The 55,598-nt window shown below is 46.2% G+C and carries 45 protein-coding genes; 18 read left to right on the top strand and 27 right to left on the bottom strand.

The window, feature by feature from the left end; translation table 11 throughout:
• From QUA77_RS03315 to QUA77_RS03300, 4 genes are all read left to right on the top strand, one after another.
• On the top strand, positions 1 to 218 hold a 218-nt coding region (locus QUA77_RS03315), incomplete at its 5' end, for a dTMP kinase (RefSeq protein ID WP_445302053.1).
• A 251-nt stretch (positions 219 to 469) separates the two neighbouring features.
• Complete coding sequence (locus QUA77_RS03310; RefSeq protein ID WP_333449252.1) at positions 470 to 1,432, top strand: DNA polymerase III subunit delta'; 963 nt, start codon at positions 470 to 472, stop codon at positions 1,430 to 1,432.
• Positions 1,433 to 1,459: 27 nt separating this feature from the next.
• Entirely contained in the window at positions 1,460 to 1,945 is a 486-nt protein-coding gene (gene msrA / locus QUA77_RS03305) for a peptide-methionine (S)-S-oxide reductase MsrA (RefSeq protein ID WP_445302052.1), read from the top strand.
• A gap of 576 nt (positions 1,946 to 2,521) precedes the next feature.
• On the top strand, positions 2,522 to 3,358 hold the full coding sequence (locus tag QUA77_RS03300; protein ID WP_333042745.1) for a metallophosphoesterase: 837 nt from the start codon (positions 2,522 to 2,524) through the stop codon (positions 3,356 to 3,358).
• Positions 3,359 to 3,514: 156 nt separating this feature from the next.
• On the opposite strand, the gene rppA is transcribed toward QUA77_RS03300, so the two are convergent.
• The 3 genes from rppA to QUA77_RS03285 all read right to left on the bottom strand — a co-directional run bounded on the left by rppA (position 3,515) and on the right by QUA77_RS03285 (position 5,299).
• Positions 3,515 to 4,201, bottom strand: coding sequence for a two-component system response regulator RppA (rppA, locus tag QUA77_RS03295; RefSeq protein WP_333183449.1), 687 nt, complete (start codon positions 4,199 to 4,201; stop codon positions 3,515 to 3,517).
• A gap of 52 nt (positions 4,202 to 4,253) precedes the next feature.
• Positions 4,254 to 4,904 (bottom strand): glutathione S-transferase family protein, encoded by a 651-nt coding sequence (locus QUA77_RS03290; RefSeq protein WP_333449251.1) that lies wholly within the window; start codon positions 4,902 to 4,904, stop codon positions 4,254 to 4,256.
• 137 nt (positions 4,905 to 5,041) lie between these two features.
• Complete coding sequence (locus tag QUA77_RS03285; protein WP_333449250.1) at positions 5,042 to 5,299, bottom strand: hypothetical protein; 258 nt, start codon at positions 5,297 to 5,299, stop codon at positions 5,042 to 5,044.
• Between the two features lie 197 nt (positions 5,300 to 5,496).
• Between QUA77_RS03285 and hisG the strand changes: the two genes are divergently transcribed.
• A complete protein-coding gene (gene hisG, locus QUA77_RS03280; protein ID WP_333076539.1) occupies positions 5,497 to 6,141 on the top strand; it encodes an ATP phosphoribosyltransferase in 645 nt (214 codons plus the stop codon).
• 148 nt (positions 6,142 to 6,289) lie between these two features.
• Here hisG and QUA77_RS03275 read toward each other — a convergent pair whose 3' ends face one another.
• The 3 genes from QUA77_RS03275 to QUA77_RS03265 form a co-directional block, all read right to left on the bottom strand.
• Positions 6,290 to 7,750, bottom strand: a complete 1,461-nt coding sequence (locus QUA77_RS03275; RefSeq protein ID WP_333449249.1) for a response regulator — start codon at positions 7,748 to 7,750, stop codon at positions 6,290 to 6,292.
• A 226-nt stretch (positions 7,751 to 7,976) separates the two neighbouring features.
• Entirely contained in the window at positions 7,977 to 10,190 is a 2,214-nt protein-coding gene (locus QUA77_RS03270; protein WP_333449248.1) for an ATP-binding protein, read from the bottom strand.
• A gap of 866 nt (positions 10,191 to 11,056) precedes the next feature.
• Positions 11,057 to 11,770 (bottom strand): DUF1997 domain-containing protein, encoded by a 714-nt coding sequence (locus QUA77_RS03265; RefSeq protein WP_333449247.1) that lies wholly within the window; start codon positions 11,768 to 11,770, stop codon positions 11,057 to 11,059.
• A gap of 121 nt (positions 11,771 to 11,891) precedes the next feature.
• Between QUA77_RS03265 and QUA77_RS03260 the strand changes: the two genes are divergently transcribed.
• On the top strand, positions 11,892 to 12,551 hold the full coding sequence (locus QUA77_RS03260; RefSeq protein WP_333429935.1) for an NAD(P)H-binding protein: 660 nt from the start codon (positions 11,892 to 11,894) through the stop codon (positions 12,549 to 12,551).
• Positions 12,552 to 12,839: 288 nt separating this feature from the next.
• The gene (locus QUA77_RS03255; protein ID WP_333449246.1) at positions 12,840 to 14,126 is read left to right on the top strand and encodes a glycoside hydrolase family protein; all 1,287 of its coding nucleotides are present in this window, start codon (positions 12,840 to 12,842) and stop codon (positions 14,124 to 14,126) included.
• Between the two features lie 122 nt (positions 14,127 to 14,248).
• Here the strand turns inward: QUA77_RS03255 and QUA77_RS03250 are convergent, their stop codons facing one another.
• A complete protein-coding gene (locus QUA77_RS03250) occupies positions 14,249 to 14,641 on the bottom strand; it encodes a hypothetical protein (protein ID WP_333041139.1) in 393 nt (130 codons plus the stop codon).
• A gap of 267 nt (positions 14,642 to 14,908) precedes the next feature.
• On the opposite strand from QUA77_RS03250, the gene QUA77_RS03245 reads away from it, so the two are divergent.
• Positions 14,909 to 15,109, top strand: coding sequence for a hypothetical protein (locus QUA77_RS03245; protein ID WP_333449245.1), 201 nt, complete (start codon positions 14,909 to 14,911; stop codon positions 15,107 to 15,109).
• 254 nt (positions 15,110 to 15,363) lie between these two features.
• On the opposite strand, the gene QUA77_RS03240 is transcribed toward QUA77_RS03245, so the two are convergent.
• Together QUA77_RS03240 and QUA77_RS03235 are read right to left on the bottom strand one after the other, a co-directional pair.
• The gene (locus tag QUA77_RS03240) at positions 15,364 to 15,612 is read right to left on the bottom strand and encodes a hypothetical protein (protein WP_333041141.1); all 249 of its coding nucleotides are present in this window, start codon (positions 15,610 to 15,612) and stop codon (positions 15,364 to 15,366) included.
• 171 nt (positions 15,613 to 15,783) lie between these two features.
• Positions 15,784 to 16,128: a hypothetical protein gene (locus tag QUA77_RS03235; RefSeq protein WP_015174589.1), complete on the bottom strand. Its 345-nt coding sequence runs from the start codon at positions 16,126 to 16,128 to the stop codon at positions 15,784 to 15,786.
• 207 nt (positions 16,129 to 16,335) lie between these two features.
• On the opposite strand from QUA77_RS03235, the gene QUA77_RS03230 reads away from it, so the two are divergent.
• Entirely contained in the window at positions 16,336 to 17,844 is a 1,509-nt protein-coding gene (locus QUA77_RS03230) for an SGNH/GDSL hydrolase family protein (protein ID WP_333449244.1), read from the top strand.
• A 162-nt stretch (positions 17,845 to 18,006) separates the two neighbouring features.
• Here QUA77_RS03230 and QUA77_RS03225 read toward each other — a convergent pair whose 3' ends face one another.
• The 5 genes from QUA77_RS03225 to QUA77_RS03205 form a co-directional block, all read right to left on the bottom strand.
• Complete coding sequence (locus QUA77_RS03225; protein ID WP_333041143.1) at positions 18,007 to 18,819, bottom strand: MlaE family lipid ABC transporter permease subunit; 813 nt, start codon at positions 18,817 to 18,819, stop codon at positions 18,007 to 18,009.
• 225 nt (positions 18,820 to 19,044) lie between these two features.
• Positions 19,045 to 20,079 carry a patatin-like phospholipase family protein gene (locus QUA77_RS03220; protein WP_333041144.1) on the bottom strand — a complete coding sequence of 345 codons (1,035 nt, stop codon included), beginning with the start codon at positions 20,077 to 20,079 and terminating at the stop codon, positions 19,045 to 19,047.
• Positions 20,080 to 20,234: 155 nt separating this feature from the next.
• Positions 20,235 to 20,855, bottom strand: a complete 621-nt coding sequence (gene mtnB / locus QUA77_RS03215; protein ID WP_333063045.1) for a methylthioribulose 1-phosphate dehydratase — start codon at positions 20,853 to 20,855, stop codon at positions 20,235 to 20,237.
• A 248-nt stretch (positions 20,856 to 21,103) separates the two neighbouring features.
• Positions 21,104 to 21,772 carry an HAD-IB family phosphatase gene (locus tag QUA77_RS03210; protein WP_333449243.1) on the bottom strand — a complete coding sequence of 223 codons (669 nt, stop codon included), beginning with the start codon at positions 21,770 to 21,772 and terminating at the stop codon, positions 21,104 to 21,106.
• Positions 21,773 to 21,896: 124 nt separating this feature from the next.
• Entirely contained in the window at positions 21,897 to 22,730 is an 834-nt protein-coding gene (locus tag QUA77_RS03205) for a Crp/Fnr family transcriptional regulator (protein WP_445242201.1), read from the bottom strand.
• Positions 22,731 to 23,085: 355 nt separating this feature from the next.
• On the opposite strand from QUA77_RS03205, the gene QUA77_RS03200 reads away from it, so the two are divergent.
• Together QUA77_RS03200 and QUA77_RS03195 are read left to right on the top strand one after the other, a co-directional pair.
• The gene (locus tag QUA77_RS03200) at positions 23,086 to 24,066 is read left to right on the top strand and encodes a DALR anticodon-binding domain-containing protein (protein WP_333449242.1); all 981 of its coding nucleotides are present in this window, start codon (positions 23,086 to 23,088) and stop codon (positions 24,064 to 24,066) included.
• A 346-nt stretch (positions 24,067 to 24,412) separates the two neighbouring features.
• Positions 24,413 to 25,945, top strand: a complete 1,533-nt coding sequence (locus tag QUA77_RS03195; RefSeq protein WP_333449241.1) for an MFS transporter — start codon at positions 24,413 to 24,415, stop codon at positions 25,943 to 25,945.
• 430 nt (positions 25,946 to 26,375) lie between these two features.
• Here the strand turns inward: QUA77_RS03195 and QUA77_RS03190 are convergent, their stop codons facing one another.
• The 3 genes from QUA77_RS03190 to QUA77_RS03180 form a co-directional block, all read right to left on the bottom strand.
• On the bottom strand, positions 26,376 to 27,533 hold the full coding sequence (locus QUA77_RS03190) for a HAMP domain-containing sensor histidine kinase (protein ID WP_333449240.1): 1,158 nt from the start codon (positions 27,531 to 27,533) through the stop codon (positions 26,376 to 26,378).
• Complete coding sequence (locus QUA77_RS03185) at positions 27,530 to 27,901, bottom strand: response regulator (RefSeq protein WP_333041151.1); 372 nt, start codon at positions 27,899 to 27,901, stop codon at positions 27,530 to 27,532. Before QUA77_RS03185 ends, QUA77_RS03190 begins: the two co-directional genes overlap by 4 nt.
• Positions 27,902 to 28,337: 436 nt before the next feature.
• Positions 28,338 to 29,801 carry an ATPase domain-containing protein gene (locus QUA77_RS03180; protein ID WP_333041152.1) on the bottom strand — a complete coding sequence of 488 codons (1,464 nt, stop codon included), beginning with the start codon at positions 29,799 to 29,801 and terminating at the stop codon, positions 28,338 to 28,340.
• A 97-nt stretch (positions 29,802 to 29,898) separates the two neighbouring features.
• Here QUA77_RS03180 and QUA77_RS03175 point away from each other — a divergent pair, with 97 nt between their 5' ends.
• The 3 genes from QUA77_RS03175 to QUA77_RS03165 all read left to right on the top strand — a co-directional run bounded on the left by QUA77_RS03175 (position 29,899) and on the right by QUA77_RS03165 (position 33,183).
• On the top strand, positions 29,899 to 31,314 hold the full coding sequence (locus QUA77_RS03175; RefSeq protein ID WP_333449239.1) for an FAD-binding oxidoreductase: 1,416 nt from the start codon (positions 29,899 to 29,901) through the stop codon (positions 31,312 to 31,314).
• A gap of 174 nt (positions 31,315 to 31,488) precedes the next feature.
• The gene (locus tag QUA77_RS03170) at positions 31,489 to 32,898 is read left to right on the top strand and encodes a heterodisulfide reductase-related iron-sulfur binding cluster (RefSeq protein WP_333041154.1); all 1,410 of its coding nucleotides are present in this window, start codon (positions 31,489 to 31,491) and stop codon (positions 32,896 to 32,898) included.
• 66 nt (positions 32,899 to 32,964) lie between these two features.
• Positions 32,965 to 33,183: a hypothetical protein gene (locus tag QUA77_RS03165; RefSeq protein WP_333041155.1), complete on the top strand. Its 219-nt coding sequence runs from the start codon at positions 32,965 to 32,967 to the stop codon at positions 33,181 to 33,183.
• 85 nt (positions 33,184 to 33,268) lie between these two features.
• On the opposite strand, the gene QUA77_RS03160 is transcribed toward QUA77_RS03165, so the two are convergent.
• The gene (locus tag QUA77_RS03160) at positions 33,269 to 35,512 is read right to left on the bottom strand and encodes a beta-propeller domain-containing protein (RefSeq protein ID WP_333449265.1); all 2,244 of its coding nucleotides are present in this window, start codon (positions 35,510 to 35,512) and stop codon (positions 33,269 to 33,271) included.
• Positions 35,513 to 36,207: 695 nt separating this feature from the next.
• Here QUA77_RS03160 and QUA77_RS03155 point away from each other — a divergent pair.
• Positions 36,208 to 36,723 (top strand): phycobiliprotein lyase, encoded by a 516-nt coding sequence (locus tag QUA77_RS03155; RefSeq protein WP_333041157.1) that lies wholly within the window; start codon positions 36,208 to 36,210, stop codon positions 36,721 to 36,723.
• Between the two features lie 25 nt (positions 36,724 to 36,748).
• Here the strand turns inward: QUA77_RS03155 and QUA77_RS03150 are convergent, their stop codons facing one another.
• The 4 genes from QUA77_RS03150 to QUA77_RS03135 form a co-directional block, all read right to left on the bottom strand.
• Positions 36,749 to 37,420: a hypothetical protein gene (locus tag QUA77_RS03150; RefSeq protein WP_333041158.1), complete on the bottom strand. Its 672-nt coding sequence runs from the start codon at positions 37,418 to 37,420 to the stop codon at positions 36,749 to 36,751.
• 160 nt (positions 37,421 to 37,580) lie between these two features.
• On the bottom strand, positions 37,581 to 40,109 hold the full coding sequence (locus QUA77_RS03145; protein ID WP_333449238.1) for a DUF3769 domain-containing protein: 2,529 nt from the start codon (positions 40,107 to 40,109) through the stop codon (positions 37,581 to 37,583).
• Between the two features lie 300 nt (positions 40,110 to 40,409).
• Entirely contained in the window at positions 40,410 to 40,526 is a 117-nt protein-coding gene (locus QUA77_RS03140; RefSeq protein WP_039887172.1) for a photosystem II reaction center protein I, read from the bottom strand.
• 78 nt (positions 40,527 to 40,604) lie between these two features.
• Positions 40,605 to 42,581 carry a hypothetical protein gene (locus QUA77_RS03135; RefSeq protein ID WP_333449237.1) on the bottom strand — a complete coding sequence of 659 codons (1,977 nt, stop codon included), beginning with the start codon at positions 42,579 to 42,581 and terminating at the stop codon, positions 40,605 to 40,607.
• 182 nt (positions 42,582 to 42,763) lie between these two features.
• On the opposite strand from QUA77_RS03135, the gene QUA77_RS03130 reads away from it, so the two are divergent.
• Complete coding sequence (locus tag QUA77_RS03130) at positions 42,764 to 46,477, top strand: alpha-mannosidase (protein ID WP_333449236.1); 3,714 nt, start codon at positions 42,764 to 42,766, stop codon at positions 46,475 to 46,477.
• A 167-nt stretch (positions 46,478 to 46,644) separates the two neighbouring features.
• Here the strand turns inward: QUA77_RS03130 and QUA77_RS03125 are convergent, their stop codons facing one another.
• The 4 genes from QUA77_RS03125 to QUA77_RS03110 all read right to left on the bottom strand — a co-directional run bounded on the left by QUA77_RS03125 (position 46,645) and on the right by QUA77_RS03110 (position 49,818).
• Positions 46,645 to 47,397 (bottom strand): IS1 family transposase, encoded by a 753-nt coding sequence (locus tag QUA77_RS03125; protein ID WP_333449264.1) that lies wholly within the window; start codon positions 47,395 to 47,397, stop codon positions 46,645 to 46,647.
• 118 nt (positions 47,398 to 47,515) lie between these two features.
• Positions 47,516 to 48,706 carry an anion transporter gene (locus QUA77_RS03120; RefSeq protein ID WP_333449235.1) on the bottom strand — a complete coding sequence of 397 codons (1,191 nt, stop codon included), beginning with the start codon at positions 48,704 to 48,706 and terminating at the stop codon, positions 47,516 to 47,518.
• 180 nt (positions 48,707 to 48,886) lie between these two features.
• On the bottom strand, positions 48,887 to 49,477 hold the full coding sequence (locus QUA77_RS03115; RefSeq protein ID WP_333041163.1) for a cytochrome b: 591 nt from the start codon (positions 49,475 to 49,477) through the stop codon (positions 48,887 to 48,889).
• A 128-nt stretch (positions 49,478 to 49,605) separates the two neighbouring features.
• Complete coding sequence (locus QUA77_RS03110) at positions 49,606 to 49,818, bottom strand: hypothetical protein (RefSeq protein WP_333041164.1); 213 nt, start codon at positions 49,816 to 49,818, stop codon at positions 49,606 to 49,608.
• A gap of 297 nt (positions 49,819 to 50,115) precedes the next feature.
• Between QUA77_RS03110 and QUA77_RS03105 the strand changes: the two genes are divergently transcribed.
• Positions 50,116 to 54,069, top strand: coding sequence for a PAS domain S-box protein (locus QUA77_RS03105; RefSeq protein WP_333449234.1), 3,954 nt, complete (start codon positions 50,116 to 50,118; stop codon positions 54,067 to 54,069).
• A gap of 98 nt (positions 54,070 to 54,167) precedes the next feature.
• On the opposite strand, the gene QUA77_RS03100 is transcribed toward QUA77_RS03105, so the two are convergent.
• A complete protein-coding gene (locus tag QUA77_RS03100; RefSeq protein WP_333449233.1) occupies positions 54,168 to 55,073 on the bottom strand; it encodes a calcium-binding protein in 906 nt (301 codons plus the stop codon).
• Between QUA77_RS03100 and QUA77_RS03095 the strand changes: the two genes are divergently transcribed.
• Positions 55,057 to 55,598: hypothetical protein (locus QUA77_RS03095; RefSeq protein ID WP_333449232.1), on the top strand; the 542-nt coding region annotated here is incomplete at its 3' end. The two genes, QUA77_RS03100 and QUA77_RS03095, sit on opposite strands and share 17 nt — an antisense overlap.

Here is a 55,598-nt window from a genome sequence, read left to right as displayed (position 1 = left end):
GGGCCCGGGGAGGGTGCGATCGGATCGAGCAAGCTGATTTGAAGTTTCACCGCCTTGTGCAGCAAGGTTTTGCGGAGTTAGCCCAGGAAAATAAATCTCGAATTGTCCGGATAAATGCCGATCGCCCTGAATATGAAGTCGCTCAGGAAATTCAAGCTATTGTAACTCGCAGGTTAGAAGCTTGGGGATATTTAAATAATACCAATTCTGAAAAATAGCGCTAGATAATGTGTAGAGACACGGCAATGCCCTGTCCGGCTCCAAGAACTTACAATTTAATATTCTTAACTCAAAACAATTATTTAGCCGTCCCTTAAACCACAATAACCTTTTGGTATTATAGTAGCCGCGCCGACGGTTAAGATGTACTTAATTGCTAAAACCCTAGATTTTCGTCCTTCATCCTTCATCCGTTACATCCGTTACATCCGTTACAGAATCCGTTGCCGAACTTCCTTCTTCCGCAAACATGAATTATTTCACCTCATTAATCGGACAAGAGCAAGCAGTAGAATTGCTAACACAAGCAGTCGAGCGAAACCGAATTGCTCCTGGTTATTTATTTGTCGGCTCTAACGGCATCGGCAAAAGTTTAGCCGCTCAGTCTTTCATCGAGCTTTTATTCTCAGCCAATATTGCCGAAACCCGATTAATAGCCTCCGTGCAAAATCGCGTGCGGCAGCGCAATCATCCAGACTTACTTTGGGTAGAACCAACTTACATGAGCCAAGGCAAACGGCTGTCACCAAAGGAAGCAGAGGAAGCCGGTTTAAAGCGGAAAGCACCGCCACAAATTCGCTTAGAACAAGTTCGAGAAATCGGTGAATTTCTAAGCCGACCGCCGCTAGAAGCTGCGCGTTCAGTCGTAGTTTTGGAACAAGCAGAAACAATGGGTGAGGGAGCTGCTAACGGCTTGCTGAAAACATTGGAAGAACCGGGAAAAGCAGCGCTCGTTTTAATTGCTCCGACAGTGGAAGCTTTGCTGCCAACTTTGATTTCCCGCTGTCAAAAAATCCAGTTTTCTCGGCTGAATCCCCAAGCAATGGCACAAGTTTTGCAGCAAGCGGGATTCGCGGAGATTTTAGATCATCCCGAAGTAATGGGGATGGCTCAGGGAAGTCCTGGGGAGGCAATTTCTATTTGGCAGCAACTGCAATCAATACCCGAGGATTTGCTGCAAAAGGTGAAGCAGTTGCCTCAAAACCTGCGGTCTGCTTTGGAATTGGCCAAGGAAATTGATAAAACTTTAGATACTGAATCTCAGTTGTGGTTAATCGATTATTTACAGCACTGTTACTGGCAGCAATTTTTGGCAGGAGGAATTAGTCGATCGCCCTTAGAGCCCTTGGAGAAAGCACGACAATATTTGCTAAACTACGTACAACCGCGATTGGTTTGGGAATGCACGCTAATGGGAATATGTCAAGCATAATTTATTGCCAAGTTTGAGCGCAATACGATGAGTAACACGATGGAAAAAGCCACATTTGCAGCCGGTTGTTTTTGGGGAGTTGAACACAAGTTTCGCGCCGTTGCGGGTGTCGTCTCGACTGCTGCGGGCTACACAGGAGGTCACTGGCCGAATCCCTGCTACCTAGATGTTTGCGCCAGAGTCACCGGTCACGCTGAAGCCGTGCTCGTAGAGTACGATCGATCGCAGGTGAGTTACGAAGCACTGCTAGAGGTATTCTGGAACTGTCACGATCCCACCCAAATCAATCGCCAAGGCCCCGATAGAGGCGAACAGTACAGGTCTGTGATTTTTTATCACAATTCCGAACAAGAAAAAGCAGCTCGCCTCTCCAAACACAAATTGCAAAGTTCCGGTAAATACGACAAAGACATTGCCACCGAAATCAAACCTGCTGGTGAATTTTATATGGCAGAGGATTACCACCAGCAATATCTTGAGAAGAAGCGGCTTTCGTCAAAAGTCATTAATTAAAAAGTAGGCATACGCAACCAAAAATAAAAAATTTTAGGGGCTGGTAAGCTAATGATCTATACTAGCCACCACTTTATTATTAATGCAAAACTCTGCCTCCCCCAAGCCATGTTTATTTCCACCTACTTAGTAATAAATCATTAGTGATGAGAGGATAGTGTTTGGTAGGGGCAATCCCCCCGTGGTAGGTCGATGCGATGGGGATGCGGCACCAATCTCAGCTTTGACAATTGCCAAAAGAATATAGATGCGGGGCGGGGAATGCCAGTCTGAAGAAGATCGATCGCGTTTTAAACAGCTTGTTACGCAAGTCATAAGATTATAAAAATGCTGTAGTAGTTGACCGCGTAAAACCCCAACAATTTTGAAAGAAAGCCTAAATTAATATTGGTAATTTCTGTTTCATTTTTTTTGATTAATCCCGGTTTTTGCCTCCCGGACTGTAGTCATTAGTTAGCAATTAGTAGTCATTAGTCAGATTGCAGAAGGAAAATGGAAGAATATCTACTTTTGCAGTTTTGCTTGTTTATTTGCTAAGCTAGATGTGGCGATCTGTCACCAATAAACCTTAGATTTATGCACAGGTTATTAACTGGGAAACTGCGAGTAGAGTATTTAACAATACCGATAGCTAATCTTCCAGCAAATCTATCCGGTACTAAAATTGTACAGCTTACTGACTTTCACTACGACGGGGTGCGGCTGTCGGAATGGTTGCTACAAGAGGCGATTGCTGCGGCCAATGAAACTGAACCCGACCTGATTTTTTTAACCGGTGACTTTATTACCTACGATCCCGCACCTATTTACGACTTAGTGCAGCGATTGAAAAACTTGCAAAGTCGGGTGGGAATTTACGCGGTTTTGGGCAATCACGACCACTATTGGCCTGGGGCAAAGAGAGAGGTTGCTAATGCTTTAAATACCGTCGGGATTCGGGTTTTGTACAACGAAGCAATCTATCCTTTGGGGCCAGAATTTGCTTTAGTTGGGTTAGCAGATTTTTGGTCGGGCGATTTTGCGCCTAAACCTGTAATGGCATCAATAAATCCCGCGATTCCTCGGATTGTATTGTCTCACAATCCTGATACTGCTGAAAAGCTGCAAAATTGGCGTATTGATTTGCAGTTGTCTGGGCACACTCACGGCGGTCAAATCGTTATTCCTGGTATCGGCCCTTTGTACGCTTGGGTCAGAAAAATTGGCTATTTTATTCCTAAACGAATCCGAAAGTTCATTCCTTTTATGTCGGCTTGGGATCGAGTAGTTACTCACTGGGAATGGGCTAGCGGTTTGCATCAGGTTGGGAGTAATTTGCTGTACGTGAATCGCGGTTTGGGAACTTATTCGCCGGGAAGGCTATTTTGTCCCCCGGAGGTGACAGTAATTACTTTGGTTTGTCAAGATACGTAAAGGCTGGTTTAGGGTGCATACTTTCCTGATAATAGATAATATAGCAGAAGGAAAAAGCAAGTTCGGCAACGGATTGGCTTTCTTCGGATGTAACGGATGTCAGGAAGAAGGAAGAGGGAAGAAGTAAAAATGATTTTTGTACAATTTATATTATTTTTAATTGGCTTCTCCAAAGCGATAGCCTCTGCCGTAGACTGTGTGAATTAGCACCGATTCGCCAGGGGCTTCTATTTTGCGGCGCAGCAGGCGAATTTGAGCGGCTAATACATTGCTGCTGGGTTTTTCTGCTTCACTCCACAAATACTGGTGCATTTGTTCGTGTGTTAGCAATTGACCGGTATGGCGCATTAAGTATTCTAATAACTGGCATTCTTTTTCTGATAAGTCAATTGTGCGATCGCCCCGATAAGCTAATTGATTGTCGTAGTCTAGCTGTAAATCTGCAACTTGCAGCCGCCCGACAGCAACCTCGGCATCAAAAGTAGGAGGCCGCCGCAGCAAGGCGCGGACTCTGGCTAGCAGTTCTCGCAGTTCAAAAGGTTTGACTAAATAGTCGTCTGCACCCGCGTCGAGTCCTTGTACGCGATCGTCTACGGTATCTTTGGCGGTGAGAAATAGCACTGGCGTATTCCGTCCTTGCGATCGCAACTTCTGGCAAATTGCCAGTCCGGTTTGTCTCGGCAGCATCCAATCCAAAATTAGCAAATCGTAATTGCCCTGCATTGCTAAATTGCTGCCACTTGCTCCGTCAAATGCCACATCAACTGTATAACCTTCGCGCGTTAAGACTCGACTCAAAGGGTCAGTTAACTCAACTTCATCATCAACTAAAAGAATCCGCATCCTGATTTCAAATTTGAGATTTGAGATTGTAGGTTAAGTAAACTGATTTGTACTAGATTTTAATGTGTGGAATACTTTCCGTTTCGCTGCAAGCTGCTGCTACCCATTCCTCGATTGCAGGCAATGCCAAAATCGCATCCGCATAAGCTTTTGCTGATGAATCTAGTTTGACTCCGTAGGTGACAAAACGCATGACAACGGGGGCAAACATAGCGTCAACAATTGTGAATTTTCCGAACAGCATATTGCCGCCTGTCCCGAATTTTTGACGGCATTCGCGCCAAATGGCAAAGATGCGATCGATATCTGCTTCGACACCGGCAGTCATCCCTTCTCCCGGATAGCGGTTGCGGCAGTCCATCGGCATATTTTCGCGCAAATTTTGGAACCCCGCGTGCATTTCGGCGCAGATGGAACGGGCGATCGCCCGTTCCGCTACATCTGTCGGCCACAAATCATTTGCAAAGCGATCGGCAACGTATTCGCAAATTGCTAAAGATTCCCACACTTTCAAGTCGCCGTCGATTAAAACTGGCACTTTTCCCGATGGAGAATAGCGCCGAATTTCTTCATTGGTTGTCGGCCAGTCTAAGGGGATTCTCACCTCGGCAAATTCCAGTCCAGCTTGTTTCATCGCCAGCCAAGCGCGCAGCGACCAAGAGGAATAATTTTTATTACCAATAACAAGTGTCAATTCGGTCATAGTTTAGCTGTCAGCTATTTGCAATCGCCAGTTAAATTTTAAGTTTTAGAGTTGAATACACAAAGGCGTGACACACAATGGCGATCCTCGAAGAGGATCGTGCTGTTCTGTGCACCGGACTGTGCAAGAATTTTACATTAACAGCCTCCCAGCGTTCCGCGTTTTTCTGCAAACTTCGATCGGGGGGCGCGATCGAACACGCTTGATTGCAGATGAGATGAGAAGCCTCTGTCCCTGGGAACCCTTGCCTGGTTAGCGCTAGGTACAGCTACTGTATAGTCCATTTCCTCCCTCTCTACACCACCGCCTGAGAGGATTTCATCTACTGTAATCTTTTTCAGGGAATCCTGGTCTACACTGTGAAAATTTGCGTCAAATTGTTGATTGTTTTCCATACTGACCGCCCTTTAAAAAGTGACTCAATAAAAAATTACTAACTATAATATATCCTCAAACAAAGGATCGAGCAATACCCTAAATTTATTTTTACCTAGGAACTCTATGTGTTATTCTGAGTTGGGTAAAAGCTGTTTCTGCTTGTGCGACGCTTGCCCCCTTCTAAAATTTAGAAATTTACACTCTAAAAATTGACATGATTACTGTTGCACTTCCCAAAGGCGGATTGTTAGGAGATAGCATTCGGCTGTTTAAATCGGTTGGATTAGACTTCAGTGCTTTTCTCGATTCCTCTAACCGACAACTTCAAATTTATGACCCGACCGGCACTGCCAAAGCTTTGCTAGTAAGGACGCACGACGTGCCAGTTTATGTGGAATACGGTCAAGCGGATTTGGGTATTGCTGGCTATGATGTTTTGCGGGAAAAAAAGCCGAAAGTTGCCAATTTAATTGATTTAAAATTTGGCAAGTGTCGGCTGTCGGTGGCGGTGAAGGAATCTAGTTCTTATCGACGAACTGTGGATTTACCTCCTCACGGTAGAGTTGCTTCAAAATTCGTACACTGTGCAAGGGAATATTTCCACAATTTGAATTTGCCGGTGGAAATTGTGCCGCTTTACGGTTCTGTGGAGTTAGGGCCGATTACGGGTATGTCGGAGGCAATTGTGGATTTGGTTTCGACTGGCAAAACTTTGCGAGAAAATGGTTTGGTGGAAATTGATGTTTTGTTTGAAAGTTCAGCTTATTTGATCGGTCATCCTCTGAGTTACCGTTTGAATGCGGGGGGGGTGAATGAGTTGATCGGGAAGTTGAGAGAGCAAGTTTTGACGACTGTTTGATGCTAACTCCAATTAGAGTAGACCTATTGCATAAATCTTTCATTGATAGGGAAAGCACAGACGCAACGCAGATGCAATGCAGGATAGTGATCGACTTTTTCAATAGGTCTTAACTATTGTGGGGTGGGCTTCAAGCCCGCCCTAAACGTTAAATCGAACTGCTATTTGCAGGTAGAAAACCTAGTTTTTCCTGGCAGCGATTTATATAAAAACTGACGACTGTATCAGCCGGGTTTTGTTCGATTAGTTGCTGAAAATACCCCAAGGCTGCGACAAATCTTTCGGATTGCCATCCTTGAATGCCTTTGTCAAATAAACTCTGGGTAAGCTGCTTTGCCTCAGAGTCTGGACAGGAGGCTGCCCAGATTTCGTAGATTTCAATAGCTTCCTGCTTGCCGCGCGGGGTTACTCGATCGATCCAGCGATAGTAATAATTGTTGCGGGGCAAATGGCTGTCAGCAGCAGTCGCCCCAGAAGTAGAAATAATACTCTCCTGTGTTTCCACTTCTAAGTCGCACTTTAATAATAGACTTTCTTTTGAGTGGGAGTTGGAAGTTATGCCATTTAGAAATTCTCTCGCATGAACAATGGCATTTTCGCTAACAATAATTTGGCAGCCGTATATTTTAGTTAAATTTTCTAACCGAGAAGCTGTATTTACCACATCGCCGATGACTGTAGAGTCCATGCGGCGATCGGAACCTAAAGTGCCGATCATGCCGATACCTGTGTTAATTCCCGTACCAATATTGACCGGAGATTCTAAATTGTATTGGTGGCGACTGGCATTAAATTCTTGCAAAGTTTCTTGCATTGCTACTGCGGCTTCGATCGCATCCATGGCGTGAGAATTTGGCTTGTCAAATACTGCCATGATTGCATCGCCTAGGTATTTGTCAATAAACCCGCCGTGAGACGTTATGCACTCGTTCATTTTAGTAAAAAAAGCGTTCAACCATTCAAAAGTCTCGCGAGCTTGTTGAGATTCGGCGATCGCAGTAAACCCGCGAATGTCACAAAATAAAACAGTCAGCTCTTCTTCTGTAGCATTGCCCAACTGAATAGATTCTATTCCTTGCGGCGCAATTCGCTCCAGAATTTGCTCTGGCACAAATAGCTGAAATTTTTCTGAAAGATATTCGTTTGCTTCCCAAGCTGCGGCGATTTGGCGTTTGCTTTGCTCTCTGACTTGCTGGTTGAATAGGGAAGATACAGCTTGCGATCGCATTTGACTCAACTGCAAAATATTTTCCACTTTCGCCAGCAACAAACGACTGTTAAAAGGCTTTGTCAAATAATCATCAGCCATCATTTCTAACCCTTTGATGCGAGACATATCGTCATCGAGGGCCGTCAAAAAAATCACCGGTACAGTTTGCAATGCCGTATCCTTCCGCAGGATCTCGCACACATCAAAACCGTCCATCTCTGGCATCATAATATCTAGTAAAATTAAATCGGGTCGAGAGGCGCGGGCAAGGGAGAGCGCTTCATGGCCAGATAGCGCTGATACTGTAGCGTATCCTTTCAGGTGCAATAACTCTTCCAGTAAAGTCAGATTAGCTGGCTCGTCATCAACCAACATGATGCAGGGCGACTTGTTTGACATGGAATATGATATAATATATTGAATTTAGCTCGGGAGTTGCGCGTGGGGAAGCTCGAAAACGGGTTGATTGGTATATTTCTCCTTACTAAACTCGATATTTTTCGTAGGAACAGGCTTTCGGAGGCAAGTGCGGGCAAGTCATATAGATATTTATCTACTATTGAGTTTAACCTTTGTTGTTATCAATTATCATAAATGGCAGTGCTGGAACTGCAAATAATTATTGTTAGCCAAGAAAAGAACGGACAGTAGCGATCGTCAAATTCAAATCCAGTGGCTTGCTCAAATAAGCAGAAGCGCCAGCTTCCAAACATCGCTCACTGTCACCGGGCATCGCCATCGCCGTCACCGCAATCATCGGTACCGAATCCCAGACAGGATCTGCTTTAACTCGGCGCATCAACTCAAAGCCGTCAACATCCGGCAACTGAATGTCCATCAAAATCAAATCCGGCAGCAACTCCGGGGCTGCAGAGGCGGCGAGAATACGATCGGCCATCGCCTTCCCATCTGCGATTATCTCTACCCCGTACCCCTCCAATTCCATCACCTCAGAAATTAACATTTGGTTAAAAGGCTGGTCTTCGACAACCAAAATCCGCTTCCTGGCAATTGGTAAAGCAATCGCAGAAGCAGGAACTAACTTGGTATCCAAAGCACAAGAAGCAAAGTTTCCCAACTGTTGACGTATCTCCGTCAAAGGCAGCCAAACGCGGAAAAGACTTCCCCGATCGCAAACAGATTGAAAAGAAACAGTTCCCCCGTGCAATTCTGCCAGACGCTTAGTCAAAGCCAAACCCAAACCTGTACCTTCGTGCCGCCGAGTCAGGGAAGAATCCACCTGTTGAAAAGGTCGAAATAGCAAGTGCCAGCGGTCTTGAGGAATGCCGATGCCGGAGTCTTCCACCTCAAAACAAAAATAAGGAGTGCTGGCATTTACAGGAGAACAATCCGGCCGGTAGTCGCCGTTTATTTCACTGCCGTAGACCAGACGCCCGCTGAGTTTAACTTGTCCCTGTTCGGGGGTAAATTTGATGGCATTGGAAAGTAAATTAATCACAATTTGTCGCACTCGCCGTTCGTCGAGCCAAACTTTAGTAATACGGTTGTCGAGTTCTAAAGACAAACCGATTCGCTTTTTCTCGGCCCGTGGCTGCATCATTTTCAGACAGTCGGTCGCGAGTTCTTGAACGCGAACAGGCTGTAAGTTTAGTTCTACTTTCCCCGCTTCAATTTTAGAAAGATCGAGAATATCGTTGATTAGCTGCAACAAGTGCTGGCCGCTTTTTTCGATCAGTTCTACATAGTTGATTTGTCGATCGCTCAACTGTCCGGCTGTTTGCCGCAGCAGCAAGTCAGAAAAGCCGAGAATGCTGTTGAGAGGCGTCCGCAATTCGTGGGACATTGAGGCTAAAAACTCAGATTTCAACTGAGAAGAATACTCTAATTCTTCATTAACTTGGCGCAGGTTTTCTTGTGTCTGAGCCCGCTCGATCGCCGCCCCCAAAGTCCGGCAAGCAGCCTCCAGCACTTCTTGGTTGAGGGCGGTTTGCAGTTTTTTGACGTTGCGGGACTCCAGCGTCAGTACGCCAATAATTGTACCGTCGGTGGCTGCGATCGGAAAAATGCCCAGTTGTCCAATTCCTGGATGCCGAAATTTCGGCACGGCATTGGGATGTTGGGCATAATCCTCTACGAACAAAGGTTTACCAGTTTTCACCACTTCCCACAGCAAACCGATGCCGTAGGGAATGCCTTGGTCGAGCAATTCTTGCATTGCTGCGACTACTGGTTCCCCGTAAGTAGCCAGAAATTGACCAGAAATGTGGTTGGAAATCGCCGCCGCTTGCCGATCGTTTCCCTTGCCGCTAATCACCTTGACATCTCCGAAAGCAGCATTCATTGCCTCTACTAGATAGGTGAGGGCAAACTGACCTATTTCTTGCAAACTGTCAGACTTTTGCAGGCGTTCGGTTAAACCTAAAAGAAATCTCAGTCGCCTGACTTCTGCGTTCAAGCTAGCTTGGGAGTTTTGGTATACCGTAACGTCTCGAAAGGTAAACAGCCGTCCGCCGCTGTTGGTAATCGTGGCGCACACCTCCAAACAAACCGCATTGGATTGCTCGAAATAAAATGATAAACTTTCCTGCTGAGATTTTTCGAGCGCTTGCTGAAACTCTTGCCACTGCTGAACTGACAAGTAACCCCGATCGACAATTTCCGCAAACAGCAAGTGGCACTTCGGCTTTGTTTCCAGCCATTCTGGGGACAGTCCCCAGATTCCCGCCAATTTTTTGTTAAACAAAACTAAGCAATCAGACGAGTCGAACAGAGCGATCGCATTGTCTACTTGATTGAGAATCAGTTCTTGGTCTGCCCTCAACTGGTGCAAGTCTCTCTCCATTTTCTCTGTGTGTTTAGCTCTTAGTTTCGTTGTCATAACTTTCTAGGGATATGGCAAGAGTTATTTTATAACTCCTTACTTAAGGTGACATAATTTTATGTTTTTGGGCAGTGAGGGCGATCGATCGGTCTTGTGATCTGAGACACTTGCTGGTTTCGGAGGGCGATCGGAACCCGCTTTGAACTGCGTCGGCTACACTGCTTAATCATGAGGCAATAAGGAGGGAAAGCATTATGAGAGAAGCAGAATCTTTTAATAACAATGCTGTCGAACTTGATGGCATCTGACTTGAAACTCTTGTGTCCAACCCTGTGCTAAACTGACCCATAATAAAAACTAATTCCGATGATAAGAAATCAGCATATAGCAATCATAAGTCATTTGTGAATTTCTTACGGACTCCCAGCGGGTTCGGGGAGGGTTGGGGTGGGGTAAAAAATTTACGACTCCTGCAAGGATTGCTATATGTCAAATGCAATCATGACCTTACCCTTAAATTTTCTTAGCAATAACTTGATGATTGGGATTAACTGCTCAAGCAAGTATTGGATTCAAAAACATAGGCATAAGGCGCGCCCTAAGCACCCGGAGACAGTGATATCAGTTTCAAAAAAGCAACTGTAGCCTCGTGATCCCAAGCCATACACAATCAGTTATTCCCAATAATTTAATCTAAAATTGTGTGACTGAGCGCTCACGCCGAAGTCGAAAATCTACAATGGTATGAGTTATGACGATCGAACTTATGAGTAAGGTGTGCAGTGCACACCCTACAAATGTGAGTTAAGCTAATCCGCATTTAAATTGCAGAGTAAAATAGATCTTTACTCTTGTGGGGTGGGCAGGAGATCCCGCACTTAACATACAATTTAAATGCAGTACAGGTTAGAGCGTGAGTATTGTTAATGTTTCTTAGGATTTTTCGGAAAAGGAATGCCCAAACTTTCGTGAAAAACAACCTGAGTTTTATAAGTCAAGCGCCGGTTAACTTGTTTGATGATTTTTTCCAAAAGCGCATCGCCAGTTTTTTCTATTAAAGGTTGAGACATCGATCGAATAAACTTGGGAAAGCAAACCCCCACAGCCAAATCCAGCTTCCAGCTAGTCATGGTAATCGCAGGCGGCAGCTTAGCACGTTCCGAGCTCGGCCAATCGGCGGCAAACTCCTGAGACGGTATCTCCACTAGCTTCATTGCCGATCGAAAATCCACTTCATACCCAGGGGAGGTATAATCCGGAACCGGGATTGTCTTAATCAAATAGCAGCCTTCAGCGTCAGGCGGCAGCAACTCTAAACCAATTCTCGCTTCAACACGGTAGCCGAAAGCCCCAAAACGCCCGATTAATAAATCATAGCCGTTTTCTCCGAGCGGCTCGGCCTTCATCGGCGAAGCGCACTGGCAAAACCAAGTCTTGTGGTTGTTCAAATGCTTTGCCACCGTCTCTGCATCGGCGTACATCTCCATGCTGTCTTCAAAATGCGTGTGAAACCAAATCGGCTCAACTTCCTCTCCTGCATCCGCGCTTCCACTTTCCGGCTGTCGGAAACTCGCATCTGGGTAGTAATTTTCGTCAGAAGCTTCAACAGTGTGATATTCAGCGGAATCCTGCTTCATTGTATGCTCTCCTGTTATACACGCCAATCGATCCGGTTGGGGATGTGTTAAGGGAGTTTCCTCCCTACAATTGAGAAATTGATAGTAACAAAACTTACCCTAATCCAGCATAACTCGACTTATGAAAGCATTTGTAGCAGGAGCCACAGGTCAGACTGGCCGCCGCATCGTCGCAGAATTAGTCAAGCGAGGTATTCCCGTGCGCGCCTTAGTCCGAAATCTAGACACAGCTAGACAAATTTTACCACCGGAGGCTGAGTTAGTGACTGGGGATGTATTAAATGCGACTTCCCTGGGCGAGGCCATCGGGGATAGTACGGTATTGCTGTGTGCGACAGGGGCGGCCCCTGGTTTTGACCCGACAGCGCCTTACAAGGTGGATTTTGAAGGTACTAAAAATTTGGTGGATGCAGCTAAGGCTAAGGGCATTGAGCATTTTGTGCTTGTGACTTCTCTGTGCGTCTCTCAGTTTTTTCACCCGCTAAATTTGTTTTGGCTGATTCTGGTTTGGAAGAAGCAAGCCGAGGAGTATTTGCAAAAAAGCGGTTTGACTTATACGATCGTCCGTCCGGGCGGTCTCAAAAATGAGGATAATTCAGATGCGATCGTCATGACTGGTGCCGACAAAATGTTTGAGAGCAGCATTCCCCGCACTAAGGTAGCCCAAGTGTGCGTGGAGGCGCTGTTTCAGCCGGCTTCTCGCAACAAGGTTGTGGAAATTGTGGCGAAGTCGGAGGCTCCGCAAAAGAGTTTTGAGGAGTTGTTTGCCAGTGTGATTTGATTGAATTAGCCTCGCTTGGGTTCGGTGCGTCAGACCAAAAACACTTTGATTAGGATCTGAGATGTTGCACCATTGTCAAGAACAGGCTTTCCGGCCTGTTCCACAAAAAGTGCATTTTCTTGTAGGGTGGGCATCCTGCCCGCCCAAAAAAGGCTTATCGAGAATGGTGCAAGATGTGATTTGGGTCAAAGATTTGGGCTGACGCACCCTACAACAATTTTCCGATCGCCAAATCTGGCAAAATCTTAATAGTTTTACCATTCGCCGTTGAAATTTCTCTCTCCCAGCATGAAAACTCTCAAGTGGCCAGCTTGGTTCCCCTATCCGATTTCGTGGTTAAGGGCATTTGCTCTCGCTCAGAGTTTTAGTTTTGTCCTTCGTAGGGGCATTCCTTTGGTCAGCGACGATATCGGCTTTCTGACTCTACTGCTGGCGGCTTGGCTGATTCAGTTGCCTGTGTTTTTTGTGTTTCACTTGTTCGCAGTCAAAATCTTAAATCCCTTACTAATTATGCTGCCGGGGCGCTTTCGCGTTGCGCGAAAGTTCAAGCGCAGGCACACTGGTATTCGATCGCACTTGCGAGAAGGGTTGAATGCTGTTGTAGTGATTTTTTTTGCCTTTAATCTGTCGCTGTTGGTGCAACTTGCGATTTTTTATTGGCCAGCGCGATCGATCGATCCGGCTCAGTTACTAACAGGAATATCTACTCTGACAAATGTTGCGGTAGCCGGTGAATTAGATTTCTGGCTGATTAAATTGGCGGGGGTTTTATCGAGTCTAACGCTGGTAGCCGCCCCCCTATATCAATACGATTTTCGGGTGCGCCGGATGCGGGCGGCTCGAAAATGGGTTGAATTTGCGGAAATGGAAATGACCTTGCTGGAAGCTGAGAAATTGAGCCGTCGAAAAAGAGGTTTGCTGAGGCGATCGGAGATTCAAATCCTCGGATTTATACTTTTAATCGGCGCTGTGATTGGCGGCGGTGTTTTTTTGGTTGACAGTTTGCGGGGAAATCAGCAGTTATCGCAGTCGGCAAGCGGGGTGGGAAAATTTCCGCCGCTGGCTATAAAAACCGGAGATCCTTACATTCGAGCCCTGATGCGAACTATTTCTGCTAGCGAGTCGAATGTTGCTCGACCTTATCACGTTGTTTACGGTGGCAAATATATATTAGATTTGAGCCGCCATCCTGACTGGTGCGTGAAGATTGTTAATGGCCCGAATCGAGGCAAGTGTACTACCGCTGCGGGCAGGTATCAATTTCTGACTTCGACTTGGAAGGAGAAGGCGAAGCGCTATCAGGCCCGTCGTGCTAATTTTTTATTTTGGGAAGATTACAGTTTTGAACCAGAAGATCAGGATGCTGTGGTTTATGCTTGGTTGAGCGATCGCAAGTTTTGGAAAGCTGATATTCCTGAGATGTTGCGGCAGGAAAGATTAACTGAGGTATTGCGGATGCTTTCGGGAACTTGGACGAGTTTGGGATATGGAATTGAGAACAATTCTATGAGTTCTCGTTTGCCGAAAGTCTACCGGGAAATGCTGCGGGAAGAATTGGAAAATGCTGGTGCTTAGCGAGTTAAATGTTGACTGTTGACATTTGACTGTTGACGGTTGACTGTTAACTATTAACGAATGTTGTTGGTTATTAACAAGCCAAAGCGATTAAGAAGTAACCACTAATAAGTAACGAATAACTAATCTTTCAAGTTTGGTAAAAATGCTGTCAAACATTTGTACAATTCTAATCCAGGTCCAGCTTGCAGGGGATAAAGCCTGTCGAAATTAATGGGGTTTCCCGGTGCTAATTTCCACTCGGTTTGCTGTGCTGTTTTTGGGGAAATTTCGATCGCTACCGTGATGTTAATAATGTTGTTGTGCTGGGGGATGCCACGGAAGCAGTAACTTTTGCCCGTGCGTTTGTCTGAATCGCTGCCGGTGATGTATCTGTCTTGTTTGCGAAATTGAATTTCTCTGAAAGGTCGATCGATCGCAAAGGAGTCTCGGTAGCGGTAGTCTCCGTCGCGCAAGATTTCGACAGTCGGCTTGATTTGACTTATCACTGTTGCTGGACTAAGAGTTAGCATCATTGAGCCGCGTTCCTCCTGTGAAATAGGTGATTTTGGTTGCTGGTGTCTGAGTCTCTGTGGGCGATCGGCTGAAATAAACCCGCGCCGTGTAACAAATTAATAAAAGCCCTTAAGCAGTTTAAGTTGATCCCTAGCTATCGTGAATAATTATTTCATGGTTTCATCTCTGTTACCTATCTGAGTAATAATAGAAACATACAGCAAGCCGTGAGAAATTTTACGGGCGCATATTTAGGGATTAATTGACGATACTGCGAGGATACTGCTATGTTGTGCGTGACGCGAGAAACAAAAAATTTAGGGCGGCTTGAAACCGAAAATTCCCAACGGCGAGGCTCTTTCACCTCTGCGTCTAAAAGTACCCGTATTCTGCGATCGCGAGTTTACAAAGATGAGGCTCTGGTGTCGGCCACGCTAGCGGGACTGCCAGCTCTTTTGGCATCCCTCGAAAGCTTTCGCGACGAGTAGAAACTGGCATTTTCTCTTGCTATATTTGGCGCGTGGATGTTTGTGATAGCGGCTGCAAACCGAGCAAGGGCTGTTTTGATTGCACCTAAAATTCTCCTCGATTTGAGTAGAGTTTTGCTGTGCTGAAGTATTCCGGGACGCAGAAACCTGGTTGTTTATACAAAAACATTTTTACAGCCCTTTGTTATGGCATGAAAAATGGTATAAAAACCCGGTTTCTTGGTAAGTGTCCGTAAGTCTTGTGTTAACAAAATTTATTTGTCAGTGTCATCGGGTGCGATCGATGCCTCTACCTCTTGGGAGGAACGGCTTAACATAGAGTCGTGCAGGTGTTCGCTGTGCTGCCTTTCTTGAGCCATTAATTCTCTGGCTTTTTCTTCAGCAATTCCCTCCCCAGGTGTTTCTAGCTCGTGGGAGGAACGGTTGAGCATAGAGTCTTGCAAATGTTCGCTATGCTGTCTTTCTCGTGCAATTAGTTGTCTAGCTTTTTCTTCGGTGTTCATGAGTAGTTTCTCCAATTGTTTTTGAGAACTGATTCTTATATTAAGATGCCACAATTCGATGGTAAATGTAGCAATTTTAACATAAAATTTTACAAATAATTGTAGAAAAAAATGTAGAAAAAAATTGATTCGGCTGGCGGTGGGTATCGGGATCGGTGGTTGCCGAGCTAATTATTGCCAGACACCGGAAAAGATATTCTTGACTGCGATCGCAATTCGATTTAAGTCTTCCTTCAGCAGCGGTGGCCAAGAAACTCCTCTGCGGAGTCCAGCTTCAAATTGCTGCAAACCTTCTACTGACAGTAAATGCAGTGCCGAGATCAATTGTCGATCGAGCATTGGAGATTCTTGCAGCCCTTCAAACAATATTTTTAAAGCTAATAAAATCGATGTCACCTGTCCGGGTACGGGCGGTTGACCTTGTTTGAGACGCATCAGGAAGGCGTCGGGATTTTTCTTGGTTTCCAGGGCGGTTCCTTGGTCGATCAGAAAACTGCGGGCTGTTTTGTAATCCATTTGACGTGCGATCGCTCTCCTGCAATTAATTAGCAGGCATTATATCACTTTTTGGCTCGCTCAATTTGGTAATATATTTCCATACAGCCTACACTACAGCTACTCGTGAGGTGCGCCCATAAGCACGCTACAGCTACTGATTAGAGGCGTAGCATTCATCCCACAGTCGCCTTGAGCGAAGTGAAACGGACAGCGAAAAATAAAACAATGGCAAAACACCCAGGAAATAGCAGAAAATCCAAGATTTATCGCTACTTGTGGCTGCTTTTTTTGTGTCTGAGCTTTCTGTTAGTTCCGCTCATCCAAAAAATAGCTGCCGATACGCCATTCCCCCCACCCGCTCCTATTGAAAATAGTGCTACTTTTGGAGCGAGGATTCAAAGGACGATGGGGCTACTTGCTGCTAGCACTCCAACAGACCGCCGCCAAGTGCGTATCCTATTCTACGGTCAATCCATCACTCAGCAAGATTGGTGGCAAGATGTAGTGAAGGATTTGAGACAGCGATTCCCCAATGCAGATTTAATTGTGGAAAATCGGGCGCTCGGAGGATTTGCAGCACCGATTTTAATCCGTCCCAGCGAACACGATTTGTATCCTTTTTATCCAGACTTGCTAATTTTTCACGTCTACGGAGGTGGTGAAGATTACGAAGCCATAATTGCCAGTGTCCGCAGCCGCACTGCTAGCGAAATACTCTTGCATTCTGACCACATCGACTGGATGCCGACAGGCAACAGCGACGATCCAAATTCAGTCAAAAGATACGAATGGCACAACACTCATTCTACTAAATGGCTGCCGGAGTTGGCCGATAAGTACGGCTGTGAAATCGCAGAAATTCGCGAACCTTGGCGCAGGTATTTGAAAGACAATCGCTTGCAGCCACAACAGCTATTGAGCGACAGCATTCACCTTAACGATTGGGGAAACTTTCTCCTAGCTGCTCTGATAAAACCGCATCTGCGATACAAGCCAAATTCTTCTCAACCGCCGCAGGATTTAGTGAAAACCTATATGGTTGGCAGCGATGTTAAGTGGCAAAATGGCAAGTTGGTTTTAGAATTTGAAGGAAATAGAATAGATGCGATCGCCGATAAAACCTTCAACGGCCAGGCAATTTCTGCTAAAATTGCGATCGACGGCAAAAAACCCTCAGAATTTCCTGAACTTTACAGCATCACCAGACCTAGCGTTACTCTTGGCGTCGGTTGGCCGGCAATCATCCAAGTATCCAGCCAAAAACCGCTAATCGTCGAAGATTGGAAAGCCATAATTACTGAGATTAACAGCGACGCTAGCAAGTTTAAATTTGACGTTGTAGGTTCTAAAACAGGTTACGACGGCAGCGGTACAAACGACGAAATGTTTGTCTCAAACTCTGGCCGCGTCGTGATTGAACCGAGAAACTGGTGGCTGAAAAATTCTTATGAAGACTCTAAAAAACCGACGCCTAAAGGCTTTGAAATTTCCTGGCAGGTGCGACCAATGTTTGTTGATTCATACGTTCCTCCACAAATTACGGATTCAAGCCGCGAGTATTCTACAACATTGGCTCAGAATTTGAGCAACTCCAAACACATCCTCGAAATCGTCCCCGAAACAGATGGGAAAGTGCCTATTCAGGCAATTCGAGTGTATCGCCCTCCTTTCTCCAACCTACCATCTAAAGTTGAGAGTTTTAAACCGCAGATATCAGCGGATGAAGACGGATGAATGCTGATGCAATTTGAGCAGCGTTTATTTGCGTTCATCAGCGGTTTAAAAAATATTCCTGTTATTTTATAGCCATCCTGGTGGCACTCGGGTTGATGAGTGTTCAAACCCTTAATATTTAAGCATCTTGACTCCTGACTACGGCCATAATCGCCAAGATTATCAACTTCTCATAATCCCCAACTCTTGAAACATCAACAGCGATAAAAAGAAATCGGCCACAAAAATAAACACCCACGAAGTCACAACCGCGGCCGTTGCAGCTTGGCCTACTCCTTTCCCTCCGCCCACTGTCGTCAATCCCCAACCGCAACCGACAAGGGCAATTATTAACCCAAAAATAAAACTTTTAATCACCACAGTTACTAAATCCCCAGGCCCCAAAAAAGTCCGCACCGATTCCAAAAATACCGACGGTTCCAAATTATAAAAATGAACCGCTACAAATAGCCCGCCCAAAATCCCCACCGCTACCGCAAAAATTGTTAAAATCGGCAGCATGATGCAGCAAGCTATCACCCTCGGCACTACTAAATAATCAACCGGATTTGTTCTTAACATATACAGGGCGTCTATTTGTTCCGTCACCTGCATTTCTCCTATCTCCGCCGCAAAGGCCGAACCTACTTGTCCCGCCACCACGCCCGCCGTTAAAAGTGGTGCTAGTTCGCCACAAAATGCCACAGCAAACGCACCTCCCATAGCCCCAACCGCCCCAAAGCGCACCAATTCTCTGGCTGATTGAAATGTAAAAATCATGCCGCCAAAAAAGGCTATTAGCAGCACGGATCGCAAAGAATCCAGGCCTACTGTTACTAAATGTTCCATGATTTTGCGGCGGTCAATTTTGCCTTGGAGTATGCGTAGCAGCACTTGGCCACCCAGGAACAACGTCACAAAAAACCGCTGAAACCACCTGTTATTGAAGGTTTCATCTAAATGTCGATCGTACTTTTCTTGGTATTTTTTAACCAATGACGGAGGGCTCGCGATTAATTGCAAACAGGGCGAAGCACTGCCACATAGAGATTTTCGGCAATCCTACAGCAATTATTGCACGATTTGTCAACATATATTTTCAGTCGGCTTGCCCTGCGGTTGGTGCCCTATACCATTTTAGACTTTAGACTGGCAGTGATTGATTCTGTGGTCATTATCACTCATTTCCCAATCTAAAATCTAAAATCTCAAACCCTAGGACTACTCCGCAAGTAATAAGTCAATAAAATTATCCAACTGTTCATTATTCTTTTCGGCTTGCTCCTTGCCAATTCTCAGCAGGTCTGATATTTTATCTTCCGAGGCATCATCAATCGGCAGCGGTTGTTCGTGGCTCAAATCGGGAGTAATTCTCAAATATTGATTCGGTCTTTCAACCGCATCATAAATTTGAATTAGTTGATAATTTACAGTTTCCGCTACTCCCGTCATCATGATATTAATCAAAGGCTCAACCCACTCAACTTGACCCCAATTTTTTACTTTTTCGTAGGCGAATTTTTTCTGAGCTTCTCCTGTTCCCAAGGATAAAATTACCATATCTTTTGCGGTCGGGCCTTTGTCGGAGCGATCGTCAGGAATTGTGAATTTATTTCTAACTTCTGCATAGGCACAAAGTGCCGGATTGTTTGCGAAGACTCCCCCGTCAATTAAAGCGTAGCATTCGTTGCTAAAAGAGTAGAGTTTAGAAACCTCAAAATAAGAGGGAGCTGCCGATGTTGCTCTGGCGATATCTCTAATAAAATAGTCTTCTGCTGGACATTTTTGAGCATCTATTTGATCGAAGAAGTGAGCTTTTCTCCTTTCGATGTCGTAACTGGAAATTAAACAAGGTTTTAGCAGTTCGCTGAGTTTGCAATCTCTAAAATTTTCCCAAAATAATTTTTCTAAGGGATCGCTGGGATATTTCTCATCTCTCAAACCATCTAGAGATCTGACTTTTTGCCACAATGAAGTCTGAAAAACGTCGCGGCCGCTCTTAATCGAAAAATTAACAGCGTCTTGGGCCGCCCACCGAGGCCTGCTAGGATTTTCGGCATCGGGACACAAATAGATGCAAGTTAAAATTCCTCCCGCACTCGTGCCCGCGATTAAATCAAAATAGTCAGCTATTCTCGCATCTGGGTTGCCACTTTTTTGTTGCAGCTTTGACTCAACGCTAACTAAAACTTGCGCGGGAATAATTCCTCTAATTCCGCCTCCATCTATGGATAAAATTCTGGTATATTTAGCCATAACTGTTGCCTCTTCTGAATGTTTGCTCGTTTCCTACAGTCCGGGATACAAAAAGTGTTTGAGAGGCTAATCATAGCGGTAATAGCCGTAAGCTGCTTAGGGCACACCTACATAATTCCGAATTCATGCACCGCTCAATCTCAAATCCCAAATCTTCAATCTAAATTTAATTGGCGGGCTGCGATCTTATAGCGAAAAATGTATTCTACAATTTCTACGTAATTGTAAGCTGCCGCTGGCGAGTCTGCCCAGACTGTGATGCCGTGATCGCGAATTAACAAAGCGGGTACAGAGGGCGCACAAATGGCAAAGAATTCGCAAATTTCCTTGGCTATCTTAGGGACTTCTAAATAATTTGTAAAGAGGGGTATCGACACTTGCGGGTTTTCCTCCCACACCCCCAAACCTTTCAGCATTTCGATCGCGGGTAAAGGCACTGCATCTCCTGCGGTTAGCCGAGAAACTAAATTTGCCTCGATGGAGTGCACGTGATAGCAAGCTTTAGCGTCTGGAAAACAATTGTAAACGGCTAAATGAATGCTGGTTTCGGCCGAAGGGCGGCTGTCGGCAACAGGTTGCTCGACAATTGCCCCCTCTGAGTTCATTCTGATAAAATCTTGTTCAGTTAACTGCCCTTTGGCGCGGCCGCTAGCAGTAATCCAAAAACTGCCATCTGGTAAGCGGGCTGAAAGATTGCCAGCAGTCCCAACCATCCAACCGCGATCGTAAAAATGTTTGGCTGCTGCAATTAAATCCGATCTCAAATCGCCACTCATTCTTTACAAATCCTCAGTTTTTAATCTACTTTTTACTTTAATAGGAGTTGCGCTGGCCTATCTAAACGTATGGTAATCCGTGCAAAGCTTATATCAAATTCGGTCGCATCGGACTTATCTGCACGGGGGCGGGTTTATTATATTGTTTATTATGGGCAATTATTGTTGGTGAACCCGCCCCTACAAAATTTAACATCATACAATACCGATGCAAACGGAATTTATATTACCTGAGAAAGGCGATAGTTTCAATTCCATTTTTGGGACAAATTTTCCAACACATCAAAAAAATTATCCCATTTAGTATAAGGCTTTTGTTGTTCGTCTAGATACTCGGCAAGCCGATCGCGCGCAAACACCGACGAAGCCTGCAAAGCCATATTAAAATCCGTCAGAGAATCTCCGATCGCCACCTGTTCTTCGGCCGGGTGCTGCGCCATCACCCGCACCTTAGCCACCAATTCCTCATCTCCTTCCAACTCAGAACTGACTTGCAACCGAGGGCCGCTAGCGTCCACATCCACAGCGTAAATAACGCTCGCCCGGTGTACCAAATCGCCCATTACCGTCTCTACCATGACCCGAAGACCGCCGGACACGATCGCAAAATCTACCTTTTTCTCGTCCAAAAAATCCAGCAATTCCAACAATCCCGGCCGCATCAGCCTTCCCCTAGAAAATTCTACAATTTCCCCGTAACATTGCGAGGGAATAGACTCTAATAACTGCCGCACTCCCGATCGCAAACTCAGCCTTCTAGCGTATATTTCAGGCATTAGTTGAGACGACAATTCCGGTGCGAAATGCTTGAGCATTGCCACAAAAGTTTCTTCAACAGTTATCGTGCCGTCAAAGTCGCAGAATACCACCCGTTGCTGATTGTTCGGGATTGAAGATTTTTGCTTGTCATCGGTCATTGTCAGTCGCACCTTTCGAGAACGGGAAAAGTTTACACAATTCATCGTACACTATCGAGCGATCGAGCGGGACTGCCCAAAACTAATAGTGACGCGCTGTTTGTTGGCAATTTCCCGCAGGATTTTATGCAGATTCTTCGAGAGAATCTTCATCTTCCAGGGAATCTTCATCTTCCAGGGAATCTTCCAGCGAATCTTCCAGGGAATCTTCCAGGGAATCTTCTAAGTCCTGCTGTTGGTTTTTTGTCTTTTGGGGGTTAGACTTAGCCGGCAAACAGATTAAATTATCATCCTCAGTATTAATCAAACCTTTCGATCGCAACTTACCCATCAGGCGCGTCACAGTCACCCGCGTTGACCCGATGGCGCTACCAATTTGAGCGTGAGTCAAGGCCCAAGGCAGGCGGTAGCCCCGAACCACATCCGGTTCGCCGTCACCTACGTAAGGTTCGCCGAACTCCTCGATCAACAAAGTGAGAAATCCCAACAGTCGGTCGATCGTCCGGCGCTGTCCCAAAGTGCTCAGCCAGAGAAGTTTCCGCTGGTGCTGGTAGCGAAACGCATCCAAAATTTCCCTACGAAAGTGAGGCCAATTATCCAAGTCGTGCCAGTACATCCACACTACGTGAGTTTGATCGGCATGAGCGTAAGCTTGGAGAGTAAAAGGAGACTGAGCAACCAGTTCAAAGGGCTGGCCAGCGCCGACGAAGCCCAAAAAAGCTTCTTCTGTAGTTTTGTCAACGGATTTTGACTTCGCCGCCGCAGCGCTAACTTGAGCGCTACCTACGAGCCGCACAGAACCTTTCTGAACTAAATACAGCAGTCCGGGCCTTGCGGGAATCCGCTCGTCTTTGCTAAAAGTCCGGCAGCGGTAGTGTTCCTGGGCCCAGTCGATAATTCGCTGCCAAGTGATAAAAGGTCGATCGATAGTCTCTAGAGGTGTGGAAGTTGATTGCATAAGTGAGGCTCTGGGATATATTTAATAGTGAGACAAACAGTTTCTGCCAGCAGTGCGATACAAAGTGAGATAACCAACCCCCGATCGAGCTTGTACGCTTCTTAACTGTGCTGACTTTTCTGTGTTTTACCGAAAAATTAAATGTAGCAAAAAATACATCAAAATGGTAGAGATCAGCAAAAAATTAGTCTGAAATAATTGTATATTTAGCCCCAAAATCGCTACAAAGCCAATTAATTCGATTTAGCCCCGTCCCGGGGAGCCGATCGACTATCCCTAACATCCGCAGTTTAACGTACAAGAAAAGTGCAAGCGGTCACAGTTGATCGTTGCTTTTACGGTAGGATGAGCCGATATGGATACAGCAAATATCTCACAGTGCCCGGAAGTTACAGTGAAGTGTTTCTTGCTTTCAATGTTCCAAAGCGCGATCGCCCAGCAGGGAACACTGGCCCAAATTCCGTTAAATCCCATAGGTGGCAGCCTTTTCAAGAACAGGCAAGATGCCTGTGAAGCGAAGAGTGAATTTGATTGTGGGGTGGGCATCCTGCCCGCCCATAACAAGCTTATTGAGAAGGGTGCAATAATTCCGTTAAATCGAAGTAAAGATACCGCGCGGGTGCTGTACGTGTCTGCGATCGCCCTGAAATTGGCTAAAACTTGGCAGCAGACACCGCAGACAATCGCCGCCGAGTTGGCCGAAACACTCGAACCGCTGTGCTACCCACATTTCGCCGTTAAAGTAGCGCCGGGGGGAATGATCGAGATGGAGTTGACTGATGCAGGTTTAGCAGTCTGGTTGCAGCGTTTAGCTCAAACGAACCTTCCAGTTTCAGGATCTAAAATATTAGATTCTGTTGTGTGTGCCGATCGACTGTTTCCCATTCAGTACAGCCACGCGCGCTGCTGTTCGCTGCTGCGAATGGCTCACCGCGATCGGATAATTGCGATCGCCCAGCCAGATGTCGCTACAGCGCCGCAAATTTGGTCGCTGGCGAGTCCAAATCCTATCCCTTGGATTGACGAGGGCGATCGACTGCGGTTAGTGCATCCAGCAGAACGCCGTTTAATATCGCAACTGTTAACAGTGCTAGACAATTTATATCCTACTTTTGAGGTGAAAAACCGCGAAAAACCTGTTAATTATTTCAAATTAGCCAATAGTTTGAGCGAAGCCTTTCAGATTTTTTACAGCCAGTGCCGAATTTGGGGAGAAGTTAAAATAGAACAGCCAAAACTCGCCCAAGCGCGATTAGGTTTAATATTTGCAACTCAATCTTTGCTGCGATTTATCCTAGAAAATTTGTTTAACGCTCTTGCTCCTTTAGAACTTTGATTTGGTTCTCATTTTTAGCAACCTTTATTCATAATAAAAGGTGGGTTTCCGAAACTAACCTTGACTTCTTTCATCTGAAAAGCTCTCTATTTTATAGGATTCATCCTGAAGAGTCCAGTAACCTAATGTCGCAAAAAATATAAAAAATTAGCTCTTTATATAATTATAATTAATAATATTTCGGGAATTTGGGCATTCTTATTTTTTCTAATTTATTTAAGTAATCTTTCTTTTGGCTTTTGAGAGAAATGATTTTTAGCTTGCATCTATGGCTGTGCTCCTTAAAATACTTAACCTTATATTATACAATTAAGCTGCGTAGCAGCTCATCTATTGGCTATCCAGTATGCTCGAAACACAAGAAGAAGATTACAGCTTAGTAGGAACGAATCCTCTCCCTCTTCAGGAAATCCAAGAGGATATAGCCTTACCAGAGACGGTACTTCTGACCAATCCGCCTCTAAAATTTTCCAAACCGGAAACTCGGTTAAGCCTCAGATCGCTAACTTTGGAGAGTGTCTTCGCTACGCTTTTTTACAGCATCATCGGCGGCGCGTTGCTCAGTAATTTCTTGCTGGATTTAGGGGCTGGCCCAATCGAAATTGGTATGCTCGCCTCCATTCCTCAACTGGTAAATCTGCTCCAACCGTTCGGAGCTTATATAGGAGACCGACTGCAGAGCCGCCACTGGTATTCCATCTGGATTTTCGGACTGTCGCGACTGCTGTGGCTGATTATCGTGCCAGCCATTTGGTTGGGAGGGTCATTTCAGCTCGCTGGACATCAGCTAGTGCAGTTGACATTGGCAATCATCTGGGTAACTCAAGTCTTAGAATCTTTAGGTCGTGCTTCCTTCTTGAGCTGGTTGGCGGTTTTAGTACCTCAGCGGTTGCGCGGGCGGTATTTTGGCTTTCGCAATAGTGCTGTCAGCTTGACGAATCTCATTGGTGTGCCGTTGCTGGCTCTAGTGGTATCGAACTGGCCCGGTGGAAGGCTCCAAGGTTACGGTGCCATCTTGGTTTTAGGAATTGTGCTTGGCATCATCAGTCTAGGTTGTCAGTTCTTTATGACCGATGTGAACCCAAAGCTTGTACACGTCACGCATTCAGATAGAGGCGAAAAATCATCCATTGGGACAATTTTTAGCTTTCTCAAGGAACCCAATTTTTTAAAGTTTTTGCTTTACTCTGCTCTATGGAGCTTTGCCGTTAACGTCAGCGCTCCCTTCTTTAACCTCTATCTGCTGGATAACCTAAGTATAGATGTCAGTGTGGTAACGCTCTACAACAGCTTAGGAGCAGGTGCTAACTTACTGCTGCTGGTTTTTTGGGGCAAACTGGCTGACCGGGTTGGGAACCGCCCGATCATGATAATAGTGGGAATCTTGGTGGCTCTGACCCCTCTGCTCTGGCTAGAAGCTGGAACGGCTCCAATTTTTATATGGGTGTGGTTCCCGCTGTTGCACATCATCGGCGGTGCCACGTGGGCAGCGATCGACCTGTGCAGTGGTAATCTGATGATGTCGGTGGCACCACTACGCAATCAGTCGATATACTTTGCGATCGCGGCGGCGGTTCCTGGTGTCACTGGGGCAATGGGAATCACCCTTGGTGGCTTTATCGCCACTTTGACTAATCTCGGTGGCTTGCCAGGGGTGTTTGCCCTCTCAGCCGTCTTACGAGTGGCGGCTCTCCTGCCCTTGGTTTTTGTTGGCGAGCAGCGTTCTGTGTCTTTGGGTAAGTTTTGGCTGCTCTTGTTGCCAGCTTGGTGGAGAAGAGTGCCAATTGAACCTGGAGACATCAGGTTTCAACCATTAATAGTGGAACAGTTGGACTCTGGGCCTGAAAGCTCAGGCGATCGCTCTTCAACTCTTGATTGATTGTAGTCTGACAATAATTCAGAAAAGAGTTGATTAACCATTTTTAAAGTGTTAAAATCCTCATCATATCATCTAAGATGTGACGGCTGTTAGGTCGCTTTTTTTCAGAAATATAAAGTCTGGCAATTTGGGATCAGTTTTGTATGGCATCTAATTATTTTTGGGTGCCTTCAATATTTTTTACGATAGCGATCGTTCGTCGCAGCTCGCTCGCCAATTCTCACCCTCGTCAATCGCTCCTAGAACGACGATGTTCAATTTAATCACTTGACGAGCGGCTGTTAAGGGTTCTTCAAATTCTGGTATTGTAAAATAGCGAGAGTTTTATTCAGTTTTTTGAGGAGAAATCTCATGGTCACACTACCACGTATAGCCTCACCCAGGCGTCAAATTCATCGATGAATATCCCAATATAATGCCTGCATCTAGTTTAAGGCGTTGCAGGCGAGATTTGCTTTTTTCCAGGTTTTGCGATCGGCAGCGTTACTGTAAATGTACTGCCGACGCCTTCTTCACTTATCAAAGTAATTTCGCCACCGTGCAAGTCCACGCATTTTTTAACAATGCTCAGCCCCAGTCCAGTACCGGGAATTCGACCGACATTTTTAGCCCGGTAAAATGAATTAAACAACCGTTCTTGGTCGGCGACAGGTATGCCAATTCCTGCATCCAGTACAGAAAAAATCGCCTCGGTTTCAGTAAGTTTTAATTCAAAGATTACTTCGGTATTAGGGGGAGAATACTTAATAGCATTAGACAGCAAATTCCCCAGAATGCGCCGGAGCAAGCTTACCTCCAAACACGCCATCGCGGATGGATTGTGATTTACAAAAATTAGCGTCACCCGGTCATTTTCAGGTTTCAACTTCAGGCTGTTCTGAAATTCCCCTACCAACTCATTACAAAACTTTGTTAAGTCTATCGGTAGCAAGGAAAACCCGGTTTTTCCAGACTCAACACGCCCCAGCAGCAGCACATCATCTAATAACAAATCTATACCTTTGGCGGCTGCTTGAGTTTTGTCTAGAAGTTCTTGGGTTTTCTCCTCTGTTAATGTCAACTTGTACTTGCTAAGAAGTTGTGTAGTGCCGATGATGAAATTCAAAGGATTGCGAACGTCATGGGCAATCATGTACAGCAAAGATGTTTTCATCTCATTGAGTTCTTGGGCTGTTTGCAGAGTGCGATCGAGTTGGTCGTGAGACAATTTGAGAGTTAAAGACAACTGGCGCGATCGCAGCAAAATCTCCACCCGCGCTTGCAATTCTATCTTCTCGATCGGAGCGATAATCAAATCGTCAATACTTTGCCAAATAAATTGCGTTGCCATCCCTACATCCGAGCGGGATGTAATCAAAAGAAAAGGCAAGCATACCGGGTGTTCTGCCTGTTTTTGGGCTGCCACCCATTGCCAATGGCGTTTCAGGGCAAGACCATCTATTATACCCAGGTCAAAAGATTGATTAAATGGTAAAAAATCCTCACTATCTGTTGAGTTGGGCAGCAATACCTCATAATAAACTGCTAGCCATTCTAATAACAAGCGGCGATTTTCTTTCTGTTCGACAAGCAATAAAATTTGACTCACGCAGGTTCTCCTAGCAAGCTGTGCACAATTCCCAGCAAATCTCTAACGATCAAAGGTTTTACCAACATATTCCGAGCACCGTGGCAGAGGCTTTCGTGCTGAATGGCAGCGCTTTGTTTGGGCGAGAGTATCAGAAAAGGGATTTGGTGATTTCGCAGTTGTTCGCAGCACTCCCAAATCCGGCGATCGAAACCAGAAATATCTACTAAAGCCATCCCGATCCTAGCAGGCTGACTGATAGCTTGTGCAACATCTTCAAAGTTATAAGCCGCGATCATCTGGTATCCTTCTTTGTTGAGAAACTGTGCTAATAGTTCCAAGTTGCGCTGATTGCGGTCTACGGCTAAAATTATTGAAGTGCCAGTCATTTATCAGCTTCCTGTGAATACGGGTTATAACCATTTTAGAGTTTAGAGTTTAGATTTTAGAAGGGGGAGTGACTGATTATATATGGGTTGGGAGGTTGTCTAAAGTCTGATTCTTTTTTTATCTGGTATTAGCTTACTTTTCGGCGATGGATTACATGGGTTTTCAGTGGAGTGAAGTACAGATGATCAGACACAGGACACGGCCCCGCGCCCTGTGCCCATACTGTATTTCCTAGAAGTGAAAACTGCTATAAAAGTCGAAAAATACACAAATTTACCAATATATTTAAGTTTTCCAGGACTTAGGCTAGTGGTGAGGTGCGCGGTGCGCGCAGTACAGCTAGTGGTGAGGTGCGCGGTGCGCCCCTACTGATTAGTAGATTCACGACTGCAAAATTAGCTGCAATTGCCCCAAAACAGCAGGACAAATCCCGATTCAATCTTCATCTGCTCCCCCCTCAATCCACACCGGCGCCGAACTCAAAATGCCGCGTAGCCCCCCTATCGGTTTGCTGACTTTGATGCCGTAGCGAGTAATCTCAAGTTCTCGCAGAGTTCTCTCGAAATTGCTGACTCGTTTTTTAATTACTCCGATCCCCTTGCGGATTTCTGTCCTATTATGCAGTTGGCGTTCCATATAGCGTATAAACAGAAGATTATCCGCCAAATAGCTAATCCCGATCTCGGTCAGGCGAAAATCTCCGCTAATGGCTTCTACCTCATTAATCAAGATAACCGTAACTCCCATATTTTTCAGATACTTGCACAAAGCGTGCAAATTATTTACCAAATCTTGCCCCTGCATCGAAAGCTGATAGCCAGAAATACTGTCAAGCATCACAATCCGCGTCTTTTCCTGCTCCACCTCCTGGCGAACCATACAGGCAAACTGATCCGGTGAGTACAGCAAAGGTTCCACGGGTATCACCGAAAGACTTCCTTGCCCCATCATCGCCCCAACCGGGATGTTAACTGATTCGCAGCGCTGCAGCAGAGTAGAAGTTGACTCCTCAAAAATGTAAACTACCGATCGCTCCCCCCTTCCTGCTGCTTCCTTCATAAACTGAATGCCCACCGTCGTTTTACCCACGCCGCTAGGCCCGCTAATCACCGTCACAGTCCCCCGTTCCAGTCCCCCGTGCAGTAGTTCGTCAATTTCTGGAACCCCAGAAGAAATTGCTTCAGCAACAAAATCCTGTTGATAGTTGTCCGGCAGCAATCGCGGATATACCTCCATACCAGCCTGAGTCAGGCGCAGCGAATGGCGGCCGCTGCGGAAGTTGGACCCTCGCAGCTTGGTGACAGAGAGGGCGCGTCCTTCTTTCAATAGTTCTAAATAAATTACTCCGTCGCTGATGAACTGCAAATCGTCGTCGGGAGCACTTGATGTGCCCTCGGAGGTAAACACCACCGTCGCCCCCCCTTCCACCAAAAACCGCAGAAAAGACAAAACTTGCTTGCGAAACTGAAACTCATCCGCAGCTAAGTAGCGAAATTGAGTGATTGCGTCCAAAAACACCCGTTGTGGCTTGACAGCTTGGACTCGCTCAATAATCTTTTGTGTAGTCGGTTCTCGCTCAACCTCGGAGGGGGAGAAAATGTCATAAGTCTGAACTTCTGTAAAGAATTCTGACGATGGGCTCAAATCCAGGAACGCCATCGCTTCCATATCAAAACCGAGACTTGCCGCATTGGCCCGCAATTGCGCTTCGGGTTCTCCTAAAGTAATAAACAGGGGCGTTTCTCCCACAGCCACACCTGCTGCCAAAAAGTGAAAGCCCAGTGTCGTCTTGCCAGTACCCGGGCCGCCGCGCACCAGATAAGAGCGTTGAGAAATTAGGCCGCCGCCAATCACTTCGTTGAGACCGGTAATTCCCAGAGAAATTCGGTTTTGAGACATTTGTTTGTTCATGTTTTGAATATCGGGCCCGTATTAATATTTAATGGTTTTAGGCACTGTTTTGATAATTTTTTTTACCGGGCGTCTGATAACCTTCATGAAATCTTTTTCTACCGAAAATTACGTAAGCACACAAGAATTAGAAAGTATTGTCGGGACTGCTGGCATCTGTCGCTGGCAAGATACAGAGCAATTTTGGCAAGAACGGGTAGAAAAAGCAGTTGCCCCAGACACGAAAATAGATTGTACCGTTTACCCGAATACTCAGGAAGAACTGGCGGCTGTCATTGCTTGGGCACAGCAAAATCGCTGTGCAGTCTTGCCTTGTGGTAGCTGCAGCAAACTTGATTGGGGCGGTTTAGTAAAATTAGACTCCGATCCCCCCCAGCCCCCCTTAACAAGGGGGGAGGAAGATGTTGTCAAAGTGGGTCTTTTGAAGGGGAATTTAAGGGTATCTCCTGATGCAGCGGGGCTTGTGGCTGTCAGCACTTCGCGCCTCAATCGACTTGTACAGCACGCTGTGGGCGATTTAACCGTGACTGCCGAAGCGGGGATGAAGTTTGCGGATTTGCAGGAAATTTTAGCAGCAGCAGGTCAATTTTTGCCGATCGACCCAGCATATCCGCAAGAGGCAACTTTGGGCGGCATTGTCGGTACTGCTGATGCGGGTTCGTTGCGGCATCGCTATCGCGGGGTTCGCGATTTGCTGTTGGGAATTACCTTTGTGCGATCGGACGGTAAAATTGCGGTAGCCGGAGGTCGAGTTGTTAAAAATGTCGCCGGCTACGACTTGATGAAACTGTTTACTGGTGCTTACGGCACTTTGGGCGTCATTTCTCAAGTAACTTTCCGAGTTTATCCGCTGCCGGAATCATCGGGAACCGTAGTGCTGACAGGGGAAATTAATGCTTTGTCCCAAACGGCTCAAATCTTATTATCCTCTGCTTTGACACCAAGTGCCGTTGATCTGCTGTCGCCTGAATTAGTGGCAAAATTAGGCTTAGGAAAGGGCACGGGATTAATCGTCAGATTTCAAAGTATCGCAGAAAGTGTTAAACAACAATCAGCCCGCTTGCTGGAAGTTGGCGAAAAGTTGGGTTTGCAAGGCAGTAGCTGCTGCGAAAATGATGAGCATCAGTTATGGCAAAGATTGCCAGAAACAATGTGGGATTCTGGCACAAAGTCGGCAATTATTTGCAAAATAGGAATCAGACCGTCGGAAGCTGTAACGGCCATTAACGAATTGCCGGTACAGGACGCTTGGATTCATGCAGGCAGTGGTTTGGGGGTTTTGCGGTTTGAGAATGCGACGGCCCAAACGCTGTTGCAGGTACGCAGAGGGTGCGAAGCGAAAGGCGGTTTTCTGACTGTTTTAGCAGCGCCGACCGACATCAAGCAACAGTTAGATGTTTGGGGCTATACTGGAAGTGCGATCGCTTTAATGCAGCGGATTAAACAGCAGTTTGACCCGGAAAATCTTTTGAGTCCCCATCGTTTTATAAGCGGTATTTAGTTTAAAGTTTGTAGTCAGGACTTGATTCGTTCATAAATTATGTAAAAAGTGGTTTTACACGCTAATTATAGCGGCAAATTTCCCGTTGCAAACATACATATAAAGCTTCTGCATAAATTCCATTAAGCTGATTAAACTCCTTGCTACGAAGAAAAACAATTAGGTAATATATATATGCAAACTTCAGAAAAATCTCCAGTTCCCAGCGACGATTTAAGACCTGCCAAAGAAAGCAATTTTCTAGCACAAAATCCCCACTTAGAAACCCTAGAAATCCCAGGTTTCGACGCCAATAATCCGCCAGATCCGAAATTAATCGATACTTGCGTACACTGCGGCTTTTGTTTGTCAACTTGTCCGAGTTATCGCGTACTTGGCAAAGAAATGGATTCCCCCAGAGGCCGCATTTATTTAATGGATGCAATTAATGAAGGCGACGCACCTTTAAACGAAGCAACCTCACAGCATTTCGATACTTGTTTGGGCTGTTTGGCCTGCGTAACAGCTTGTCCGTCTGGAGTTCAATACGACAAATTAATTTCCGCCACTCGCCACCAAGTTACTAGAAATCAGGAACGCACTTTTTCCGACAATGTAATTCGCACTCTGATTTTTAATCTCTTCCCTTATCCTCACAGATTGCGACCTTTGCTTGTACCCCTGTTTATTTATCAAAAATTAGGACTGCCAAAACTTGTCCGCAAAACAGGTTTGCTGAAAAAAGTATTTCCTCGCTTGGCGGCGATGGAATCAATTTTGCCGAAAGTTACTGTCGATTCTTTCCGGGATAATTTACCAGAGGTAATTCCGGCACAAGGAGAGAAACGCTATCGAGTCGGTGTGATTTTAGGCTGCGTGCAGCGGCTGTTATTTTCGCCAGTTAATGAGGCTACGGTGCGAGTTTTGACGGCTAACGGTTGCGAGGTTGTGGTTCCTAAAAGTCAGGGATGCTGTGCTGCTTTGCCGGAACACCAAGGCCAAGCGGAACAGGCTAAAGCTTTGGCGAGACAAATGATTGATAGCTTTGAAAATACGGGTGTTGATTTTGTAATTATCAACGCTGCTGGGTGCGGTCACACTTTGAAAGAATACGGTCACATTTTAGCAGATGACCCGCAATATCGGGAGAAAGCTGAGAAATTTGCTGCTAATGTTAAGGACGTGCAAGAGTTTTTGGCAAGTGCGGGAATTACGGCGAAACTCAATCCTTTGATTGAGGGAGATTTGACAATTGTGTATCAGGATGCTTGTCATTTGTTGCACGGGCAAAAGATTAGTTTGCAGCCGCGTCAGTTACTGCAACAAATTCCAGGGGTGAAGTTAAAAGAACCTGTGGATGCGGCTTTGTGCTGCGGGAGTGCGGGGGTTTACAATATGCTTCAGCCAGAGATTGCTGATGAATTGGGAGTGCAAAAGGTGGAGAATTTGCTGAATACTGGCGCGGAGTTGATTGCTTCTTCTAATCCGGGTTGTTCTTTGCAAATTAAGAAGCATTTGGAGTTGCAGGGAAAGGAAGTTACTTTAATGCACCCAATTGAGCTTTTGGATTATTCGATTCGCGGGGTGAAGTTGCTGAGGAAGTAGTTTTCTAGGGCGGGCGGTGTCCGCCCTATTTTCGATGCGCTCTTTTGTGAATGAGATTTTTTTTTAATGAATTGCAAGAATTCACAGGCGGGGCGCCTGTTCCACAGAGGAGCGTCGGGTGAAGAGTTGCAAATTTATCGCCCTGAGAGCGAACTGTTTAGAAGTTATGAGGAGGTTTCTCGCCACTTGGAACAAGCCGAAGAGCGTGCAGAACAAGCCGAAGAGCGGGCTGCTGTACTGGCAGAAAGACTGCGAGCGATGGGAATTGACCCGGAACAATTGTAAACTAGATGTGGGAAAAGAGCGATCGCACTCTTAAATTTTAGCAAAAGTGCGATCGGCATAATAACTAATAACTAATGACTGATGACTATTTCCCCTCTTCTAACCTCAAAAAATGCACCTGTCCCGAAGCTTCCGCCACTACGATTGTCACCCCATCTGGTGCAATAGCGCAAGCTTTCAAAGCACTATCTCCCCTGAAACTAGCAATTACTTCTCGACTTAACAAATCCCAAACTTTGAGAGTATTATCGTCCGAAACAGAAATTGCCTTTGTTCCCATAGTCGCCAGAGATGTTACCGCCTCAGCATGACCTGCCAAAGTAAAAACTTCTTTTCTACCTGACAAATCCCAAACTTTCAAATTGTGTTCCCGCCCTCCTGAAATCGCCCATTTGCCATCCGCTGTAACTGCCACAGCATTCACAAAACTCTCATGACCTTTGAGAGTGAAAAGTAGATTTTTGACGGCTAAATTCCATAAAATTGCCAAAATATTCTTTTCTTTCCCCAAACTCCAAACTTTCAGAGTTTTGTCGCCGGAAGCCGAAATAACCCGCTTGCTGTTGGGGGTAACTGCCACAGCTTTTATCCCGTCCTCATGACCTGAAAAAGTAAAAAGTTCCTCTCCTGTTTCTAGATTCCAAACTTTAATAGTTTTGTCTCCCGAACCGGAAATAGCCATCGTTCCGTCTGCCGTCACTGCCACAGAATTTACCCAGTCTGTATGACCAGTGAAAGTAAAGATTTCCTTTCCGGTTTCTATATTCCAAACTTTCACAGTTTTGTCGCCGGAACCCGAAACTACTCGCTTGCTATCGGGTGTGATTGCGATCGCTTTTACCCAATCTTGATGTCCCGAAATAGTAAAAATTTCCTGTCCGTTTTTGAGATTCCAGACTTTAATGCTGTTGTCTCCTGAACCGGAAATTGCTTTCGTACCGTCCGGCGTCACTGCTACAGCATTTACCCAGTCATCGTGACCTGCAAATGATAAATTTTCTTTGCCTGTTTCTAAGTGCCAAACTTTGAGAGTTTTGTCCGAGGAACCAGAAACTATCCGCTGACCGTCGGGGGTAACAGCCACAGCATTCACTGGGGCGATGTGATTGGTAAAAGTGAAAAGTTCTTCTTTTGTTCCCAGATTCCAAACTTTTAGCGTTTTGTCGCCGGAAGCCGAAATTACTCGTTTGCCGTCGGGACTGACTGCCACAGCTTGAACGAAACTGGTGTGTTTTCCTAAAGTGAAAAGTTGCTTTCTTTCTGACAAACTCCAGACTTGAACAGTTCCGTCGTAACTGCCGGAAATTATTTTTTCGCCGTCTGGAGTAACTGCTACACTTTTTACCCAGTCTTCATGACCGATGAGAGTAAAAAGTTCTTTTCCGGTTTCTAGGTTCCAGACTTTCATGCTGTTGTCTCCCGACCCGGAAATCAACCGTTTGCTATCAGGAGTTACTGCTACGGACTGGACAAAACTGCTGTGACCTTTAAAGTTAAAAATTACTTCCCTGCTTCTCAAATCCCAAACTTTAATACTGCCATCCCAAGAACCTGAAATTACTCGCTTGCCGTCGGGAGTTACTGCTACTGCTTCTACGGCAAAAGTATCGCCGGCAAAAGTAAATATTTCTTGTCCAGTTTCTAAACCCCAAATTTTAATAGTATTGTCCCAAGAACCGGAAATTACTTTAGTGCCATCGGGGGTGACAGCTACAGCATTGACGTAGGTAAGATGACCTTTGAGGGTGGCAAGTTCTTCTCCTGTTTCTAAGTGCCAAATTTTGAGATTGTGGTCAGAGGAGGCAGAAATTGCCCGCTTGCCGTTCGGGGTGATTGCTACAGCTTGTACCCAGTCTGTATGTCCGGTGAGGGTACGCAATAATCTCCCGCCGGGAGGAGTAAAGCTGGGCGTTAGCGGTCGCAGCCAGGGGGTTGTTTGGTGTTGTGCCTGTGCTAGCAGTGCTTGAATATCTGGACTTTCAAAGCACATCAAGCGGGCTATTAGTTGGGTCGCTAGTTGACTTTTATCTGTGGCTAGAATGTGGGCAGACAGCCGAATTGCTTCTTGGATTAATTTTAGTTGGTCTGCCTTTTGCTCTGAGATAATAATATCGGAACTTGTTGCTAAATCGTAATCTTCTATTAGCGCCTGTACTCCCGATGCTGACAGCTTGGCTTTAATAAAATTGTAATCTGTTAGTAAGCTGTATAATTTTTCGGAGTCTGAAGCTGCTGCTAGCTGACTTGGCAGGATTCCCAGGTAGTGCGTCTGTTCTGCGGGCTTCATTTTATCCAGCCCTTGTTTAAACTCGGTCATAAATTTACGGATGTGTTTTTTAAATGTATGCGATCGCTAGCTGCACCCTACCGAAAAGCCGATCGAGAATCTTTTCTCTTAGACTTAGCATGACATATTTGAATGCTATGTGCTATGGGCTTGCTGTCCTCGGTTTGGTGATGGTTGGATGAATTGCTTGTTTTTTAGTCGAAGTCTGCTTTGAGAATTTTCAAGCAGTGCGATTACAATAAATCGCCGCCAATATAATTGAACTCAGCAACGCCCAATTTACCGATCGATCGACAAAAGCTCACATATATCGTTGTTTTTCTTAACATAGCTGGTATTTGGGCGATGATGGTCGATCGATCAACACTGTCAAACCTAATAATTTTTAGGTATCGCAATCCTATTTAAAGTGCGAAAAAAACTTTTTATAACGAAACATGATGGCGGATGATCTAATTTTCTCTCAAGTCGGCCGCATCAGCGAGGCAGATGTCCCCCTGGTTGGGTTTGCTACCTCAACGGCATCTGCAATCTGTTTCACCCAAAGCTCTCAGAAAGCTTTGCAGGTGCGCCCCCTTCCTCTAAAATATAGAAAAGGACTTGCACTCTTAAACCGGGTTTCTAGACAAAATCATTGGTTTGAGCGCTAGGTACGTAGGAAGAAACCGGGTTTCTGACTCCATAGCGCGCAAGTCACGATCGCAAATAAAGCAGTATTGACTTTAGAGACAAATTTCATGGATGTTATCGAGTTTTTCGAGTTAAGTGCGGGTAAATGGTTTTCTCAGCGTACCGTACACAATCTCAATTCTGGGGAATTGCAGGCGGGTAAATCCGACCTCAACATAGAAATACTGACAGCTAGCGATGCAGCAGTCGTCAAACTTTGCCAACAACACTCGATTAACCCGGCTTCAACTAAGCTAACCAGCGTTCGGATTAGTTGGGACGGTATTCCCGATCGCGACAAAGCTAAACAAATCGGTTCTACAATATTAGCGATCGTACCAAATCCCGACAATCCCAGCGAAGGCAAAGTATTGCAAGACAAGGGTAACAGTCGGTACGTGATGGGCGACGACGTGCTGACATTGATTACAGAATCAGACACCCTCCATGCCGAAGAAAGGCTGTGGTATCTCATGCCCAACCTGCGGCTGCGGACTAGCGTTGTTAAGCAAGCTAACGGTACCGAACAAGCATCTTTTTGTTCGGAAATTCGGATGGGAGTAAGTGCCCAAAATGAAAAGTGAAAAATAACTATCTAGTTCCCAAAGTTTACACTCTATTTCTGCTTTCTCCCTTCTTTCTTCGGCCTTCTCTGGCAATGGCTTTTAACTTGGTGTGAAAATCTGTGTGTTTGACAACTGGGAATGATTTTGCCACAGGTTTGTCGGCTAATTTGTGCTCAGCTTCGGCTCGATCAGCGAGGGCGGTAACAGCCACATCTTCATATACTACAAATTCTGTATTTTCTTTTGTGCGATCGTCCGCTGCGGGTAATTTTCCTGTTTCCTCTGCCTCTGTGTTTGGGACTTCTGCATGAAGTGCCACATCAAGTTGCGCCTCTGACGGTCCACGCCACTCTAACTCTGCGGCAGTTACTTCCGATTCCTGGTTTGATAAAAGTATATCTTCCGGTGACAGTTGATCAGCACTTTCCCCGGTTAAATTTTGAGGAAAATTATTGCATACCAAGCGTTCAAACTCGCGATTGAAATGATAGAGAGGTTGACCTATCCGATGCCACATACTCAATAGCTGTCCCACAGAAACAGCCTTGTAGCGCCCTTGATAAAGCGCTTCAACCACTGCTAAACGCAGCCAATAGCCGGGATACTTGGTCAGCCATTCACCCGCCAATTTCTCGGCTTTTTTGCCACCTAGGTCAAAACCGTAGTGAACCAGCAGAGCCGCTGCTTGTGCAGATATTGCCGTCACTTCTGTCATTTGTTGTCTGTTGACTGTTGACTGTTATCTGTTATCTGTTGACTGTTGACTGTTGGTTCCAATTACCCAATTACCAATTCCCCATTACCTATTACCTATTCTTAATTCCCCCTTACCAATTCCCAATGCCCAATGACCAATGCCCAATTAGCCAATTGAATTAATCTGATAAACGCACGCCTCCTTCTACAGTTCGCGCGTCCCCGGAAAAAGGTTCGGGAGTCCCATTCCAGTTGAAGTCGCTAACTCTAAAAGTCAGGCTGCCGACTTGACGCTCAGGATTAAAACGCAAAATGATTGCGTAACTGCGGCGACTGTATTCTAAAGTGTAATTCGTACTGATTGTTTCCCCGCTTTCTAAATTAATAGCACTTTGAAATCCAACTCGAAAGCCTCCGTAAACTTGCTGGACAAGCCCAAAAGACAGGACTCTCAAATCTACTAAGCGATCAAATAAAAACGGCGATATACCATCCCGCCCCACCTGGGTATAAGTCACGTTAAACCCAGTGTAATCGAGGAAAGGGCGGGAGAAATGACCGAACTGCCCTTGAATGCCGACGCTGCCGGCGAGGGAATTTTGTCTGTCGCCACTGCTGTAATAAGTGCCAACTCCCCGGAGTCCCAAGGCCAGTTGCAAGAAAGGAACCACCGGCGACCGCGTATACCTCAAACCCTGGGTGGGAGTGCGGGGCAGCGGTTCGCCCTCCCACAGGTTGAAGCCGCGGCTTAAGGCGAAGCTGACTTGGGAACGGCCCAGATCGACGCGGTTGTTTTCCCGCACTGGTTCGAGCAACTCTGCTCGATCGGTGTCAGCATTGATAAATTGATACCCAGCTTGGTAGCTGAGATTGATGCCAGTGCCTCCGAGTGGGATGACTGGGGAAGTGAGGACTGCCCCGAGGCTGCTCTGCACGGTTTGATAGCCCAGAGAACCGTTAAACAGCCGATCGCGATAACTGTATTCTGCTGCCAGAGTGTGAGTGCCGATCAACTGTCGCAGGCGCAAATTGCCCCGAAAGCTGTTTTCCGGCAAATTCGGGAAATCTTCCAAACTCAGAAATATTGCCGCTCCGTCCAGCCTGGTGCGCGGGCCGAGACTAGCGCGTAACCTCGCTTTCAGCCCGTAGCTGTCGGGAGAAAACGGATTACCGCCGTGCTTTTCCACAACCCGCTGCAGGTAAATTTGGGGCGTTAGGGTCAGCCGCACCGGCCCGTTTTGCAACACCTCAAAACCGCACTCGGCATACAAACCGCCGCGGTCGCCTCCGTCGTAGCCAAAGGTCAAACACGGGCCGTTCTGCTGCCTGCTGTCAAACACTTGCCTGCGGGGATACACGGGTATTTTCACGCGGTTGTCGAACACCAAGCGGGGTTTAGTTGTGACCAATTCCTCTGCCGTGGGCGAAATCCTTCTAATCGTCGCCCTCCGGGCCCTGTATTCAAATTCCGGCGGGGAAAACGGATCGTTAGTAAGCCGAATGTTGGTTGCTACCCTCGCGCCGTCTGGCAGCAGTTCGATGCGTTCTGCTTCAAAGCGGACGCGGTTGACCGCGCCGGTCACTTGGGGGGCTGCTAGCTGTCCGCCGCCACCGAGAGTCACTGTAGCAGCGCCGGGGGATTTGACTCCGCGCAGGGGCTGCTGGCTGGTAATTTGATCGCTCAGCGGCTGTTCGAGAATCGTCCCGGCACTGATATCCGTCGGCAGTGTGGGGGTCAATTCGCTACCTGCTGCTGGCAGGAAAATTTCGCCCCTGGCTTGTTCGACTGCGCCGCTGTTGAGGCCGAGATTGAACTCCATCCGCTGGCCGCGCACTACTTGTTGGCCGCGGGTATAGGCGACATTGCCGGATGCTACCACTTGGCGGGTGACTAAGTTGACGATCGCTCGATCGGCATCAATCACAGTTTGCCGGAACCGGACAACGACATTACCAACCGCCGTGACAATTTGCTGCTTGTCGTCGAATTCTTGGCTGTCAGCCTTAACTTCAATAGTATCGGCCGGAGTGACCGGAAAAGGCACCGTCCGCTGAGAAGGCGCGGTGCGGACTCCCGGCGCGGCTGGTTTAGGCTTCGGTGTCGGCGCAGCGGGTGTTCTGGGTGCGGGGGCAGTTCCTGGTGTGGGAATGTCGAACTGCTGTTGCCCGCTGGGTGCTGGTTCTAGCGCGGGTTCTGGAACGGGAATCTCCGCAGGTTCGGGAGGGTTATCTTCTAACTGCCGGTTTTGGGCCTGATACCAACTTTCCTGCTTTCCGACAACATTCCTCTCCTGTTTTCTCTGCGCCTCTGCGGTTCGTTTTCGATTGCGAATGGCAAGGGCATTTTCTACCGAACCCAATTGGTAAGCAGTAAACGAGGAATCTTTCGGAGTTTCCGCAGTTTCGGGTTCTCCCACAGGAGGCCGACGCTGAAATCCCACCACTGCCTCGCCGCTTTCCACGGCAGCTAGGGGGTCGGCGATTTCTGGAGGCTGGTCGGTGGCTGGGGTAGTGCCGAGGAGTGTGGCTGCTGGTTCTGCTGGGGCTGGTGTGGGTTCTGGCTCAACAATATCTGGGCTTGGTTCCGGTATTTCTGCGGGGTTGCTGCGGGTGTCTCCATCGCCGGCCGCGACAGTGAGGGCGACTTTTTTTGGCTTTGCGATGTAGATGATGCCAGGGGGTTCTGGCGGCGGTACCGGATAGGGCATAGTTACAACAGGTAAGTCATCCGATTTTAGATTTTAGATTTTAGATTTTAGATTTTATAGGGTGCAAATTATTGAAAATTTTTGCATCTAAAAGGTAACTGTTTAGACATTAATCTGACATCTAAAATTTGCAGTGGCTTTGGCGCGCCGGAATATGGCTGCTTTCAGAACTTGCTTCCGCCACAAGATAACCTCGCTGCTGGTGCGAGGTCAAGTTTTTTCGACTAATTTTTGCGAGTTTGCGGGCTAGCTGGGGGGCTGCGGTAGCGTACCCCCCAGCCACCGGGCGGGATAACTTGTTTATTCCATGTCTCTGCGGTTGGGGTTCCGGGCTGGGTCATTGGACAAAAATCCAAATATGAACAGGGAAACAAAAAATAAAACAACTACATTAACTACGATTTTGAGGGTTAGCACTGTGGGAGTCTCCAAAGATGGCATAATACTGAGCTGATTTGCTGCTGTTGCAGCAACTTTTTTATCATAAGCTAAAGATTAGTCAATTTTATCTTTGCTTTTGAGGATTTTTGGCAAGTTGATTTTTGCCCAATTCCAGAGTTGCTCGGCGATGTTTTCTAGCCGCAGCATAACTCGATCGAGCCATTCGAGCACTTGTTCTAGCGGATGCTTAATATATCCCATGGATTCTGCTTTTGTTTCTAAGTAGTCTCCATCGGATGGGACGCCTGCGCTGGGATTTTTGGGTTCGGCTGCGGCGGGGGTTGCGGGGGTGTATCTGCTAGTTTGCGCGGTGATTGCTGCTGGGGATTGGTGGTTTTGTGCGGTGTTCGGGTTTGTGTTTTTTGGCACTTGGGTTTCCGGCGCGCGCCCTGGGGTTGATTCTGCTGCGAGTGCAGAGCTATTTTTTTGAGTAACTGCTAAATCAGATGCTGTTTCGGGTTGACTTGTTGGGCTTTTTGTCAGCAAGCTCTGTTTTAGCTGCCCCAGCAGGCGGTGAAGTGCTTCGGGGTAAGGGGATATGGAGACTGCGGTCGATCGACCTTCTGCCAATTCTCCTGCTTCTGCCATTTCCTCCTTGACTTTTGGGCTAACTTGTGCTAATAGGCTTGGAGCTGCTGCCTGGGGTTCGGAACTTCCGTCGGTTAAATGCTGCGGTGCTGCTTCGCCGAATAAGTCTTGCCAGTTCAGCCAAGGTCGATCGACCTCTGGGCTGTTTTGTGTATTTTCTTGTTCTTGTCGCTGTTTCAAATAATACTGAATTGCGACTGATTTCTCCGTATTATCGCTGGCAGCGGTTTCTTGGCCCAAAAGGTGATCTACTGACGACCAAATGACTTGTTCGATGTTGCGAGCGTATTTTTCGAGGATGTCGCGGGCGGAAAAATCTAATTTAGTTTCGGTGCCGGATGTGTCAATTTTTACTCCTGAGTTTTCTGTGGGCGCGGCGATTGTTTTTACCGATGGCGGTAGGGTAAGTTCTTCCAGGTTGACGGCGGCGCGATCGAGTAATGTAACAAAGGAGAGAGGAGTAGGGGGTCGATCGAACTTGCTGTTAAAATTAGTTTCTACTTTTGGGGTATTGCGGTCGATCGAATTCGATGCCACAATTGACTGCTGTGCGGTTTTTGCTTCGATCTGGGCGCGGGCTTTTTGGACTAGGATTGAATTGCGGTCGATCGATTTTTTAACTGCAAGGATTGATTCTCCAAACTGATTTCTTTTGAGAGCAACCGGACTCGTCTGAAGCCATGCCATCAATTCCCAAAAACGACGCACCGGCGGCAACTGCGCTTTTTTGGCTGCCGACTCCAAACCGAGATTAAATTTTAATTCTTTTTGGGTAATTTCCCGCCGTTCGGGCCCGCAGTTTGCTACTTCCCAAGTTATGCGACCTTCGAGCAGTTCCTGCTGTTCGGGTGTCAAAATATCTAAAACCTGATTTTCCCTTCCGACCAATACTAAAGTGCGGGCTGGGATAAAACTGGCAATTCCCTCAACTTTTGGTTGCGGTTTTAATCCTGTTTTAGCAACCGGGAGTTCTAAGACGGAAGTTGTTTGATGCTTTGTGATTTGTCCGCTAAAATTGATTGCCGGAGGTAAATCGCTAGCAGTATTTCCCTGATTAATTAACAGCGGGAAGGTGGCTAAAGTTTTCGCGGTTTGCGACGAGTTTAGTAAATTTTCGGCGAGGTGCAAAATTTCGGCGATCGAACTTTCGTCGGAAGTTTCCCCCTGATACCAATTTTGTTGCCCATCGGGATTTTCGTCGCCGACAAATTCTTGCAGTTCAGGTAAATCTACTTTTTGACTTGATTCCCGCAACTGTCTGCCTAGCAGTCGGGAACTTTGCACCAGCAAATAAGCTGGATAAAGCAGAATTTGGGTAGCGGTGAGAGTGGCTTCTTTAATTTGACGCCAAGTTCGATCGCAATTGTCAGCGACTTGGCGGGACTGTTTCGATATAAAATTTAATAGCCGGCTTTGGTAGGGGCCGTAGTAACCGTTGGACATAAGTTTTATTCTTGAATTCAGATTTTTGATTCGCGCCGGAATAGCTGAATATTGCTGTAAAATCAAAGCGAGATCTTAATCGCAGCTTCAAACCCTCTGAAACCTTTATTTCTTCGCGTCCTTTGCGTCGGGGCGGTTTAATCCGATTTTTGATTAATACACAATTCCTATTTTAGCGAAATATGAGCGCTTCTGTGTCACCTGCTAGCAACAATATTTCTGCCGCTGTCGAGAAGTTGCGCCGCCTCAGCCAAGTGGAGGTTCAGTCTGGTTGGAGGTACTGCGATTCTGACTCTGCTGTCTCTTCGGTAAATATTTGTAACAGCCCTGTTGCTGAACTTAACAGCAAAGGACATATTGCTTGGCCGTCTGGGAAGCAAGTTTTGTATTTGGGTCAGCAATTTGTAATTCCTGACAATTTGCACGGCTATCCTGTGGTTGGTTTGCGGTTGCTGCTGGGTTTGACTTGGTGGGCAGAAGATGCTCAAATTTTTGTGAACGGCGAGTTAGTCGGACAGGGAGATTTATTTGATTTTGCCGATCGAGTTTTGTTGAGTTCGTCGGCCAATCCCGGAGATGAATTTTTAGTTATTTTGCGGTTGGTAAGTCCGGGTCACGATAACGGTGCTTTAGTGCGATCGATTTGTTTGTACGAAGCTGCTGACTCTTCTTGTTTCGATCCGGGTTTTGTGGCTGCCGAATTAGAGATTTTGCAAAATTCGCTAAGTCGAAATTTAGAAAATTTAAATTCCCAATACCTCTCCACTGAAACAATAGCAATTCGCCCTATGTTTGTCAAGGGGGAAACGCTGAAATCTGAGATTGATTTGGCGATGGATTTGATTGATTGGTCGGCGGTGGGCGATCGCGAAAAGTTCGATCGCTCGTTGTCTGTTTTGCGGCACAATTTACTGGGATATCTGCGGGCTTTTTCTGGGGATTTAGATGAGGGAACCGCAGAGGGCGCAGAGGGCGCAGAGAGAGGAAGAAGAGAGGAAGTTTCGGAGGTTGGAGAAAAGGGCAATTCTACATATATATATATAGGAGAAATTGGTGAACTGACATCTTTTTCTGGGGATTTAGATGAGGGAACCGCAGAGGGCGCAGAGGGCGCAGAGGGAGGAAGAAGAGAGGAAGTTTCGGAGGTTGGAGAAAAGGGCAATGCTACATCTATATATATAGGAGAAATTGGCGAGCTGACATCTATATATACAGGTAAAATCTATTTGGTCGGTCATGCTCATTTAGACTTAGCTTGGCTGTGGCCTGTCCCGGAAACTTGGCAAGCGGCCCAGCGAACTTTTGAGTCGGTATTGAAATTGCAATCGGAGTTTCCCGATTTGATTTTCTGCCATTCAACTCCGGCGCTTTATGCTTGGATGGAAGAACATCGCCCGGACTTATTTGTTGCGATTAAAAAACAGGTGGCGGCGGGTTGTTGGGAAGTTGTCGGCGGGATGTGGGTAGAACCGGATTTAAACTTGATTTCCGCTGAATCAATGGTGAGACAAGTTTTTTACGGACAGCGTTACGCAAAAGAAAAATTTGGGGAATTGATGCGGGTGGCTTGGCTACCGGATACTTTCGGTTTTGGGTGGCAATTACCTCAGATTTTGCGGCAAGGCGGAGTTGACTATTTTGTGACGCAAAAGTTGCGTTGGAACGATACAACGGAATTTCCCCACGGTGCATTTTGGTGGGAAGGGTTGGACGGTACTAAAATATTTAGCATGATGTCTGCTCTCATTGGCGAAAGTATAGAATCTGTGAAAATGGCAAGTTATGCTTTTGACTGGCAAGTTAAGACTGGTTTGCAAGATGCTCTTTGGTTGCCTGGGGTTGGCGACCACGGCGGTGGCCCGACTCGTGATATGTTGGAGGTGGCGAAACGCTGGAAAATGTCGCCTTTTTTTCCGAAGTTGGAGTTTGCGAAAGCGGTTGATTATTTGTCTTTGATTGAGAGTCAGTTTTTGCCTGAAGTTACGGCAACTAAGTCCGAAAGCTATGTTCCAGAATCGGACAACCAGGAGAATTTACAGGCGCGAGAATTGTCAAACTTGTCGGCAATTTCGGATGCAAATCATTCCATCTCACAACTCAAAACTATTCCCCCCAGTCTCCCTGTTTGGAAAGACGAACTTTATTTAGAATTCCACCGAGGCTGCTACACGACTCGCGCCGACCAAAAACGCCAAAACCGCCGCTGCGAAGAATTGCTCTACCAAGCGGAGTTGCTGTCTTCGCTGGCAACGATTTGTACTGGTGCAGTTTATCCGAAATCAGAATTAGAATCAGCTTGGAAACAAATTTTGTTTAACCAGTTTCACGATATTTTGCCCGGTTCTGCGATCGCCCAAGTCTACGCGGATGCTAATCTAGCCTTTGCCGAGGTCGATCGCACTTGTCGCGAAATCCTGCTAAAATCTTTGGATGCACTCTCGGCTCAAATTTCTCTGCCGAATCCTCCGCAGCCCGACGCTCAACCGATTTTGATTTTCAATACTCTCAATTGGTCGCGCTCTGAGGTTGTCGCCGTACCGCTTCCCGATGCCGCTGATTCAGCTTGGCAAATTTACGATTTTTCCCGACGGCGATTGGCTTCGCAGATTGTCAGGGGCGATCGACTCGAATCGCAATCTAAACTATTATTCTGGGCAAATAATCTCCCTGCCGTTGGCTACCAGGTGTTTTGGCTGTGTCGCGAAGACGCTCAAACTGTGGATAATGCGTCCCCGAGTCCAGAAACCGAAAAAAAGACAGAGTTATCAAAACTTACATACGGTATAGCACAAAAAAACACAGTTAGTCAAGAAACGCCTTTTGCAGCCGCACAAATTGTTTTAGAAAATGAATTTATTCGGGCAACCGTAGACGGCAAAACTGGGGATTTATCCAGCATTTGGGATAAAGTAAATAACCGAGAAGTCCTGAATGCAGCAGGCGGAAATCAACTGCAAGCATTTCAAGACAGCGGTCAATATTGGGATGCTTGGAACATCGATCCAAATTATGAAAAACATCAGTTACCCGCGCCCCCACTCAAAGATATTGCTTGGGTAGAGCAGGGAGAAATACGGCAGAGTTTGCGCGTAGTCCGACAAATTGGCCAATCGGAGTTTTGCCAAGATTATATAGTAGAAATAGGTTCGCCGCTGCTGAAAATCAAGACAGTTGCAGATTGGCAAGAAACTCACGTTTTAGTAAAAGCAGCCTTTGGGTTAAATGTAGAAGCAGATTTTGCAACTTGCGAAATTCCCGGCGGTGCGATCGATCGCACAACCAAGCCGCAAACACCCGCCGAAAAAGCCAAATGGGAAGTGCCGATTTTGCGCTGGACTGATATCAGCAATGACGGTTTTGGAGTCAGTTTGCTCAATGATTGCAAATATGGTTGCGACCTTCAACCAACTCAAATTCGGCTGACTTTGCTTCGGGGTTCGACTTGGCCGGATGAACAAGCAGATGTAGGAGTTTCCGAATTTACTTGTGCAGTCTATCCCCACGCTGGAAATTGGCAAGAAGCCGGCACAGTTCGGCGCGGCTACGAGTTGAATTTGCCGCTGCTAGTAAAGGTGTTGCCACAGTTGGAAGAAAATCGAAACAAGAGTTTACCCGGAGTTGGCAAGTTCTTGGATTTGTCGGCGGACAATTTAGTTTTGATGGCTTTCAAACAATCGGAAGACGATTCTAATGTGTGGATTTTGCGGTGTTGCGAATCCGAGGGAAAGGAGGCTGTGCTCGAATTGAACAGTGATTTGGAATTAGAGATTGTAGAGCCAGTAGATTTGTTAGAACGACCTGCAAATTTGTCGAAAAAGCTGCCGGAAGGGCGAGGATTTAAGATAGACCCTTGGAAAATCGCCAGTTTTGCAGTTGTGCGCCAAACAGAGACCTAAAGACTTGATACCGAAATCTGCAAGGATTTGTCAACCTACCTCTTTCCCTCTCATCTATTCTCTTCTCATCTCCCCTCTGCGCCCTCTGCGCCCTCTGCGGTTCATGCAAAAAAAATTCAGTTGGCACAGCTAAAAGCCCAAAGCTAAAATTTAATTGGGTAGTGCTTTTATGTAAAGGATGGAGAAATTTGAGGCGGTTGAACTTTCAGTATTCCTAATCGGATTTGGTGATTGTAGTCATGAATGAAGTTCCAAATAGCACCCTTGTGATTCTCCAACTTTTTAGAAAACGATAACGTCTTCCTGACTAATCGCGAAATTCGTTGCCTGAGAGTATTGTTCAATCGTTCAATGTAACTGGTTAATCCACTTTCCTTGCCGACAGACTTATGCCTTTTACTTGGTAAAACTACGGCATAGGCTTCCCAGTGATCGGTATAAATCTTGGCACATTGGCGATAGACACTCGGTAGTGAATCCCATAATGCTTGAGCCGACTTCGAGGAGCGGTCTCCAATATGACATCCGATCACTTCCCGAGTCTTGGTATCCATTGCTAACCAGACCCATTGTTTATTCCCTTTGTCATCTACAAAAGACCAGAGTTCATCCATTTGGACTGTGTGTTTTCCAACTTCTTTCGGGATGACCGTGGCTTTGAGTTCTATTGCACCGTACAAGTGGTTCACATAATTTTGGAGCCAGCTCTGGGAAACGCCCATGACTCGGGCAATACCAGCGAGGGAAATCCGCTCCAGCAGAAGTAACTCAATTTTTGCCAAAGTGTCGGTGTCTTTGGCTGTCCACTGAGGATTTTCGACAAATTGCCGACCACAGTCGCGACATTTGTGGTTTTGTTTGCCCCGACGAGTCATCCCATTTTTCATTACATCGTCAGAACCACAAGTGGGACAAATCAGATAGGGTTTCATGATGAGACTCCTCAAAAGACTGGACATAGAGGTATTATCCTCCATCCTTTACATAAAAGCACTACCTTTAATTGTACGAGCCTGATAGGGCAATAATTATTCTCTTTTAGTACAGCCAAAAATAAGCTATTCCCAAAGTAACTAAAGTCAGCGGCAGCCCGAACCGCAAATGCTCCTTAAAAGTCAGCCGATCGCCTGATTGCCGTGCAGCAACTTCAGCTACAATTAAATTAGCCACAGAACCCAACAAAGTTAAATTCCCCGCTAGAGTAGAACCCGCAGCCAACAACAGCCAAGCTTGCGTATCTGTTTTGACAATCACCGATTGCAGAACTAACACCGCCGGTACGTTAGAAATTAAGTTAGAAAGAATTACTGTTACTCCCAACAAACTTAGCGGCGTACCAGTCAAATTAGTTAAATTGTCCAACAAACCGAGTTGTTGAGTTGCTTTAGTCACTACAAATAATCCCGCAAACATCACTAGCAAATTCCAGTCAACACCTTGCAAAATGCGATCGGACTTGACGCGCCTAGTAATTAACAATATACTGGCAGCTATCCAGGCAGATTCTGCTAAAGGTGCACCCGCTAAAAAAGCTACCAAAAGTCCTGCTGTCACCCACAAACTTTTTGCCAGTAAAGGCTTAAACAATCGATAGCGGACTTGGGGAACCTCCGGCAAAGATTTGCAAGAACGCACTTCTGGATAAAGCAACCACAGCCAAGCTACTTGAACCAGCAAACAAATTAAAGCTACTGGTGCGAGAGAGCGGGCAAATTCTAAATAACTAATTCCCGAAAAAGAACCGACGAGAATATTTTGCGGGTTGCCACTCACAGTCGCCACTGAACCTAAATTAGTACCTCCGGCTAAAGCTAAAAAATAAGGGATAGGATTGAGAGACAAAGAGCGAGTTAGACTCAGCGTTAAAGGGGCCAGCAAAATAGCAGTAGTGTCGTTGAGAAAAAATGCCGATAGAATGCCGCTGCCAAAAGTAACGGCTACCATAATGCCGAAAGGAGAACGAGTAAATCGAGTTAAAAACTCCAAAGCGAGTTGAAAAAAACCGGATGCTCCCAAAGCGGAATTAACGACCATCATTCCCAGCAAAAAAACGATCGTATTTGGGTCGATCGCCTCCCAAGCAGTTTTGAGGTTAAGTATTCCCAAAGCTACCGCAAAACCTGACCCGACAATTGCAACCGCCGCCCGGTTCATCCGCAGCCCCGGCAAATATCCCAAACCGAATCCCAAGTAGGTCAGTCCCAAGACTAGGTATTTGAGTGTTATCATATATACTTAAAATGCTTGATTGCCGCTTTTTTCCATTGTCTGGGATGCTAAAAGTACAGACCGGGTAATTGCAGCTAAACCTGCTGGCATTGCAACTAGCGCTAAATATCGCCGTGGAAAATAGCCAGTTTTGCAGTAAATTTATCAATACCAATTGAGATATAGTACCTCATCGCAAATTTATCCAACCTTTTGGGACTTTGCGAACTTAGTGCGAACAAAATTTGTCAATCGGCGCCAATTAGCCCTCACCACTTTCTTCTGATCTATAATATGCAAAATCGCGAACGCTAAAAATGTGTACGCCAGCCAAAAATGCAAACTCCTTCCCAGATCAACCATTGCGGAATTCTGGGGAAACATATCCGGCAAAACAATTCCGAAAAATTTCACATTGTTACTTTTGTAAGAGTTAGAAAGCAAGAAACCAGCAACCGGAACTAGCCACATAAAAACATACAAAGTTGTGTGCAGAGCAAAATTTTTGTACCATTCCTTCGTAAACTTTGGCAGGCGTTTCGTATATTTTTTCCACCATACCCTCAGCAGAGTTAAAATCCGCCAAGTCAGTAAAGCCATTGTCAGCACTCCTACGGATTTGTGAAAATCGTAAAGGGGGCCTCGAATAAACAATTCTCCTGGCAATCGAGCCATAGAAGTACCGGTAATAAACAGCACTAAATAGCAAGCTGACATCACCCAGTGTAAGGACATCAGTTGTTTGAACGCAGAATTAAGTCTGGGTTTCGCAGCGGGTTTTAGGGTACTCACTCTTTCTTACCTCCTTAGCATTTGCTGCACAAGATTAAGTATAAACTATAGGACTAAAGCCCGTGGTTGATTGTGCATTATAAGATTTACTTAACTTAACTATTGCAAATATTTATTAAACAGTCAAATTAACTATATTCACGATCGTCATTCCCAACATAAAACATCGTACTGGGGTCGATCGCCTCCCAAGCAGTTTTCAGGTCGAGTATCCCTAAAGCCACCACAAAAGCTGACCCGATAATTGCAACCGCCGCCCGGTTCATCCGCAGCCCCGGCAAATATCCCAAACCGAATCCGAAGTAGGTCAGTCCCAATATTAGGTATTTGAGTGTTATCATATATACTTAAAACCATTGATTGTCGGTTTTTTTTTATTGTCTAGGATGCTAAAAGTACAGACGGGATAATTGCAGCTAAACCTCCTGGCATTGCAACTAGCGGGAAATATCGTCTGCAGACCGTGTACCAGCTACCAAGAAACACAGTGGTTGGATGGGGAAGCGAAAACCAGCACGCTGGACAAGTGGTATTTTTGTTACAACTTGTAACTTTTTTCAAACAACAGGTTTAATTTAGTTTCACAAAAAAGTTAAATTCCAGAAAGTAAAATTAATTACAGTCGAGTTAAGCTAAAAGTGTTTGCTAAAAAAAGTAATTCAAGCAACCCCGAAACCAACTATTCTCACTTGCTCGACACGGACGGCGAGTTCGCGATAGCAAAACTTTCGTGCAGCCAACAAGTCGAACAAGATTGGTATGGAACTCTCTACGAGAATTTTCCGGGCATTTACTTCGTTCTAGATGCTTTGGGAAGAGTTTTTTCGCTCAATCAATTCGGTGCGTCTCGCCTCGCCTACAAATCGCAGGAATTAATTTGTCATTCAATTTTTAACATATTTTACTGCCAAGAGCAAGGCAAAATGCAGGCAGAATTTGCTGGATTGGCCCAGCCGGAAAACGGTACGCCAACTCCAAAAATTGCCTGTTGGGAAGGCTGCTTGACTTGCAAAGACGGCAAGATTATTAGGGTAAAAGCAACCGCGCGCCCAATGCCGGCGGTTGATTGGAAAATAGAGGAAAATACTAATGGTCGCTCAATTGCCAATTTTCAACGGCCGGCTGTACTGTTAGTTTGCGAAGAAATTAAGGCCGCTTCGCAGTCACCCATGCCGCCCAACCAGAGAGGAAATTGGCGCAGTCCAACTTTGGCGATCGCAAAATTAGCCAAAAGTCAACTTAAAGAACGCAACAATATAGAAGACTTCATCCGCGAAGTAACAGAAACCGCTGTCAGTATTATCAACTGCGATCGAGCCAGTATTTGGCTGTATGGCGAAGACAAAACGCAGCTTCACTGCATCGACCTTTACGAACAAAATACTAAACTCCATTCCGTACAAATCATCATCACAGCGGCCGACTGTCCGGCCTATTTTCAAGCTTTAAAATCTGCCAGTGTGATCGCAACTGTGGCCGCAGAAAATGACCCCAGAACGCGAGAACTTGTCGGTCTTTATTTGCTCGATCAGGGCACGACTTCCCTGTTAAACGTACCGATTGTGCTAGCAGGTAAAATGGCGGGAATAGTCAGCGCCGAACGCCAGGGTGCCGACGGTGATTGGACGGAAGAAGAACACGAATTTACCCAAATATTAGCAGATTTTGTATCCTCAAGTTTGTCAGCTAGCGAAAAGTTAAAATTAGAAGCAATGCGGCACGAACAGCAGCAAAACTTGCTGACCCAATACTACGATCAACTAGAAGAAAGAGTAGAAAGACGTACTGCTGAGCTCAAAAAAGCTAACCAAAAACTGCAAAAAGAAATAATTAAAAGAAAACAAGCAGAAGCCGAACTACGCCTGCAGCAACAAGAACAGCAAATAATTTTTGATTCCGTGCCGGCGATGATTTGGCTCAAAGATACCGAAAGTCGCCTGCTGCGAATTAATCAAGCCGCCGCTGCATCGAGAGGTTTGCCCGCAGCTCAATTAGAAGGTAAATCTTTTTATGAAATCTATCCAGACGAAGCAGAGCAATATTATTTAGAAGATTTGGAAGTAATCAATTCTGGCGTTCCCAAGCAGGGCCAAGTCGAACTGCTACCAACAGTTGCTGGTCAAAAATGCTGGGTGCGTACAGATAAAATACCTTACCGCGATGAAACAGGTAAAGTCGCTGGTGTAATCGTGTTTGCAGTAGATATTACTGATTTAATTAAAGTCGAAAGAGAACTGCGAGAATATCGCGATCGCCTCGCAGAAAAAGTCGAGAAACGTACTGCTATGTACAGGCAAGCCATGACCGCTTTGTACTCGGCAAATACGCAACTGCAACAGCTAATTAACAACAGCTACTCCTCTGGCGAAAATGGCAGCAGCCACTCCGCAGCACGCTTGCTCGAATGCGAAGCTTATTTTGAAGCAGTTGCCGTGGCTGACCGCGACACAATTTTGAGCGTCAGCAGTAATTTTGCCCAACTTTTCGGTTACGAACCTGCGGAAATGGTGGGAATGAGCTTGCTAGAACTACTGTCGCCGAAATCATACAAACAGGCGCCGCAAATGATTTCTGCTGCCAGCAATACAGTCTGTGAAACGATTTTTCTTAAGCGAGATGGAACTGCTTTTCCTGCTGACGTTCGCAGCAAATTCGTATTTTGGGAAGGTCGTTTAGTACAGGTGAAAGCAGTCCGAGACCTCACAGAACGGAAATTGACCGCAGCAGAATTAGAGCGATCGCGGTCTTTGCTGCACGCTACCTTAGAAGCAACGGCAGACGGCATTCTCGCCGTTACTACCGCCGGAGAAATGATTAGTTATAACGAAAAGTTAGTTCAAATGTGGGGAATTTATGAAGAAGTAAGAAACTCAATGGATAGAACGGTGCGACTGGCATTTCTCACTAAGCAAGTTAAAGATCCGAGAGCTTTTTTGCAGAGAGTTAAAGAATTTTATAGTGATACGGAGTCGGAAGGTTGCGATATTCTCGAATTTAAAGACGGTCGCACTTTTGAGCGCTACACGCAGCCGATTCGAGTCGGACAAAATATTATTGGCAGGGTGTGGCGCTTCCGCGATATTACATCTCGCGAAAAGGTGACGGCAATGTTGGGAGATTCTCAAAGGCGCTTTCGGGCAATTTTTGATTCTTCTTTTCAATTTGTGAGCTTATTGAAACCGGACGGCACTCTGCTGGAAGCTAACCAAACTTCTCTAGATTTTGCGGGAATTAAGCTACGGGATGTGGCCAATAAACCGTTTTGGCTATTGCCTTGGTGGGGAGATTCTGAGGAAGTTCAGGAACAGTTGCAAGAGGCGATTTCTCGATCGGCAAGAGGTGAATTTGTCCGCTATGAAGTGGAAGTTCAAGGTGTAAATCGGACGGCAACTGTTGATTTTTCTCTCAAACCGGTCGCGGATGAAACGGGCAAAATAGTATTGTTGCTGCCGGAAGGTCGGGACATTACTAAAAGTAAGCAAGCCCAAGTCGCGCTGCGGCAACAAATAGAACGGGAACGCCTGATCGGGCAGATTCAATCGCGAATCCGTTCTTCTCTGGATCTCCAAGATATTCTCAACACTACAGTAGCGGAAGTGCGGGAGTTTTTGGTAACCGATCGCGTGCTGATTTTCCGCTTCCGACCAGACTGGAACGGAGATGTGGTGGTGGAGTCGGTTGCAGAAGGATGGATGCCACTCAAAGGGATGGGAATTGACGATTGCTGTTTTGCCACTACTTACATCGGACAGTATTTAAAGGGTCGCATTCGCGCCATAGAGGATATTCATGCTTCTAATTTGAGCGAGTGTCACCTTAATTTTTTGGAGAATTGTCAGGTGAAGGCAAATTTGGTGGTGCCGATTGTCCAGCAGGGAATAGAACCGAGGGAAGGTAACGGTTCTTGTCAAGTGCCGAAGTTGTGGGGTTTGCTGATTGCCCACCACTGTTCGGCACCCCGCCAGTGGCAGCAGTTTGATGTGGATTTGCTTAGTCAGTTGGGTACTCAAGTGGCGATCGCGATCGAACAATCTTTACTTTACCAGCAGCTAGCTGCGGCCAACCAGCGGTTGGACGGGTTGGCGAATTTGGACAGTCTGACTCAACTAGCTAACCGCCGCCGTTTTGACGAGGTGATCAACCGAGAATGGGAGCAGTCGAGCTCTTCGGAACCGCTATCTTTGATTCTGTGCGACATTGACTGTTTTAAACTTTACAACGACAATTACGGCCACCAAGCCGGGGATGCTTGTTTGCAGCAAGTGGCGCGGGCGATCGGGGATGCTTGCACAAACGCACCCGCAGAACGCCTTTATTTGGCTGCTAGGTACGGCGGCGAGGAATTTGCGGTAATTTTGCCAAATACAGATGTCGTCGCTGCACAGGCTGTTGCCGAGGGAATCCGCAGCCGCGTCAAAGCCTTGGCAATTCCTCACATCAAGTCTGTTGTCAGTGATTCTGTGACTCTCAGCTTGGGAGTTGCGGCAGTTTCGCCAAGTCAAAACTCCCCGAAAATGTTGATTGAAGCTGCGGATAAGGCATTGTATCGAGCTAAGTCTGGCGGGCGCGATCGAGTGGCGATCAGCCAGTAATTATTAGTTGTTATTGGTTATTGGTTATTGGTTACTTGTTATTTGTTGGTTATGAGTAATTTGTTTCTCCTAACTCATAACCAACAAATAACCAATAACTAAAGTAAAGTGATATCGCTAAGTGCGATCGTACTAGCTTCCACCCCTACCAACAGAACTAACCGTTCCCCACTTGCTTTACTAATTAAAGTGCCTTCGGTAATTTGAATTTTTGCCCAATTCCCAATTGGTTCGCCTTTATATTGTAGCACATCCAGCCCTTTTGTGAAATCAGAAATAACATCAAATTCGCCGTTATTTTCTAACACAAACGTGTCATTCCCTATGCCTCCAATTAGACTATCATCCCCCAAACCTGAGATTAAAATATCATCGCCAAAACCGCCAATGAGAGTGTCACTGCCAGCCCCGCCAAAGATAGTGTCATTTCCCTCGCAGCCATCCAGCAAATCGCTACTTTCATTCCCACTTAAGAAATCATTGCCAGCACCTCCGCAGATAGTATCACTGCCCAAATTGCCGTACAGAAGATCGTTTCCTTTGCCACCGAACACAATATCATTACCTTTACCGCCAAATGCAGAATCATTACCTTTACCGCCCTGGATAAAATCAGCACCTTCATTGCCAAAAATTAAGTCGTTTTCTTCTTTGCCATTTAGGGAATCGTTACCACGATTGCCAAAAATGATATCTTCACCTTCACCACCAACAATGATGTCATTATTCTTGCCTCCCAAAAGGATATCATTCCCCTTGTTGCCGTCAATAAAATCATTGCCTCGGTTCCCGTAAAAGATGTCGTTTCTTTCACCGCCATAGAGGTTATCGTCCCCTAAATTCCCATCGAAAAGGTTCTGATTCGGACTGCCGTAAAAAGCATCATTTTCCCCGCTGCCTAACTGAATTTCACCGCTACCATTGCTGTTGATAGTATTGTCAACTGGATTGGGTTGGTTGAAATTGGGCTGCGGAATAGTATCGCAAATGCAATCGCTTTCCATTGGCGTGGGAGTCGGTGTTCCCGATGGCGTGGGAGTCGGTGTTCCCGATGGCGTGGGAGTCGGCGTTTCCGATGGCGTGGGAGTCGGCGTTTCCGATGGCGTGGGAGTCGGCGTTTCCGATGGTGTAGGAGTAGGTGTTTCCGATGGTGTAGGAGTAGGTGTTTCCGTCGGAGTCGGGGTTCCCGTTGGAGTCGGAGTTTCCGTTGGAGTGGGCGTCGGAGTTTCCGTTGGAGTCGGGGTTCCCGTTGGAGTCGGCGTTTCCGTCGGAGTCGGGGTTCCCGTTGGAGTCGGAGTCGGGGTTCCCGTTTCCATCGGAGTCGGCGTTTCCGTCGGAGTCGGAGTTTCCGTTGGAGTCGGAGTCGGAGTCGGAGTCGGAGTCGGAGTCGGAGTCGGCGTTTCCGTCGGAGTCGGAGTCGGAGTCGGAGTCGGAGTCGGAGTCGGCGTTTCCGTCGGAGTCGGAGTCGGAGTCGGAGTCGGAGTCGGAGTCGGAGTCGGAGTCGGAGTCGGAGTCGGAGTCGGAGTCGG

The sequence above is a fragment of the Microcoleus sp. K5-D4 genome (genome assembly GCF_036704575.1).
Lineage (GTDB): Bacteria > Cyanobacteriota > Cyanobacteriia > Cyanobacteriales > Microcoleaceae > Microcoleus.
This window is presented reverse-complemented; position numbering and strand designations above follow the sequence as displayed.

Excerpts from the sequence above, each read along its gene's own strand:
- QUA77_RS03310 (WP_333449252.1), top strand. The coding sequence starts at position 470 with ATGAATTATTTCACCTCATTAATCGGACAAGAGCAAGCAGTAGAATTG.
- msrA (WP_445302052.1), top strand. The coding sequence starts at position 1,460 with ATGAGTAACACGATGGAAAAAGCCACATTTGCAGCCGGTTGTTTTTGG.
- QUA77_RS03300 (WP_333042745.1), top strand. The coding sequence starts at position 2,522 with ATGCACAGGTTATTAACTGGGAAACTGCGAGTAGAGTATTTAACAATA.
- rppA (WP_333183449.1), bottom strand. The coding sequence starts at position 4,201 with ATGCGGATTCTTTTAGTTGATGATGAAGTTGAGTTAACTGACCCTTTG.
- QUA77_RS03290 (WP_333449251.1), bottom strand. The coding sequence starts at position 4,904 with ATGACCGAATTGACACTTGTTATTGGTAATAAAAATTATTCCTCTTGG.
- QUA77_RS03285 (WP_333449250.1), bottom strand. The coding sequence starts at position 5,299 with ATGGAAAACAATCAACAATTTGACGCAAATTTTCACAGTGTAGACCAG.
- hisG (WP_333076539.1), top strand. The coding sequence starts at position 5,497 with ATGATTACTGTTGCACTTCCCAAAGGCGGATTGTTAGGAGATAGCATT.
- QUA77_RS03275 (WP_333449249.1), bottom strand. The coding sequence starts at position 7,750 with ATGTCAAACAAGTCGCCCTGCATCATGTTGGTTGATGACGAGCCAGCT.
- QUA77_RS03270 (WP_333449248.1), bottom strand. The coding sequence starts at position 10,190 with ATGACAACGAAACTAAGAGCTAAACACACAGAGAAAATGGAGAGAGAC.
- QUA77_RS03265 (WP_333449247.1), bottom strand. The coding sequence starts at position 11,770 with ATGAAGCAGGATTCCGCTGAATATCACACTGTTGAAGCTTCTGACGAA.
- QUA77_RS03260 (WP_333429935.1), top strand. The coding sequence starts at position 11,892 with ATGAAAGCATTTGTAGCAGGAGCCACAGGTCAGACTGGCCGCCGCATC.
- QUA77_RS03255 (WP_333449246.1), top strand. The coding sequence starts at position 12,840 with ATGAAAACTCTCAAGTGGCCAGCTTGGTTCCCCTATCCGATTTCGTGG.
- QUA77_RS03250 (WP_333041139.1), bottom strand. The coding sequence starts at position 14,641 with ATGATGCTAACTCTTAGTCCAGCAACAGTGATAAGTCAAATCAAGCCG.
- QUA77_RS03245 (WP_333449245.1), top strand. The coding sequence starts at position 14,909 with ATGTTGTGCGTGACGCGAGAAACAAAAAATTTAGGGCGGCTTGAAACC.
- QUA77_RS03240 (WP_333041141.1), bottom strand. The coding sequence starts at position 15,612 with ATGAACACCGAAGAAAAAGCTAGACAACTAATTGCACGAGAAAGACAG.
- QUA77_RS03235 (WP_015174589.1), bottom strand. The coding sequence starts at position 16,128 with ATGGATTACAAAACAGCCCGCAGTTTTCTGATCGACCAAGGAACCGCC.
- QUA77_RS03230 (WP_333449244.1), top strand. The coding sequence starts at position 16,336 with ATGGCAAAACACCCAGGAAATAGCAGAAAATCCAAGATTTATCGCTAC.
- QUA77_RS03220 (WP_333041144.1), bottom strand. The coding sequence starts at position 20,079 with ATGGCTAAATATACCAGAATTTTATCCATAGATGGAGGCGGAATTAGA.
- mtnB (WP_333063045.1), bottom strand. The coding sequence starts at position 20,855 with ATGAGTGGCGATTTGAGATCGGATTTAATTGCAGCAGCCAAACATTTT.
- QUA77_RS03210 (WP_333449243.1), bottom strand. The coding sequence starts at position 21,772 with ATGACCGATGACAAGCAAAAATCTTCAATCCCGAACAATCAGCAACGG.
- QUA77_RS03205 (WP_445242201.1), bottom strand. The coding sequence starts at position 22,730 with ATGCAATCAACTTCCACACCTCTAGAGACTATCGATCGACCTTTTATC.
- QUA77_RS03200 (WP_333449242.1), top strand. The coding sequence starts at position 23,086 with ATGGATACAGCAAATATCTCACAGTGCCCGGAAGTTACAGTGAAGTGT.
- QUA77_RS03195 (WP_333449241.1), top strand. The coding sequence starts at position 24,413 with ATGCTCGAAACACAAGAAGAAGATTACAGCTTAGTAGGAACGAATCCT.
- QUA77_RS03185 (WP_333041151.1), bottom strand. The coding sequence starts at position 27,901 with ATGACTGGCACTTCAATAATTTTAGCCGTAGACCGCAATCAGCGCAAC.
- QUA77_RS03180 (WP_333041152.1), bottom strand. The coding sequence starts at position 29,801 with ATGTCTCAAAACCGAATTTCTCTGGGAATTACCGGTCTCAACGAAGTG.
- QUA77_RS03175 (WP_333449239.1), top strand. The coding sequence starts at position 29,899 with ATGAAATCTTTTTCTACCGAAAATTACGTAAGCACACAAGAATTAGAA.
- QUA77_RS03170 (WP_333041154.1), top strand. The coding sequence starts at position 31,489 with ATGCAAACTTCAGAAAAATCTCCAGTTCCCAGCGACGATTTAAGACCT.
- QUA77_RS03165 (WP_333041155.1), top strand. The coding sequence starts at position 32,965 with ATGAATTGCAAGAATTCACAGGCGGGGCGCCTGTTCCACAGAGGAGCG.
- QUA77_RS03155 (WP_333041157.1), top strand. The coding sequence starts at position 36,208 with ATGGATGTTATCGAGTTTTTCGAGTTAAGTGCGGGTAAATGGTTTTCT.
- QUA77_RS03150 (WP_333041158.1), bottom strand. The coding sequence starts at position 37,420 with ATGACAGAAGTGACGGCAATATCTGCACAAGCAGCGGCTCTGCTGGTT.
- QUA77_RS03145 (WP_333449238.1), bottom strand. The coding sequence starts at position 40,109 with ATGCCCTATCCGGTACCGCCGCCAGAACCCCCTGGCATCATCTACATC.
- QUA77_RS03135 (WP_333449237.1), bottom strand. The coding sequence starts at position 42,581 with ATGTCCAACGGTTACTACGGCCCCTACCAAAGCCGGCTATTAAATTTT.
- QUA77_RS03130 (WP_333449236.1), top strand. The coding sequence starts at position 42,764 with ATGAGCGCTTCTGTGTCACCTGCTAGCAACAATATTTCTGCCGCTGTC.
- QUA77_RS03120 (WP_333449235.1), bottom strand. The coding sequence starts at position 48,706 with ATGATAACACTCAAATACCTAGTCTTGGGACTGACCTACTTGGGATTC.
- QUA77_RS03110 (WP_333041164.1), bottom strand. The coding sequence starts at position 49,818 with ATGATAACACTCAAATACCTAATATTGGGACTGACCTACTTCGGATTC.
- QUA77_RS03100 (WP_333449233.1), bottom strand. The coding sequence starts at position 55,073 with ATGGAAAGCGATTGCATTTGCGATACTATTCCGCAGCCCAATTTCAAC.